This is a genomic window from Niabella sp., assembly GCF_030150205.1.
Lineage (GTDB): Bacteria > Bacteroidota > Bacteroidia > Chitinophagales > Chitinophagaceae > Niabella.
Window position 1 is genome coordinate 288,358 of record NZ_JASLGT010000017.1, and the last position, 55,692, is coordinate 344,049.

General features: G+C 46.8%; 43 protein-coding genes and 1 pseudogene (1 of these 44 only partly in view). 22 read left to right on the top strand and 22 right to left on the bottom strand.

The window, feature by feature from the left end:
* Both Q1V85_RS15065 and Q1V85_RS15070 read right to left on the bottom strand, forming a co-directional pair.
* Positions 1–1,439: the 5' portion of an ATP-binding protein gene (locus Q1V85_RS15065; protein ID WP_300601276.1), read on the bottom strand. It extends 808 nt beyond the left edge of the window; the window shows 1,439 of its 2,247 coding nt (coding positions 1–1,439); the start codon lies at positions 1,437–1,439; its stop codon lies off the left edge, out of view.
* A 423-nt stretch (positions 1,440–1,862) separates the two neighbouring features.
* Positions 1,863–2,174: a helix-turn-helix domain-containing protein gene (locus tag Q1V85_RS15070; protein ID WP_300601277.1), complete on the bottom strand. Its 312-nt coding sequence runs from the start codon at positions 2,172–2,174 to the stop codon at positions 1,863–1,865.
* 70 nt (positions 2,175–2,244) lie between these two features.
* On the opposite strand from Q1V85_RS15070, the gene Q1V85_RS15075 reads away from it, so the two are divergent.
* Complete coding sequence (locus Q1V85_RS15075) at positions 2,245–3,162, top strand: ClpXP adapter SpxH family protein (RefSeq protein WP_300601278.1); 918 nt, start codon at positions 2,245–2,247, stop codon at positions 3,160–3,162.
* 80 nt (positions 3,163–3,242) lie between these two features.
* On the opposite strand, the gene Q1V85_RS15080 is transcribed toward Q1V85_RS15075, so the two are convergent.
* Positions 3,243–4,064, bottom strand: a complete 822-nt coding sequence (locus Q1V85_RS15080) for a hypothetical protein (RefSeq protein WP_300601279.1) — start codon at positions 4,062–4,064, stop codon at positions 3,243–3,245.
* Between the two features lie 427 nt (positions 4,065–4,491).
* On the opposite strand from Q1V85_RS15080, the gene Q1V85_RS15085 reads away from it, so the two are divergent.
* From Q1V85_RS15085 to Q1V85_RS15125, 9 genes are all read left to right on the top strand, one after another.
* Positions 4,492–5,331: an ABC transporter ATP-binding protein gene (locus Q1V85_RS15085; protein ID WP_300601281.1), complete on the top strand. Its 840-nt coding sequence runs from the start codon at positions 4,492–4,494 to the stop codon at positions 5,329–5,331.
* Positions 5,332–5,336: 5 nt separating this feature from the next.
* Positions 5,337–6,131, top strand: coding sequence for a hypothetical protein (locus Q1V85_RS15090; RefSeq protein ID WP_300601282.1), 795 nt, complete (start codon positions 5,337–5,339; stop codon positions 6,129–6,131).
* A 9-nt stretch (positions 6,132–6,140) separates the two neighbouring features.
* Positions 6,141–6,521 carry a GntR family transcriptional regulator gene (locus Q1V85_RS15095; RefSeq protein WP_300601283.1) on the top strand — a complete coding sequence of 127 codons (381 nt, stop codon included), beginning with the start codon at positions 6,141–6,143 and terminating at the stop codon, positions 6,519–6,521.
* Positions 6,518–7,330 carry a hypothetical protein gene (locus Q1V85_RS15100; RefSeq protein WP_300601284.1) on the top strand — a complete coding sequence of 271 codons (813 nt, stop codon included), beginning with the start codon at positions 6,518–6,520 and terminating at the stop codon, positions 7,328–7,330. Before Q1V85_RS15095 ends, Q1V85_RS15100 begins: the two co-directional genes overlap by 4 nt.
* Positions 7,331–8,012: 682 nt before the next feature.
* Complete coding sequence (locus Q1V85_RS15105; RefSeq protein ID WP_300601285.1) at positions 8,013–8,504, top strand: cupin domain-containing protein; 492 nt, start codon at positions 8,013–8,015, stop codon at positions 8,502–8,504.
* A 298-nt stretch (positions 8,505–8,802) separates the two neighbouring features.
* A complete protein-coding gene (locus Q1V85_RS15110) occupies positions 8,803–9,609 on the top strand; it encodes a serine acetyltransferase (RefSeq protein WP_300601287.1) in 807 nt (268 codons plus the stop codon).
* 142 nt (positions 9,610–9,751) lie between these two features.
* Entirely contained in the window at positions 9,752–10,624 is an 873-nt protein-coding gene (cysM, locus tag Q1V85_RS15115) for a cysteine synthase CysM (protein ID WP_300601288.1), read from the top strand.
* Positions 10,625–11,216: 592 nt separating this feature from the next.
* On the top strand, positions 11,217–13,766 hold the full coding sequence (locus Q1V85_RS15120; protein ID WP_300601289.1) for a TonB-dependent receptor: 2,550 nt from the start codon (positions 11,217–11,219) through the stop codon (positions 13,764–13,766).
* A 215-nt stretch (positions 13,767–13,981) separates the two neighbouring features.
* The gene (locus Q1V85_RS15125) at positions 13,982–15,523 is read left to right on the top strand and encodes a PepSY-associated TM helix domain-containing protein (protein ID WP_300601290.1); all 1,542 of its coding nucleotides are present in this window, start codon (positions 13,982–13,984) and stop codon (positions 15,521–15,523) included.
* Positions 15,524–15,583: 60 nt separating this feature from the next.
* Here the strand turns inward: Q1V85_RS15125 and Q1V85_RS15130 are convergent, their stop codons facing one another.
* The 6 genes from Q1V85_RS15130 to Q1V85_RS15155 all read right to left on the bottom strand — a co-directional run bounded on the left by Q1V85_RS15130 (position 15,584) and on the right by Q1V85_RS15155 (position 26,663).
* Entirely contained in the window at positions 15,584–16,321 is a 738-nt protein-coding gene (locus tag Q1V85_RS15130) for a GntR family transcriptional regulator (protein WP_300601291.1), read from the bottom strand.
* 356 nt (positions 16,322–16,677) lie between these two features.
* On the bottom strand, positions 16,678–18,585 hold the full coding sequence (locus Q1V85_RS15135) for a sodium:solute symporter family protein (protein ID WP_300601293.1): 1,908 nt from the start codon (positions 18,583–18,585) through the stop codon (positions 16,678–16,680).
* Positions 18,586–18,719: 134 nt separating this feature from the next.
* Positions 18,720–19,904 (bottom strand): glycosidase, encoded by a 1,185-nt coding sequence (locus tag Q1V85_RS15140; protein ID WP_300601294.1) that lies wholly within the window; start codon positions 19,902–19,904, stop codon positions 18,720–18,722.
* A gap of 38 nt (positions 19,905–19,942) precedes the next feature.
* Complete coding sequence (locus tag Q1V85_RS15145) at positions 19,943–21,766, bottom strand: aryl-sulfate sulfotransferase (RefSeq protein ID WP_300601296.1); 1,824 nt, start codon at positions 21,764–21,766, stop codon at positions 19,943–19,945.
* A gap of 200 nt (positions 21,767–21,966) precedes the next feature.
* Positions 21,967–23,598, bottom strand: a complete 1,632-nt coding sequence (locus Q1V85_RS15150) for a RagB/SusD family nutrient uptake outer membrane protein (protein WP_300601297.1) — start codon at positions 23,596–23,598, stop codon at positions 21,967–21,969.
* A gap of 50 nt (positions 23,599–23,648) precedes the next feature.
* Positions 23,649–26,663 (bottom strand): TonB-dependent receptor, encoded by a 3,015-nt coding sequence (locus Q1V85_RS15155; protein ID WP_300601298.1) that lies wholly within the window; start codon positions 26,661–26,663, stop codon positions 23,649–23,651.
* A 26-nt stretch (positions 26,664–26,689) separates the two neighbouring features.
* Here Q1V85_RS15155 and Q1V85_RS15160 point away from each other — a divergent pair, with 26 nt between their 5' ends.
* The gene (locus Q1V85_RS15160; RefSeq protein ID WP_300601299.1) at positions 26,690–26,848 is read left to right on the top strand and encodes a hypothetical protein; all 159 of its coding nucleotides are present in this window, start codon (positions 26,690–26,692) and stop codon (positions 26,846–26,848) included.
* A 478-nt stretch (positions 26,849–27,326) separates the two neighbouring features.
* Here Q1V85_RS15160 and Q1V85_RS15165 read toward each other — a convergent pair whose 3' ends face one another.
* A complete protein-coding gene (locus Q1V85_RS15165; RefSeq protein WP_300601300.1) occupies positions 27,327–28,199 on the bottom strand; it encodes an AraC family transcriptional regulator in 873 nt (290 codons plus the stop codon).
* Positions 28,200–28,570: 371 nt separating this feature from the next.
* Here Q1V85_RS15165 and Q1V85_RS15170 point away from each other — a divergent pair, with 371 nt between their 5' ends.
* A complete protein-coding gene (locus Q1V85_RS15170; RefSeq protein WP_300601301.1) occupies positions 28,571–29,305 on the top strand; it encodes a DUF481 domain-containing protein in 735 nt (244 codons plus the stop codon).
* A gap of 201 nt (positions 29,306–29,506) precedes the next feature.
* On the opposite strand, the gene Q1V85_RS15175 is transcribed toward Q1V85_RS15170, so the two are convergent.
* On the bottom strand, positions 29,507–30,367 hold the full coding sequence (locus Q1V85_RS15175) for an SDR family oxidoreductase (protein ID WP_300601302.1): 861 nt from the start codon (positions 30,365–30,367) through the stop codon (positions 29,507–29,509).
* Between the two features lie 305 nt (positions 30,368–30,672).
* Between Q1V85_RS15175 and Q1V85_RS15180 the strand changes: the two are divergent.
* From Q1V85_RS15180 to Q1V85_RS15190, 3 genes and pseudogenes are all read left to right on the top strand, one after another.
* Positions 30,673–31,026 (top strand): annotated as a pseudogene (locus Q1V85_RS15180) (DUF4844 domain-containing protein); the annotation flags it as partial.
* A gap of 227 nt (positions 31,027–31,253) precedes the next feature.
* Positions 31,254–31,823 carry a hypothetical protein gene (locus tag Q1V85_RS15185; protein ID WP_300601303.1) on the top strand — a complete coding sequence of 190 codons (570 nt, stop codon included), beginning with the start codon at positions 31,254–31,256 and terminating at the stop codon, positions 31,821–31,823.
* 150 nt (positions 31,824–31,973) lie between these two features.
* Positions 31,974–32,828 carry a PIG-L family deacetylase gene (locus tag Q1V85_RS15190; RefSeq protein ID WP_300601304.1) on the top strand — a complete coding sequence of 285 codons (855 nt, stop codon included), beginning with the start codon at positions 31,974–31,976 and terminating at the stop codon, positions 32,826–32,828.
* Positions 32,829–32,922: 94 nt separating this feature from the next.
* Here Q1V85_RS15190 and Q1V85_RS15195 read toward each other — a convergent pair whose 3' ends face one another.
* From Q1V85_RS15195 to Q1V85_RS15220, 6 genes are all read right to left on the bottom strand, one after another.
* Complete coding sequence (locus Q1V85_RS15195) at positions 32,923–34,128, bottom strand: efflux RND transporter periplasmic adaptor subunit (RefSeq protein ID WP_300601305.1); 1,206 nt, start codon at positions 34,126–34,128, stop codon at positions 32,923–32,925.
* 9 nt (positions 34,129–34,137) lie between these two features.
* The gene (locus Q1V85_RS15200) at positions 34,138–35,334 is read right to left on the bottom strand and encodes a TolC family protein (protein WP_300601307.1); all 1,197 of its coding nucleotides are present in this window, start codon (positions 35,332–35,334) and stop codon (positions 34,138–34,140) included.
* Between the two features lie 4 nt (positions 35,335–35,338).
* Entirely contained in the window at positions 35,339–38,500 is a 3,162-nt protein-coding gene (locus tag Q1V85_RS15205; protein WP_300601308.1) for a CusA/CzcA family heavy metal efflux RND transporter, read from the bottom strand.
* A gap of 163 nt (positions 38,501–38,663) precedes the next feature.
* On the bottom strand, positions 38,664–38,987 hold the full coding sequence (locus Q1V85_RS15210) for a DUF6660 family protein (RefSeq protein ID WP_300601309.1): 324 nt from the start codon (positions 38,985–38,987) through the stop codon (positions 38,664–38,666).
* Positions 38,988–39,431: 444 nt separating this feature from the next.
* Positions 39,432–40,241: a patatin-like phospholipase family protein gene (locus Q1V85_RS15215; RefSeq protein ID WP_300601311.1), complete on the bottom strand. Its 810-nt coding sequence runs from the start codon at positions 40,239–40,241 to the stop codon at positions 39,432–39,434.
* Positions 40,242–40,607: 366 nt separating this feature from the next.
* The gene (locus Q1V85_RS15220; protein WP_300601313.1) at positions 40,608–41,801 is read right to left on the bottom strand and encodes a hypothetical protein; all 1,194 of its coding nucleotides are present in this window, start codon (positions 41,799–41,801) and stop codon (positions 40,608–40,610) included.
* A gap of 174 nt (positions 41,802–41,975) precedes the next feature.
* Between Q1V85_RS15220 and Q1V85_RS15225 the strand changes: the two genes are divergently transcribed.
* Complete coding sequence (locus Q1V85_RS15225; protein WP_300601314.1) at positions 41,976–43,814, top strand: ABC transporter ATP-binding protein; 1,839 nt, start codon at positions 41,976–41,978, stop codon at positions 43,812–43,814.
* A gap of 224 nt (positions 43,815–44,038) precedes the next feature.
* On the top strand, positions 44,039–44,533 hold the full coding sequence (locus Q1V85_RS15230; RefSeq protein WP_300601315.1) for a DUF3276 family protein: 495 nt from the start codon (positions 44,039–44,041) through the stop codon (positions 44,531–44,533).
* Positions 44,534–44,913: 380 nt separating this feature from the next.
* Here the strand turns inward: Q1V85_RS15230 and Q1V85_RS15235 are convergent, their stop codons facing one another.
* From Q1V85_RS15235 to Q1V85_RS15255, 5 genes are all read right to left on the bottom strand, one after another.
* A complete protein-coding gene (locus Q1V85_RS15235; protein ID WP_300601316.1) occupies positions 44,914–46,587 on the bottom strand; it encodes a metallopeptidase TldD-related protein in 1,674 nt (557 codons plus the stop codon).
* A gap of 9 nt (positions 46,588–46,596) precedes the next feature.
* On the bottom strand, positions 46,597–48,297 hold the full coding sequence (locus Q1V85_RS15240) for a metallopeptidase TldD-related protein (RefSeq protein ID WP_300601317.1): 1,701 nt from the start codon (positions 48,295–48,297) through the stop codon (positions 46,597–46,599).
* Positions 48,298–48,641: 344 nt separating this feature from the next.
* Entirely contained in the window at positions 48,642–49,007 is a 366-nt protein-coding gene (locus tag Q1V85_RS15245) for a hypothetical protein (protein ID WP_300601318.1), read from the bottom strand.
* A gap of 79 nt (positions 49,008–49,086) precedes the next feature.
* Positions 49,087–50,049: an electron transfer flavoprotein subunit alpha/FixB family protein gene (locus tag Q1V85_RS15250; RefSeq protein ID WP_300601319.1), complete on the bottom strand. Its 963-nt coding sequence runs from the start codon at positions 50,047–50,049 to the stop codon at positions 49,087–49,089.
* Positions 50,050–50,108: 59 nt separating this feature from the next.
* The gene (locus tag Q1V85_RS15255; protein WP_300601320.1) at positions 50,109–50,852 is read right to left on the bottom strand and encodes an electron transfer flavoprotein subunit beta/FixA family protein; all 744 of its coding nucleotides are present in this window, start codon (positions 50,850–50,852) and stop codon (positions 50,109–50,111) included.
* Between the two features lie 112 nt (positions 50,853–50,964).
* On the opposite strand from Q1V85_RS15255, the gene Q1V85_RS15260 reads away from it, so the two are divergent.
* The 5 genes from Q1V85_RS15260 to Q1V85_RS15280 are packed head-to-tail and all read left to right on the top strand — an operon-like array spanning position 50,965 to position 54,922.
* Entirely contained in the window at positions 50,965–51,276 is a 312-nt protein-coding gene (locus tag Q1V85_RS15260; RefSeq protein WP_300601321.1) for a hypothetical protein, read from the top strand.
* A gap of 9 nt (positions 51,277–51,285) precedes the next feature.
* On the top strand, positions 51,286–52,611 hold the full coding sequence (gene tilS, locus Q1V85_RS15265) for a tRNA lysidine(34) synthetase TilS (RefSeq protein ID WP_300601322.1): 1,326 nt from the start codon (positions 51,286–51,288) through the stop codon (positions 52,609–52,611).
* The gene (locus tag Q1V85_RS15270) at positions 52,608–52,865 is read left to right on the top strand and encodes a hypothetical protein (RefSeq protein WP_300601324.1); all 258 of its coding nucleotides are present in this window, start codon (positions 52,608–52,610) and stop codon (positions 52,863–52,865) included. The genes tilS and Q1V85_RS15270 overlap by 4 nt, the downstream gene beginning before the upstream one ends.
* Before the next feature lie 42 nt (positions 52,866–52,907).
* Entirely contained in the window at positions 52,908–53,948 is a 1,041-nt protein-coding gene (gene mltG / locus Q1V85_RS15275) for an endolytic transglycosylase MltG (RefSeq protein WP_300601325.1), read from the top strand.
* Positions 53,945–54,922: a YihY/virulence factor BrkB family protein gene (locus Q1V85_RS15280; protein ID WP_300601326.1), complete on the top strand. Its 978-nt coding sequence runs from the start codon at positions 53,945–53,947 to the stop codon at positions 54,920–54,922. Before mltG ends, Q1V85_RS15280 begins: the two co-directional genes overlap by 4 nt.
* The last annotated feature ends 770 nt before the right edge of the window (positions 54,923–55,692 follow it).

Consider the following 55,692-nt stretch of genomic DNA (forward strand, 5'->3'; position numbering starts at 1 on the left):
TCTGCATAAGCTTTTTCAATTTTCTGTTTATCTTTTTGTTTGCGGCGATTGTTATTATATAAAATCATCGCCAGTAGTAACAGTAACACGGCTCCTCCTATAAGGCCATTCCGTACGGTTTTTTGCTTTTGTATTTCCAGCCGGGTAAGGGCATCTTTCTTTTCCTGGGCGGCCCTGGCTGCCGCTTCTTTTTTATCATAAATATATTGTGCTTCTTTTTTAGCCACATCACCCTGCTGATCTAACTTCTGCAAACTATCGCGCAGGTTAACGGCTGCCACCAGGCTTGTATAGGCCGACTTATAATCTCCCAGCTTTTCATAGGCCTGGGTCATATATTCCCAGATGGTCAGTTTGCCCTCGTCATATTTATTTGTGACGGCAATGTCCATGGCCCGTTTTTCATAGTCAAGAGCGGTTCGGTAACGCTTTGCCGGGGAAATGCCCAGGTTGGCCAGTACGTGTTGGGGAGCGGTCATGATGAGATGCCCCATATCCTTCAGATACAATAGCTCACTACCTTTATCCTTCAGCTTTTTAGCTAACGAATAGGAGGTGTCATAATATTTTATCGCAGCCGGATAATCAGCCATTAACTGGTATTCTACAGCAACATTTGCATAGACGGCTGCCAGACCTTTTTCATCCTTTAGCGCCTTTAGTATTTGAATCGATGCATTATATTTTTTTAGAGATTCCTCATACTTTTTTTCATTCATGAGGATATTTCCCGTCAGGAGGTACATATCTGCGGCATTGCGTTTGTCGCCCAGCTCCATGTACAATGACAATGCTTTCTCAAAGTATACATAAGCCTTCGATGATTGGCCCATAGAAACGTATACCGATCCGATACCACGGAGTACCCAAACGACCCGTTCTTTTTTGTTCATCGGTTCATAAATTATCAGTGCTTTGTGGTAGTACGCTAATGCCTCAGGATAATTCAATGTTATTTTGTAGAGGTTCCCGATATTGCCCAATAGGGCTGCTTCTTTCTCCTTATCGTTTATTTGTGCATTTATGGCAAGCGCACGGCGATAATTATCAAGGCCGCTGGTAGAATCAGCTCTCAAATAATAACCATTTCCGGCAATATTGAATGCGGTGACCAGCCCTTTTTTGAAATCAAGTTTATAAGCCAGTTGTATGGCCTGCCGGGCATAAGATAGTATAGAATCCGTTTGTTGTGTAATATCGTCTTGATGTTGCAGGCATATATCATAATACGTGCCGCTAATTTCAATTAACAAATTGGCTTTGGTACTATCTTCTCTTTTGTGTTGGTGCAATGCGGCGAACAGCGAATCTAATTTTGGCTTTCCCTGTAGCTGGGCATGAACGCAGGTGAAAGCGCCGTGCAATAACAGCAGGAAAACGCAAATCGTTTTTAGCCGTTGCTTCAAACGAATAGTAATGGCTGCAATGACAAGCTGCATAGTTTGGTTGGTTTAAAATCGTATGTGCTGAATGGTTTAACCCCATGGGTAACCATCAACAGATGCGCATGGCAGCTATTTAAAAAGGTTGTTTTTAAATAATTCCGGCATCCCTTTTCATACTAACGTTAAAGATAACTTTAATTTGTTTATAATGACAGATTTCGCAGGAAAAGCCTTCCTTTTTCTACGCGGCTGATTTTGATTGATGCTCATCCGTTGGTGTAAATGGGTTACAGGAGCAATGATACGGGGCATTACACCGCTATTTGACCGGATGGCGAACCCGTGCGCGATCGGGGGTGGGCAGTAATGATAGTGGCCTTTGTGCCGTTTTGTAGGCTGTTAACCATTGAAAGCGCAGGGTAAGGGGAAGCCGTACACCCAAAAGTTGTTACGGCGCAGCTGCATAATACTGAGCTTCTATAGAATCCCTTCCAACTGCCGGAAAACAGGAACCAGGGATTGCCCTTTTTCAGTTAAATGGTATTCTATATGTAATGGTTTTTGCCGGATCACTATTTTTTCCAATAAGCCGATTTCTTCCAGCTCTTTTAATGCCATCGATAACGCCTGCTTGTTAGAGCCGGGGATCTGACGTAACAGACTGCTGAACCGTAAAGGCGTATCAACGGCCAAACGGAATATTTCAGGTTTCCATTTGCCGGACAATGACTTTAAAAGCCCCTGTGCCGGGCAGGTTTCTGCGTCTTGTGTCAAATTTGAGGTAGTCATAAATTCCTGACTTATTGCCGGTGATTGGGATACTCCGCAACTTTGTACAAAGATAAAAACAAATTAAGCGATGGAACAGCAAAATAACCCGCTTTTGTGCGACCCGGAAACGGGCGTTTGCGCAATACCTGCCGGGACGTTTGAAAAAGAAGTGCCGGTTCTGAAGGCGGAAAAACCGGTTAAGGTTATTTATTTTACCGACCCGATCTGTTCGTCCTGCTGGGGCATTGAACCGCAGTTAAGAAAGCTGAAACTGGAGTACGGGGATTGTATTGAAATTGAATACCGCATGGGTGGTTTGTTGCCCGACTGGAGCTATAACAGCGGTGGCATCAGCAAACCTTCAGATGTAGCGCATCATTGGGACGAAGTAAGTGTTTACTACGATATGCCGATTGACGGAGATGTTTGGCTGGAGGATCCGCTGGCTTCTTCCTATCCGCCGTCCATCGCGTTTAAGGCGGCACAAATGCAAAGCAACGAAAAAGCGGTGTTGTTTTTAAGGGTGATCCGGGAAATGGTTTTCCTGCAAAAAAAGAACATCACCCGGTGGGAACATATAGCAGCTGCTGCTAATAAAGTTGGATTGGATGCTGTACAACTGGAAACCGATTTTGAAGGTAAGGCGAAAGTGCTTTTTGAAGAGGACCTGAACCTGGCCAGAACATTGGGCGTGCGGGGCTTTCCTACCATGTTCTTTATAGACCCCCCGGGTAACCGGGAAATGGTATATGGAACAAAACCTTATTCGGTTTATGAAACGGCCGTGTTAAAGCTGCATCCCGCTGCCGCCAGGACTACATATGATAAAAACTGGGCGGCACTTTTTTCCAAGTACGCGTCGCTGACGGCAAAAGAATTTTCCATATTAGCGGAAGTGTCCAGGAAAGACAGTGAGGACGAATTGAATGAACGGAGTGCAAAAGGTGATTTAGAAAAGCAGACCACTAAGAACGGCTCGATCTGGATAAAGAACGTGATAGCGTAGTATCATCTGAATGTAACTTATAGAAGTAATCCAAATTGACAGCTGCAGGATCTGGATTACTTCTTTATATTTTTGCCTTGTTACACATTCGTTTTTAACGTGTCTTTTAAACCGGAGGTCGCTTTTTCAACAACTTTCGCCGCTTCCGGATCCGTGTTATTTTCATTGAGGTCATCTCCGGTTTGAATCAGGAATTGGTAGCTGCCTGCTTCCAGGACTTCAAACCCGATCTCACCGTTTTGGCTGACCCTTAGCTGCGTTATAGCGCCGCCTGGATTTTTGCCACCTTTAACGATGATTCCTTTAATGGGCTGACCGGGATCTGCCATTGCTGGCGCGGCGCGTTTAACCCCCTTTTCGGAGATACTTTTTCCCTGTGAGGTTTCCTGTATGACAAGTGTAAACCGGTAATTACCCGGTGCCAGGTTGTTTAATTCAAACAGCCCCTTTTCATTACTTATAGTAACCAGCATATTTCCACCGGGATTTTTGCCGCCTTTAACCACGATGCCACCGATGGGCGTACCCGGCCTGGCCTGGTTAGCGGCTTCCGTTAACGTGCTGTTGCTATTACCAGACGTCATGCCCTGCGCCACTTTTTCTCCGAAAGACATACCCTGTGTTTGTTTAGTAGTGGTGGGTGTCATAGACAAACGGCCTGCCGCGTAGGAAGATGAAACAGCTCCGCCGGATTTTGTACCTCCGCCAATGCCTGAGACTCCGGTTACCACAGCCGGCGTGCCTGCCTGAAGACCGCCGGCCACTTTTTCGCCAAAATTGGCAGACCGGTTTTGTCCGGCGCTGTTGTTGGCTCCGCCGTCAATGGAAGCAAGAGTGGAGGATTGTGCGAAGGCGTTTGTAGTGATTGCTGCAACCAGGGCAACAAGTAAAAACTTTTTCATAATAGATTTGATTTTGGATGAATTGTATGTTTTACAGGGAGATCAACCGGGGGCATATTTTGTTACCTGTTTCAAATGAAAATTTTTTCGAAAAAGGAGCGGGAGATCGGGTTTGCTGCCCGGAGTTTTCCCGGTTATCCCGGAAATGCGGTTTTTTAGGGCGATAAAGGAAACGGAGTTTGTCACTAAAATTCGTGATACGGGGCTATTGAAATATTGAATAATTTGCACATTCAATTGAACAAGATTAAAACTTAGAGTTCCGGCCGGGGTCTTCACCCTGGCTTTTGTTTTGCATGCTATTTAAAATAACAAAGCCGGCAACATACCGGTGTGGCGATAGACGTCGGCAGGGAGGTTTCCCCAAAAAAAATTTCTTCAGGAAAAAGAAAGTCTATAACTTAGTGTATTACTTAACTAGTACACTATGATCGAGGTAGCAAACTTATCCTTCGGATATAAAAAAAGAAAGCCGCTTTATAGAAACCTGAACCTGAACCTGCCGGTTGGAAGTATTTACGGGTTGCTGGGAAAGAACGGGGCGGGGAAGTCGACACTGCTTAAAAATTTTACAGGGTTGCTGTTTCCTACCCAAGGTACACTTACCGTAAATGGCTTTATACCCCGGAAAAGAACGCCGTCGTTTTTGCAAACGATTTATTTTATACCGGAGGAAGTATATGTGCCGCCATTGACGATGGAGGGCTATAAAAAATTGTTTGCGCCATTTTATCCGGGCTTTAATGAAGCACAATTTCATTCGTACCTGGAACAGCTGGAGGTTCAGGATAAGGGCAAGCTCAATACGTTTTCGTTTGGGCAGCAAAAGAAGTTTATCATTGCTTTTGCGCTGGCCTGTAATACAAAGATCCTGTTGCTGGATGAGCCAACAAATGGGCTGGATATTCCTTCAAAGATCCGGTTCCGGAAACTGATCGCCTCTGTTTTTACGGAAGATAAAATGATCTTTATTTCTACCCACCAGATACGCGATCTGGATAACCTGATCGATCATGTGATCATTGTAGATAACGGGGAGCTGCTGCTACAGGCATCGCTTGCGGAAATTGAACATAAATTGAGCTTCAGGATCGTGGATGAGCTCCTGCCGGAAAACGAACCGTTGTATGCCGAACAGACACTGCGGGGATATGCTGTGGTAACCGAAAATAAACAGAAGGATACCACACAGGTAAACCTGGAGTATTTGTTCAACGCCATTACAGGAAACCCGGAAAAGGCAAAATCAATTTTTAATACCAAATAAATTTTATGAGCGATCTATTCAATGCAAAACGATTCGCACTGCTGCTGAGAAAAACAATTGCGGAAAAACCGATGCAAACCATTGGGGTTGCTGCCTTATTGCTGGTTTTATCGGTGATCCTGTATGCGATTGTTAAAAAGATGGCAGGGTTTGACGCGGCCCAGAAAATTACTTTTTTCTTTGGGCTGGCCATTGGCACCCCTTTTCTGGCCTCTTTCGTTTTTGGGTATTTTAACAGGAATGCTATTGGCTGCTCTTATCTTACGTTGCCGGTATCGTATGTTGAAAAATGGCTAAGCGGTATTCTGATCGCCGGCATTTTTTACCCGGTTATTTTTTTGCTGGTGTATCATTTAACCGACGTTGTTTTTGTTTCGGTATATCATAGCAGCCTCGACCCTAATTCCGTATTTTACAAACAGCAATATGAACGGGTTTATACCTTTGATCTGAATAACATCGTGGCGTGGCGGATATATGGTTTTTTCCTGTTTTATACGGGCGCTATGTTTGTAGGAGGACTTTATTTTAATAAAACGGCTTTTATAAAAACGGCGATTGTGGTTACAGTCTTGTTTCTTCTTATTATGGGAATGAATTGGGTAATGGCAACCCTGTTATTTCAACATGTGCAGGATGCGGCGCCTTACAATCGTGTATCGCTTTCAATTGGTAAGGAAACCGGAACACTGGCATTGCCAACCAGGTGGCAGCATATTTTTTATTATGGCCTGGCTTTCGTTCTTCCCATCGGGCTATGGTTTTTACCATTGATCCGGTTCCGGGAAAAGGAATTTTAATGAACATACATGGAATTTAAAGAAAACCCCGCAATATATATACAGATCGCAGAATACGTTTGTGAACAGATCCTGTTAAAAAAATGGAAGCTGGGTGAGCGGCTGATCAGCATCCGGGAACTGGCCATGCAAATACAGGTAAATCCGAACACTGTTCAGCGTTCCTATGATCTTTTGCAGCAACAGCATATTATCAGCAACAAAAGAGGTGTGGGATATTTTATAGAGGACGACGCCCATGAACGGATCCTTCATTTTAAACGCGAGCAGTTCATAGAAAACGAGCTGCCGGTATTTTTCCGGAGCCTGTTTTTACTGAAAATAGATCTGAAAGAATTAAAACCGATGTTCGACAAATTTGTACAGGAACATTTCAAAAATAAATTATGAAGATAACAACAAGAATACTGTGTTTTATTTTAATTGTATTGATGGCGGGTTTACTTTCATCCAATATGATCTTAAAACAACAATATGATGCGGTAGATAAAACGGATCTGTACTGGACCTATACAAAGGTGTTAGAACAGCCCTTCAGGCACCTTCACATTACCGGTGGAAACGGTACACATATTTTCTATGAGCCGGCCGATAAGCCATCGGTGCGGCTTTTGCAGGAATGGATCAACCAGTATGACGGTAAAATAAATACAAGTATAAAAAACGATACCCTGTATCTTAACTTTGATCATGTTCCTGCAAATCCTTATGAGAAATTCTGGTTGCAAAATGCTGCGCCCGTCCGGATCTTTTCACCGGAGTTATTGTCCGTTACCGGTCATAATACCAATTTCGAAATGCAAAAGCTAAAGCAAAAGTATATCACTGCAACGATTACCGGCAAGTCGAGGTTTGAGATCGAGACCCTGCAGGAAATGGATACTGTAAATGTGTACGGGAGCGATTCTTCCTCCGTAACGGTTGAACTATCGCCCGATTATAAGAAAGCCGCCCCGCCAGCCGAAACACAGCAGCCCATCAGGGTTAAAGCAAAAAATGGTAATGAATTCTTTTTTACACCGGCAGCGGCTCAGAACAGTTTCAACGAAAGCTTCTCTATCCGTTCTGTGAATGCCGTCATGCAGGGACATTCGATATTGGATATCGGCCATGCCCAGGTGGGGAACCTGAAATTACAGCTGGCGGATAGTGCTGCCATCGTTGTATCCGGAGATGCGTTGAAAAAAGCAAATAAGTAGCGCCGTTGTTTAACCTTTAGAAATACAATGTAGTTTTCTTAAAGCGGCAGATAGCTGAGAACGCAGCGCCTGGAAAAGTATCGTAGATTCCTTTTATAAACCATCGCGGTTAAATTGAACCGCGGCTTTAGCTGTATTCCAGAATATCTCAGCGATGGTACTGCAGGCGCAATCAGCGTATATGCGGCAACTATAAAAAACCTCAAGGAGACGGCATTAAATAGGGGTGCATAGCTATTCAATGCTTCAGTGTTTCGGTGACCAACGCAGCAAATAAATGGGCGCTACGTACAAAAAAATAAGAGGGAATACAATGATCTGGAAAGATCCCGTAGCCCTCTTAAGCCCTCTAAACCGTGATAAAAATAATACAGATATCCGCCTGTGTTTTTATTATTCGATGAACTGCCGGAGATTTTCGCCACGATACCCTAAAATGAAGCCGAAGCATTTGGCGGGTTTGTTCATCCGGGAAATATTTCGTGATGATCGCCGTAGATGCATATTTAAGGCGATGCTGACTTTTGTAAAATCAGATCAGTATTTCTTTTGATCAGCTGATACCTTAATATAGCGTTTTCAGACAGTGGGGGCTTCCGCCCGTTTTTAGCCTGGTCTATTTTTGTGTTTCAAACCAGACGCAGGATCCTGACCTGGCCTGATTCACAAAAAAAAACATTTTATGACGGAAACTTTTAAATCTACTGCAACAACAGACAATTCGAGATGGTACATGGGGCATTTATTTACCTGGCTGGTAACGGCAAAACAAACGGGGGGTAAATTTTCCATTCTTGAGGCCACCATCCGCAAGGGGCTTGAGCCGCCACCACATATCCATGCACTGGAAAGCGAAACCTATTATATCCTGGAAGGGGACATGCGTTTTTTTGTCGGCGACCGGGTTTTTGAGGCCCGGCCGGGAGACTGTGTTTATCTACCGGCAAACGTACAACACGGCTTTACACTCGAAAGCGAAACGGCAAAATGTATCATCCTGATCGAACCGGGCGGATTGGAAGATTTCTTTGCTGAATTTAGTATCCCTGCACCGGAATTGCAATTGCCTCCTGTACCGTCCGAACCACCGGCGCCTGAACTGATCCGGCAATTTGTTGCAACACTGGCCACTTATGGGGTTACATCTCCCGGGGAAACAGTGGAAGCCTGCTAAAGCCGCTAAAAATTATCCGGTCGTTGAGTAACACAATAATACCAACGTGCACGAGTTAAGCCGCTCCGGGTTTTGTTAGAGCGGCTTAACTTATGAAATACAAACATCAGATGCATGTCATCACAAATGCAGGATCTACCAGGATTTACTTTTCTTCAGGTATATTGCAACCTGTGATTTTATTAAACAACTCATTGCTGGTTTAAGCTGTGGAAAGCCGGCTCATTCCGGTTTTATATTTTTTTTAGCCCTGGTTTTTAATTATTATGGTAGATTTGTGGGGTATGATCAGGTGATTATGGACCAGAATTTTTATCAACAGATATTTGAATCGCAGAAAGGTGTGCCCGTTGTGCCTCCAAACCAGGTGATTTCTTCCTGGGCAGATGCGTTGATTTGTTTATTGTTTCCAGAGCGTGCTGATTGTTTTCCCATCAGTACCGAAGAAGTGCAGCATAAGTTCGGCCTCCGGCAGAAGGAGCTGGAATCGATCCTTGTAGTTACGGATACCTGTAAGCAGATCTCCAATAAGGCGCGTAATTTTTTTCACCGGCTACCCGAACTGTACCGTTTATTGAATACAGATATCGAAGCAATCCTTTCGGGCGATCCTGCGGCTAAAACCCGCTTTGAGGTGATCAGGGCCTACCCGGGCTTTTTTGCTATTGCTTATTACCGGATCGCCAATGCCTTGCTTACCCTGCAGGTACCCCATTTGCCGCGGATCCTCACAGAACATGCACACGGTATTACCGGTATCGATATTCACCCAGGGGCTACCATTGGGGCCTATTTCTGCATCGACCATGGCAGTGGTACGGTGATTGGAGAGTCGACGCTGATCGGTGATCATGTGAAAATTTACCAGGGGGTTACGCTGGGCGCTTTAAGTGTAGACAAGAGCCTGATGGACCAGAAGCGGCATCCGACGGTGGAAGATGGTGTAGTGATTTACTCCAATGCTACCATCCTGGGTGGCGATACGGTAATCGGCAGCAACAGTATTGTGGGAGGGAATGTGTGGCTTACACGTAGTATTCCGCCCAATTCAAAAGTTTACCACCGTCCGTCAATTGACCTGGTAGAGCAGGACGTGCTGGGGTAGCTATCAGCAATCAGCTATCAGTTATCAGCAATCAGTTATCAGCTATCAGCGGCAACTGAAGACTGAAAACTAAAAACTGAAAACTAAAAACTGAGAACTGATAACTCTTTGTAAGATTTAACGATATAGAATTTATAAAAACATGGCTTCTTTACTGGAATTGATCGGCCATACGCCGATGGTGGAATTAAAAAAACTCAACAGTAATCCCAGCATTAAAATATACGCCAAGCTGGAAGGAAACAACCCGGGCGGAAGTGTAAAAGACCGGGCCGCGCTGAATATGATTGCATCTGCGCTGGACCGGGGTGATATTCAACCCGGCGATAAAATGGTGGAAGCTACCAGTGGCAATACGGGTATTGCGCTGGCGATGATCGCCCGGTTTTACGACCTGGACCTGGAACTGGTAATGCCCGACACTTCTACCCGTGAACGTACGCTGACGATGGAGGCCTTTGGTGCCCGGGTAACCCTGCTAACGGGTATGGAAACCTGCCGCGATTATGCGGAAGAAAAAGCTGCAAGGGGAGAAGCCTTTATTTTAAACCAGTTTGCCAATCCGGATAACTGGGGTGCCCACTATAAAACCACCGGTCCTGAAATATGGAACGATACCGGGGGCACTATTACTCATTTTGTAAGCGCCATGGGTACCACCGGTACCATTATGGGCTGTTCTCGTTACTTAAAGGCACAAAACCCGGGTGTGCAGATCATCGGTTGTCAGCCCACTGAGGAAGCCTCTATACCGGGTATCCGCAGATGGCCGGAAGCCTACCTGCCTAAAATATTTGAGCCACAGCGGGTAGACCGGGTAATGGATATTACCGAACAGGAGGCCACGGAATACACCCGGCGGCTGGCGAAGGATGAAGGCGTATTTGCCGGTATGAGCACCGGGGGTGCGGCTGCTGCCGCTTTACGGCTTGCGTCTGAAATAGAAGCAGGAACCATTGTGTTTATTGCCTGCGACCGCGGCGACCGGTATTTGAGCAGTACCCTTTTTGGATAGGTTAAGCTACGCGTTTCAGGTTTCAAGTTTAAGGTTAGATTTCGTTTGGCTTGCCGTGTGGTTGCAGCATTTACTATTGACTCATTTTCACATCTTCAAATTTTCAAATTCCCCAGCCATATCTTCTGATAGCTGAAAACTGACGGCTGAAAGCTGTTTAAGGTTAGATTTCGTTTGATACTTGTTGATCTATTGACCATTCATTGTTGCCTTTGGGGGGGACATGCAGACCGGGGAGACCTGGGGGCTTTCAGCGTTACAAAATGATTCACCCTTGCGATCCCATAGACCCATGATGAAATAATCATCCTTTCTGTTTACTTCTCCGGCCCTGACTTGCTGTGTGGTTGCAGTATTTACTATTGACTCATTTTCACATCTTCAAATTTTCAAATTCCCCAGTTATATCTTCTGATAGCTGAAAACTGAAGACTGACAGCTATTTGACATTCCCACATCTTCAAATTTTCAAATTCCCCTACAGCGTTTGCGCAATCCGGAAAAAAAATAGCCCGCTTCTTTTTCCGGATATCGAAACGGCCTCCGCATAAACCACAGCTACATTTGCGTCCTGATTTTAAATAAAAAGGATATGATAAAGAAGTTTGTGCTGGTATTGTTTTGTATGAGTAGCGCTTTGTTTTTATGTGCACAGGAAGCTTCCATCTATGGGAAAGTGACCACCGCCGATGGGCAGCCCGTATCATTGATCAGCATCGTGCTCAAAGATACCAAATGGGGAACAGTCTCCAATGAGAACGGCTTGTTCCGGATAAAAAATATTAAGCCCGGGGAATATACATTGGAGCTTTCTTTTACGGGCGATACCCGGGAAAGCAAAGCCGTTTTTTTACACCCCGGCACCAATTTGGAACTCAATTTCAGCATTCACGAAACTTCCCGACAACTCAGCGAAGTGATCGTTGAAACCAACAAGATCATGAACCGCGCAAGTGTATACTCGAACAAGATGCCGCTTGCAAACCTGGAGAATGCGCAGGTGGTTACAGCCATCCCGGATGTGATCCTTAGAAAACAGATCGCCATGAGCCTGGAAGATGCCATGAAGAATGCAACGGGCGTATCCAAGATCTGGGACGCGACCAACCGTCCGGATGGCGGTTCTATTTTTGTGAGCCGTGGCTTTCAAACCACCACCAAGGCCCGGAACGGGTTACCCAATATTGTGAATACAAATGTTGAAATGGCAAACCTGGACCGTATTGAAGTATTGAAAGGCCCTTCGGGTACCCTGTTTGGCAGTATCGTAAATTCTTACGGAGGACTGATCAACCGGATTACCAAACGGCCTTACTTCTATAACGGGGGCTATGTGGATATCGCCTATGGCTCGTATAATTTTATGCGCGCCTCCGCCGATGCCAACGTGGTGCTGAAGAAAGACCAAATGGCTTTCCGGATGAATGTGGCGGGACAGAAACAGGATAGCTGGCAAGACGCAGGCTTTCAGCAAAGCTATATTATTGCGCCATCCTTTATTTACCGGCCCAATGACCGCTTTACGCTGAATGCAGATGCGGAGATCGTAGGCTCCAGGGGCAACAGCAACGGGGGAAATTTTATGTTCATCCTGCCACCCAGTACCATTAATGGTTTGCTGAGCTCCATGTTATACGCCCGGTTACCTAAAGAAATGGCCGACGGCATAATGGCCCGGGCCCCAAAAACATTGAAGGAAGCCTATGGAACAGATAAAATCAACGAACTGAAACTGGATTATAACCGGTCGTTCATTTCAAACGATGTATATTCCAAAACAAATACCAACTCATTTTTTGCAGATGCCAGTTACCGGTTATCGGGTCATTGGACCTCCCAAACAGCCCTTACCTATAGCCTGAGCCACAATAACGGGTATGCAGCTTTCCAGTACCTGCTTCCCAATTATCCGGCCAACCTGCTCCGCTCGCTGGCCGGCGGTACACCTGATTTTGGAGTCCCGGGTACAGACAGTATTGCCCGCATGGTTTGGAAACCCGTGGGGAGTACCAAAACCCTCGATATACAGCAAAACTTTGTTTCGGACTATACATTTGGTAACCTGCGGAACCGTGCAGTTCTGGGCGTTGACTACTTATTGTACCGCTCCGATGTTACCTATTATTACTTCAGCGGATTATTACATGGCGTAGCACCATATCCCTATCTTTTTGACGTGGTGGATGTCAATGGCAGATCCGGATCGGGTCTTGTTTATAATAAACCGAATATCGACAATGCTTACCAGACAAGAGGGAATGTGAACGCAAGCCCCTATATCCAGCATTCGGATGTATTTAGTGGTTATATCAATAATATCACCAACATTACGGATCAGCTGATCGTTTCGGCGGGTGTGCGGGTAGACCGGTTCAACAATAAGCAGGAAGGCGCCATTGCTGAAAGGGTAAAACCGGTACAAACGAAAATTTCTCCCAAATTCGGATTGGTCTTTATGCCGGTCAAAGACCAGCTGTCGCTGTTTGCAAACTACCAGAACGGGTTTACCAACCAGTTTGGGCTGAGCAGGGATAGTGTTGCTTTCGAACCGGAGGAAGCCAATCAAAAAGAAGTGGGAATCAAATATACCCTCCTTAAAAATAAGCTCGCCGGCAGCATCAGCTATTATGATATCCTTGTAAAAAATGTGGTGCGCCAGGATCCGGCAGATCCCAATTTCAGCATCCAGGACGGAGCACAGCGTAGCAAGGGTATTGAGGTAGAAGTGCTGGCGAATCCTTATAAAGGCTGGACGCTGCTCTTTGGGTATGGCTATAACGACAGTAAAATGCAAAAGGCTGATGCGGATGTAGACGGCCTGCGCCCTGTTCCGGCGGGGCCTTACAATACCTTTAATTTCTGGACCAACTACACGTTTACCAAAACGGCCCTGGAAGGGCTGGGAGTGGGTTTCAGTCTGAATCACTCCGGGGAATCCAACGCGGTGAACAGTAATATTGATGGCAAACTGGTACTGCCGGCAGCCACCATACTGGGTGCACACCTGACCTACGATCGTCAACATTACCGCCTGGGACTAAAGGTGAATAATGTGGGCAATGAAAAATACTGGAAAGGCTGGTCCAATTTTATACCGCAGATGCCGCGGCAGCTGATCGGAACCATTGCCTATAAGTTTTAACCGTTATGATACCGGTGACCGTTTTCTAAGAATGGTCATTTTTTTAATAATAACGTTGTTTGAATTTTTACGGGAAACATGCAGCAGCGTTTCCCCGCTGATTTGAGGCAGATTAAATACATCGCAGATCCTGCAGATCCGTTTCCTGCGAAAGTCAGCGCAAAAGATTGGCGAACATCGGCCAGGACCTATCAGAAAGTTGCAACAAGTTCAATATGATGGAACAAAAAAATAAACGACTGAAATGGGCCGTTCACCAGAAACGCTGGTTTGGAAAATGGCACCTGTACCTGGGGATCATTGCCGGTGCAATACTTTGCGTGGTTGGACTTACCGGCAGTATCCTCGTTTTTGCTGATGAGATCGATCAGGCATTGAATAAAGACCTGTTCCGGGCTATGGAACACCAGCGGCGGCATCCGATCGAAGCGGTCGCCACGCTGGTGCCGCAAAAGTATCCGGGCAAGAAAGTAGACTATGTATTCCTGCCAAAGGAAAACGATCCCAATATCAGTTATGTCTGCTATAACTTTACCACGGAAGAACAGTTTTTTATCAATCCCTATACGGCAACCTTAACCGGAAAACGCTTATACCATAGTTCGTTTATTGGTTTTGTAACCGAATTGCATACCAACCTCCTGATGCATGGGCCCGGACAGTACCTCGTAGGCCTGGCTACACTTTGCCTCCTGATCCTTACCATCAGCGGACTGCGTTTATGGGTGCCGCAGCAGTACCGGAAATGGAAACAATGGCGATCGGTACTTACGGTAAATTTCAGGTCCGGCTGGAAGCGGCAGAACTATGACTGGCACAATGTATTGGGCGTTTATTCGGCACCCGTGATCGTGATGCTGTCGCTGACGGGATTGGCGCTTACATTCGGACCCGTCTTTATCGCGCTATTATTTATGCTTACCGGCCGTTCGCCGCAATCGGTACAGCAGATCTTCGCACAAAAATCAGAATGGGTACCGGGCCGCAAGGCACTTACACCGGCGGAAGCTGCTGCTGTTGCCAGCGCGCAATTTCCACATGCCGTTATCCGGGGCATCGCTTATCCTGCAGACAGTACAGCGGCTTACCGGTTCGATATGCGGTCCGATGGCGTATCGAAAGAAGGGAACCGGATCATGCTGAGCATTGATCAGTATACCGGCAAACTGCTGTTAAACAGTGAAACGGATTTTCCGAATATCGGCAATAGTTACCTCACCTGGCTGGTGCCTTTACACCTGGGTACCTTTGGCGGACTGCCCACCCGGATACTTGCTTTTTTAGGAGGGCTTGTACCATTGCTATTGTTTATAACCGGCTTTATTGTCTGGTGGCCCCGGTTCAAAAAGCAGCAGGGAAAACAAGGTGCTGTTCCGCCGCGGCCATCTAAGAATGAAAAACAATTACAGGCGATCCGGGCACTGCCTGCCGGAAGCTATTTTTTAGTTCACTTTAAAAAAGGATTGAAGTATGGCGCCCTGTTGCTGGGATCGGCATTGCTGGCAGGGTTGCTTTACGGCCTTATTTCCGGCATACCGGTTCAGCCGGCTTTGTTTGCCCTGTTATATACCGGTATTTCCGTTATTGTAAATGTTGTGATCGCATTGCTGGTGTTGATGATGGGAGGCCTGTTACTCCTGCTGTTAAAAAAGCCGGTAAAAGGCTTGCTGAAATATTTTTCGTTATCGCTGGGCATACTGCTCGTTTTTCTCCCGTTTGTGCTGGCGATTGCCCTGCTCTCAAAAAACCTGTTTTAATTGCAGGCAATTAAAAACGGCAACAGTCAGTGCCTACATATAAAAGAAGATGAGGGACTGTTATTGATCCCTCCGGCTTTCTACCGTATATACAAAAGAGTCGGCCTTATAATAACCCAGGTTGTATTCAATCGGGCGTTCGCCCTGGTCGTATACAAACCGTTTACGGAAGAGCACCGGGTCGCCCTGGGGAATCTCCAGTTTTTCGGCAATAAATTTTGAAGCCGGTTTGGCGCTGATCTCTTCTTTGGATAGATTCACTACGATATGGTGGTTTTTCTCCAGCATTTCATACAGCGGTGTATTAAAATCTTCTTCACCGGTAAGACCGATCCGGGGATGAAAAAAGGAAACAAAATATACAAAGGGTGCTTCCGGACGTCCGCGCAAACGCTCCAGCTTCAGGATCTTCTTATCCGGCGCGATCTGGAAAAAATTTGCAATTATCTCTTCCGGATGTACCCAGCTTACATGCAATTCATAGTTTTTAATAGGGATACCCCGGGTTTGCATTTCCTGGGAAAAGCTCAGCCAGTTGTTGGATTTTGAGCTTACAGCGGTTCCTGCAACACGGGTGCCGATCCCTTTTTTCCGGATCAGCAACCCATCATATACCAGTTTGTTCAATGCCTGCCGTAAGGTGGTACGCGAAATCGCCAGTTGCTTAGCAAGGTCTACCTCATTGGGTAATAATTTTCCATTGGCAAACTGGGGATCCTTGATCAGGTTGCGGAGAAGCTGTTCTGCCTGCACGTGCAGCGGAATATGATTTTTATGATCCAGCGAAAGTTTCATCATTTTAATGCTTAAAGACAAAAATAGAACTATTTGAACATTTATCACCTGTTATGGCACTATACATATGGAGCATACCAGTGGCCGATGAAAGGTACAAAAAGAATGACAAATAGCTGGTTTCCTGTTGTATTATCGGCTTTTGAAGGAAAAATTTTGGTAGATATGGGCAAACATTGTTCCGGTTAAGCCGTCATTTTGGGTTGTATGTTTTTATGTATGAACAATTAATGGCCCTCAGTAAGGCACCGTTTTATGCCGGTTACAGGTATTCATGCGACCGGGTACCAGGCAGATCATTCCTAAAAGCTGGTGCGATAGCATTTATATGATTTGTTTGAAAGCGCCGGCAGATAGCTTTATGCGGCCGTTTGAACAGACGATCCCACGGGAGTTTCTTCTTCCAGGGATTTCATAAACGCATTGTATTCTTTTTCATCGCGGTTCATTTTATCATACCAGTTCTTTTTCAGAAAAAGGGTGGTGATGCCCAACACGAGAATGGTACCCATCAATGACAGTTGCTGCTGAAGCACAATGTACATCGGGACCAGGGTTAAACAGCATTGCCAAACGATTCCGATGGCTACGTTAAACATGTCGCGCCCAAAAGCGGTATTGGTTTTCAGCCCCGGATACCGTTCCCTGGCTTTTTCTGCCACCGGCTGCCAGTATCCCCACGGACGTACTTTTACATAAAAGCTGATCAGGGTTTCCATATCCGTTGGTTTGGAGGTAAGCGTACCGGCAATGCAACCGGCCAGCGACAATACCAGCAGCACGGGAAAATAATAAAGGGGAAGGGTGTCCGGAAAGAATTCAGGGATGATCATTGCAGCGGCAATACCGGTAAGCATTCCCCAGAAAAAACCATTGCCATTAAACCGCCACCAATACCATTTCAGTACATTGGCGGCAATATAGCCCCCATATAAAGCAGATACGATCCACTGCAGTACCGTATTAATGTTGTGCATATAAATACCGATGATGGTACTGAAAACCACCACCACCACGGCAATAATATAGCTGGCGCGTATCTGTACTTTTGATGTAGCGCCGGGATTGATGTATTTCAGGTACACATCATTAATGAGATAGGCGGGTGCTGCATTTACGGTAGAAGCGAATGTAGACATAAAGGCCGATAGCAGTGCCGCCAGCAGCAGTCCTGTAAGTCCAACGCCCAGGAATTGATGAATGGCCCGGGGAAGAATGGTTTCAAAATCAATCCCGGTTCCTTGTGCACGAAAGTCGCTGCTGAAAAATATCACCGCCAGTACCGTAAATCCCATAATCATAAGATAACGGGGGATGAGCAGGAATACGGATACGGAGCCGCTCATTAATGCCGCTTCCCTTGGCGTTCTGCAGGCCAGGATCTTCTGCATATCGTAGTTGGGTGCAGGACCCGCCATGCTGAAAAAAATACCTTTAAACAACATCATCATTACAAAGATGGAAAACAGCCCATACTGGTCTTCCGCTATTTTATGCGTAATGGAGGGCAGCAGCAGGCTCCAGTCGAGGTCGAGCGTCCAGCCAAAAAAAGGCGTATCCCAGCCGGCAGGTATATGGGCCTGCAACAGCTGCGGACTTACCCTTGTGATGGCTGTAACGGCAATCACAATTCCTGCGGTTGTTTTTATGACAAACTGGATCACATCGCCCCATACAATGCCCTTCATGCCTCCCAGCATTCCATAAAAAGTGGCGATGGCGGTAAAAAAAATACCATAAATATGTGGTGCATATTGCGGATCGACGGGGAAGGGGAAGTAGGGCGCTACTGCTTTCCAGGGGAGGAATACTTCAATAAATTTGCCGATTCCTACAAAGCCGTAACTCAGAAAACCCACTACGCCAATAACGGCATAAAGCACCACAATGGTATGCGAAAGGCCGGCACCCTTACCATATCCGAACCGAGTGCGGATCCATTCTGCGCCGGTACGCACCCCGGAGCGGCGCAGCCATATGGAAAGATATACCATCATAAAGATCTGGTTGAATACGGGCCAGAGCCAGGGGATCCAGAGACTTTTTAAACCATAGGTAAACGCCAGGTATACCAGCCACATAGTGCCTGAAATATCGAACATCCCGGAAGAATTGGAAAGTCCCAGCAGGTAAAAGGGCATGGTTTTTCCTCCCAGGAAATAGGTGTCCATATTCTTCGACGCCTTTTTCTTGAGCACCAGTCCGATAACAACCATGGTGACCAGGTAGATGACAATAATCAGGGCATCGATCCATTCAAGCTTCATGCAGCGTAATTTATCCTTTAATCGTTAGATGCGCAAATATCGGCTTCTTTGAATCATTTTCATAAAGCAGATTAAGGCCCCGTTGCTGCGTCCGTTGCAGGTAATGATCTTATAACACCGGTAAAAATATGCGGTTATGCATATTGTTCCAGGAATGCATTGTTCTTGTCGATCAGCTCATTGATCTGTCGCACGGATTCGGCGGAGCGAAAACCGTCCCGCGGTGTGTTCAGGCAATAGTCCAGCAGCCGGTCAATGGATGATACGGCTACATGCATCCGGGTATCGCTGGAAGCATAGTAGATATATACCGTGCCGTCCTCATCCGCGATCCAGCCGTTGGAGAATAATACATTGGACACATCACCGGTGCGTTCTTCATTTTCGGGCGCCAGCAGGTAGCCGCCGGGTTCTGCGATCAGTACCGACGGGTCTTTCAGTGATGTAAGATATACATACAATACATAACGCAGGCCGGAGGCACAGCCCCGTACGCCATGGGCCAGGTGCAGCCAGCCTTCAGACGTTTTGATGGGAGGGGGGCCTTCACCGTTTTTCAGTTCCTTTATGGTGTGATAATACCGGTTGTTGATGATGGTTTCCGACCGGATCACCGGGTTGCAGATATCATCGATCAGGGCCCAGCCGATTCCTTCTCCTTTTCCCGCCAAAATAAAATTATCCTGTGGCCTTGTATAAAGCGCATACCGCCCCTGTACAAATTCGGGATGTAGCACTACATTACGCTGCTGGCTGCAGGCTTGTATATTGGGCAGCCGTTCCCAGTGTATAAAATCGCGGGTACGCACAATACCGGAGCTGGCAAAGGCCGCTGTAAGGTCGCCGGGCGCGGCATCCGGATGATGGCGCTCGCTGCAAAAGATCCCATAAATCCACCCGTCTTCATGTGCCGTAAGCCGGATATCGTAGATATTGGTTTCCGCCGGTGAAATATCGGGCAGGGAAACCGGCCTGGGCCAAAAGCAAAACTGATCTATTCCATTGGGACTTTCGGCAATCGCAAAAAATGATTTGCGGTCCACACCCTCCACGCGTACCATCAGCAGGTACCGGCCGTTCCATTTAATAGCGCCGGCGTTTAATGTGGTATTGATGCCAATGCGCTCCATAAAAAGCGGATTGGTACGGGGATCGAGGTCGTAGCGCCAGGAAACAGGTACATGCTGCCGGGTAATTACAGGATTCCGGTATCTGCGTACGATGCCGTTATAATCGTTTAAGGGGGTATTGGTTTTTGCGATCAGGAGCTCCTGATCGCGGATGATTGTTTCCAAACCTTGCTGAAAATGTGCTGTCATAATTGCTGTCTTTCTTACACGGATCCTTTTGATCATTATCAGAGATTGTCTGGGTAAAGCGGCATGCGGGTTACCCGGTGAAATGCGGTACCGCTCGGTGCAGCGATCTCCATTTCAAACAGGACCTCATTGGTTGCGGGGTCTATTTCAACAATACGCCCCCCGGGGCCAATGGAAGTAGGTACGCCCATTCCCGGGCAGAATAATACGTGCTTTGTCTGGGACAGGAATTGTACCCCGGAAATAGCCTGTGAAAAGCCTTCTGCGCCCCGTTCCTTGCCAAAGGACCAAACCTGCTGTACGGTCTTTTTGTCTTCATCAACCCGGTATTCCACTACACGGCTGTAATTGGTGACATCCGAACCAAAGTTTGGTATCCAGTTCCGGTTATATCCGTTGTCAAATACCAGGATGTGGTTGTCTGACAGCACAACAGGTGTATGCGGGCCCCAGGGCCAGTCGAAACCTGCTGTTTGTGCATCGCCGTTTATAACCGCGGGGTCTGTTACAGGAACCCCGTTTTCATCAACCGGATTTAACAGGTAGGGCTGATAGGAGGCCCCCCAGTATTTATGCGGAGAAATGATCCACCGGAGCTTGCCGGCATGGGTAAAACGGAAAATCCCCTGGTACCTTGCGGTGGCCAGCAGATCATTTCCCATCTCATTAATCGAATTGTTATGCGCCCAGTTTGTAGGATTCTGTGAGTATTGCGGGGGCGTGATCCCATCCGGCTTCACATAGCGGGAGGTGTCCAGCAGGGTGGCCAGATCCCATTCGCTGACCAGTGCACCAGACTCCGGGTTCAGCTCGATGATGTGGTCATTGATCCGCGGCTGACCGTTCCTTAAACGTGCGGCGGGCCTGGTAACAGTGATCAGGAAATTTCCATTGGCGGCTTCTTTAACTTCGTGATGAAAGGTATAGCCGGGTTTTTGAAGATCCCATTGATGCAGCAGGTTCCCGAACATATCCAGTTCCACGATCCTTGGCTGCGACTGGTCTCCGGCGATGAAGCTGCCTTTTTTTGTGCGCTTTAAGCCGATGGATGTAGAAAGCTTTTGCAGGTCGGGCGATGATTTTAAAAGCAATAACCATCGCAATTCCCCTTCGTTGTCGATCATATAGGGAAGCGATACATCTGCTTCCGACATTCCGGGATAGTTAACCAGGTTGATCCCCGGCTCCATTTGCCCCGGCAGGCTTTTCATCAGTTTCCATTTTGGAAAATCCTGTACCGTAAGCGGCGCTGTGCGGATATGGATCGTTGTACTGCCGCGCTCCCTGCCATCCCGGTCGGTAAAAGTGAGGTCTACAACATTGTCATGGTCGGCATATAGGCCAAAAACAGGCACGCTCTGGCGTGGCTGATCTTCGTGGCACAGGTGCGTAATGGTGCCTGTTTCCCCGTTTTTACCATGTACCGTTACCTTCACCCGGCCATAAGTAGGCAGCCATACATTTACCAGGGCAGCGAGCGGGTTGTAGCCCGATGGATTAAGCTTTATATCCTCTACTATATAATCGAGGGCTGCACCTTTTGAAGGTATAACCAGTCCGGAACCGTCGCTGAAGGTGATGCCGGTGCGCCAGTGTTCCGGCTCCGGTGCAATCCTGGTAATATCCTGCATCGGGACCTGCAATGCCCCCTGTTCAAAATTAAAAATGTATTCACCGCTATTCCTGGAGATATCGAGCAATAAATCGCCTTTATCTGCCCTGGCACTTAGGGATTGTTTTGATGCTATATCCGGAAGCGCATCTTCCCGGCGTGTACAGGAAAACAGCAATACCACGAGGCCGAATAACAAACCGGGCAACACGCGATGCTTCTTTAAGTAACGGGAACGGGCTATCAGCATATGGGATATTGTTTAACTGTTGCTTTTACACTGCGGAATATTTTCCAACACCCGGCAGCAATCAAATAACCTTTTGTTGAGCGATAAAAACGGAACAAATCATCAGGCTAAACTCATTAAAAGCCTGTTGCCGGAAAGGCGCGCTGCCGGCGGATTGTACCGGGCAGCGCGCGTATCTTTGATGATACAGTATGGCTTATCTAGCGCCACAGTGCGTTTTGTTGTATTGCTGTATTGGTATTTATTTCCGCTTCGGGAATGGGCAGATAGTAATGTTTGGGCTGAAAATTATTGGCGCCCTGTTTTTGATTGTTTACAAAGATCTGCTTCATTTCAGCGGGAGTGTACCAGCGTTTCAGGTCAAAGAAGCGATGCCCTTCAAAGAAAAACTCCAGCTCATTCTGCCGTATCACTTCGTTCATGAGGTCGGTGGCACCCGCCCAGGCTTTGTTTTCGTTAAGCCCTGCGCGTTTCCGGATGCGCTTCAGATCGGTAATAGCATCCGGCAGGTTTCCGTTTTTGATACAGGCTTCTGCGTGTAGCAATAGCACCTCGGCAAAACGGATGATGCGCAGGTTATTATTATTATTGGCCGCATTATACATACTGTTGGCTCCTTCTTCGTTCTTATAAAAATTAGTGTATTTCTTTAATAAGAAACGTCCGGGCTTATTACCTATTTGCGGATAGGTTAATCCGGTGTTCACCGACATTTTTGCCTGGGCTTCATGCCAGAGCCAATCGAAATCATGATTGCCAAACCAGGTGCCATCGGTAAGCCCGGTTTCATAATCGGAATACTTCCAGAAAAAGCTGGTGTACATCCGTTTGTCGAAACGGGTATCCGATCCAGCGGGGCGTTCTTCGCTCACAAAATCGCGCACAATGGATATACCGGGTACGAGTTTAAACCATGCACCGGTACCGGCCGGTCCGCAAAAATTAGGCAGTGCAAAACCCAACTGGCAGGAGGCGCAATCGTTGCCCCATATTCCACCCGAACCTAGGAAGCCATCATAGGCCAGTTCAAATACCGATTCTTTGTTGAACTCGGAGGTTTCTTTAAAATTGTCTTCAAAGTTCTCCATTAAATCGTAGCTATAAGGCGCGGTGAGCAGGGCCTTTAACTCGGTCTCGGCCTCGGGATACTGTTTGGTATATACCAATGCCTTACCCAAATAAGCAATGGCTGCACCCTTGGTAACCCGGCCGGTTTCACCAGCAGGCCTGCTCACAGGCAGGTTGTCCTTGGCTACCTTAAAATCGGCAATTACCTGTTTCCAGATATCCGCTTCCGGTGTGGAAGGCTTGTTGCCTCCATCCGGATCATCGCCTGCAGGTAAGAGCCGCAGCGGTACATCGCCAAAATTGGCGGCGAGCAAAAAATAATACATACCCCGTAAAAAGCTTACCTCACCGATCAGCTGCTTCTTTTTACCATCATCCATTTTTACCCGGTCAATATTTTTCATAAAAACATTGGCCCTGTTGATCCCTTTGTATAGATCTCCGAAATTGCTTCCGGCGGTACCGGCAGAGTTCAGGAAATTAACATACTCCCAGGTAAAGGGCTCTTCCCCGATCAGGAACCACATATCATCAGCCCGGTTCAGGGTCTGATAGCCGGAGTAGGCTCCGTAATAACCGTCCATTTGATTGCGGATGGGTGAATAAATGGTGGGAATGGCGGCTACCGCATCAGACTCCATTTGCCAATAGGTTTCTTCTACCGGAAGATTGGGGTTGACCTTGTTTAGAAAATCTTTGCTACAGCTGCCAAGGAACAATAGGGCCGCTGCTGTTGCCGTATATATTTTTATCGAACGTTTCATTATTGACATTTTTTAAAAAAGTAAGATTTGTTATAAAAGGCTGTTCCGGACTAAAAATTAGCCTGGATGCCAAACATAATAGTACGTGCCAGCGGAAAACGGCCATAATCGGTGCCGGCTGAAAATACACCGGAATAGTCGCCGTTTTCACCATTGCTTTGTCCCAGATCAGGCGTATAACCTTTGTATTTGGTTGCGGTAAACAGGTTGTCGGCCGCCAGGAAAATACGGCCATTCTTCAGAGTGACCCTGCTTAACCACTGTTTAGGCAGCGTGTAACCAACCTCAACCGTTTTTAAGCGAAAGAATGTACCGCTTTCTATCCAGCGATCACTTACCCGGCGCTTATTGTCGTTGGGGTCCTCCCGGGTATAGCGGGGAATACCGGTATTGGTATTGGTGGGCGTCCAGGAGTTCAGCAGGGCTGCCGAATGGTTGTTTACCTCGTTTGTTTGCTCCATGCGTGCCCGGGTATAGTTGTATATTTTGTTGCCGTACATACCGTCAAAGAAAAATGCTACATCTATTCCTTTGTAATCCAGCCCGCCTCTGATACCATAGGCCAGTTTGGGAAAAGGGCTTCCTACATACTGGCGGTCATTGTTGTCAATTTTTCCATCGCCGTTGAAGTCTACAAATTTAATATCGCCGGCTTTGGCTTTGGGCTGTATCACATTGCCTTTGGCATCTTTGTAAGCCTGTGCTTCGGCATCTGACTGGAACAGGCCATCGGTTTTAATTACCCAGAAACCGCCAATAGGGTATCCTACTTTAGCCCAGCTTACAACGCCTTCTCCCCGTGGATTAAAGCCTTCAAATTGCTGTACATTGCCCACGGTTACAGCGCGTACTTCGTTTTTAGTCATAGACGCATTTACGCCAATCGTATAGTTTAAGACGCCAACAGTATTCCTGTAATTGGCTAAAAACTCAAAACCTTTATTGCTGATGGTTCCGGCATTCATAACCGGCGTGCCATTAAGTCCTGTAGAAGGAGGCTGGTTGATGTTTAACAGCACACCCCTGGTTTCGCGTACATAGTAGTCCGCGCTAATGCTGAGTTTATTCTTCAAAAAGGCCAGGTCCAATCCTATATTACTGGTAACCGTTTCTTCCCAGGTCAGGTCCGGGCGCGAAACCCAGTTGACACCCGTAATGGATCCCTGCCAAAGCTTGCCGCCCTGTATGTAGTTGATGCCATAGGAAGTAATGTTTTGCGTAGTATAATTGGGTATTTCCTGGTTGCCCAGTCTACCGTAGCTGGCGCGTATTTTAAACTCATTTACCGTATTTTTTGCAGTCTCAAAAAAGCGCTCGTTCATCACATTCCAACCCAGGGCAACGGAAGGGAACAGCCCGTAGCGATGCCCTTCTGCAAACTTCGAAGATCCGTCCCGGCGCAGCGATGCCGTCAGCAGGTAGCGGCTATCGTAGCTATATATTAACCGACCAAACTGAGACAGGAGCGATGCTTCCTGCAGGCTTCCCGATGTAGATTGATCAAGCAAAGCCCCGGCATCAATAGCATCTGTTCCTAAAGGAAGATCTTTCCGGCCGGCTGCAAAACCCCTGTTGGCATTGTTCTGGGCGGAGTAACCGGCTAAAACATTTAGGGTGTGTTTGTCGAATGTGCGATCGTAATGCAAGGTATGCTCAACCAGCCACTGGTTGTTGAAAAAAGCACCTTCACTGAGGTACGATTTGTTAAGGGCTGTGCCATATGTATAGGCCAGACCCCGGTCATAATTTCTTCCGGTTGTCCGATTGATACCCACATTGAGTTTGTATTTTAATCCTTTTACGAACAGGTCTGCTTCGGCATAGCCATTCAGCATAATATCTGTTTGATATACATGCTTGTTGTGCAGGTTGATAAAACCGACAGGATTTTCTAAATTTTTCATCCACGGCGCATACGTGGCATAGCCCCCTACCATAGCAGGATCATAAATCGGCAGCAATGCGTTCTGACGCAGCACATCGGTGATGGTTAGGTCGGAATATTTCCGGTCTCCCGATTTAATCAGGAAGGTATTGCCCATACGGAAATGATCGTTGAAAAAGCTGAAGGTATTTTTAGCACGTACCGTAAATGCCTTATAGCCGGTGGTTTTTAAAATACCTTTCTGGTCTATATAACCTGCAGAAACACTGTAGGTAGATCGCTCACCACCTCCGGATACATCTAAATTCACTTTGTTAATAGGGGCCGTTTGAAACACTTCATGCTGCCAGTCGGTATTGGCCGTAAAGCTTTCTGCCTGGGTAGGCAACAGGCCGTTTTCCTTTTCAATGGCTTTCCATTGCGGGCCGCTCATTAACTCCATTTTTTTAGGAAGGCTTTGCACTCCTGTAAAGGCATTGACGCTGATAACGGCCGGGGTATTTTTACGCCCTCCCTTGGTGGTAATGATTACTACTCCATTGGCCGCGCGTGAACCATAGATGGCTGCGGCAGATGCATCTTTCAATACTTCGAGGGAAGCAATATCGTTGGGATCTACCAGGTTGATATCGCCAAACACTCCATCAATAATATAAAGCGGGGCGTTGTTGCGCAAAGAGCCCAGACCGCGGATATTGATGCTTAAGCCTGCGCCGGGTGTGCCCCCGGAGTTGGAAACGGTTACACCCGCTATACGGCCCTGTAAAGCGCCGGCAGCGCTTTTGGCCAGGTTCGATTGTAAGTCCTTGCCGGTTACAGAGGCAACGGCACCCGTAAGATCTTTTTTCTTAATGGTACCATACCCGATCACTATCACCTCATCCATCTGGTTGCTCTCGCGCAGGGATACAGTGATGGTGCTGTTGCCGGTAACGGTGGTTTCTGAGGCTTGCATGCCGGCATAGGTAAACTCCAGGGTTTGCCCTTTTGCGGCGTCTAAAACAAAGTTTCCGTTTTGATCCGTTACGGTGGCGGTTCCCGTTCCTTTTACGGTTACGGTAGCTCCGGGCAGGGGATTGTTGTTCTTATCCCGTACCGTTCCTTTGATCTGTAGTACTTGTTGTGCCCACGTGAGGTGGCTAATGGCTCCTAAAAGCAGTATGAGTAGTATTTTTTTCATACATATGGCTTGTTTGGTAAAAAAATTTGAGGGTAAAACTAAATGAAACGGTAGCAGAAGCATTTCACAATCACATCAACTTCATTGAACAATCCGTTCTTTTTATGGAGTTGAAATATGGACCTGTATGCATCGATGACCGGTGTGGTGAAACAGGATTTTTAACCGTAGAGAAAGAAATGTAAACAGCGAGATGTATACGGATGTACAGATAGGGACTTTGGGTATGGCTGCTTGTTTTTTACCTGTTGAAGGAATATTTATTGAACGATTGGCTCATTTGGGTTGAAGAATCTGCTCAGGGGAGGGGAAGCGGTAGCGTTTGGTATTTCTATCGTTTTTAGTTTTAGCCATCAATGAGTAACGGGCTGACTGGTATGACTTGTGGGACATGGAGTAATACTTTATTGTATTGCAGGAGACAGAATCGCTGCTTGAATAGAGCCTCAGAAGTACTGAGTAATGTTTAGTATAAGTATTGCGTCGTCAGGGGAAGTAATAGCCACAAAGGCGGGAAGACACGAAGAAACACAAAGAGCGATCAAAGCTTAGTGTTGCTTTGAGCCTTTGGGACTTTGTGGCGAATAAACACGAAGCGATATAACGCGCTGTGTTCGCAGCACCTTTGCGCCGCTGCGTGAAACAAGCCATCCCGGAGAACGCTCAGACGATCACCTGTTGCTTTTTAAAATTGTTACGGAATTCGGCCGGCGTAACGCCTTTTGCTTTTTTAAATACGCGGTAGAAATAGGAGATGCTGTTAAAGCCGCACTGGTCGGCCACATCCTGGATGGAAACGGTGCCTTTAAGCTTTCGCATGGCCACATTGATCCGGAAATCGAGTAAATAATCTGTAAAACTCATGCCGGTTTGGGTTTGCAAAAAACGGGAGAACGTGGAACGGCTCATATTGAGCAGGGCCGCAGCATCGGAAAGGCGGATCATATCGGTGATGTGCTGGCTAACATAGTCCTGGAGCCGGTTGAAACGTTCGGCGCTCCGGGTGATCTCGGGCGGAGCCCCACTGGAAAGCTCGCGGCAATCCTCACTTTTCGATAACTCATGTAAAAGGATCAGCAGGCGCATCACCGAATAAAATCCGTCGTTTTCCATGGTAATGATATGCAGCAGGGGCTGGATCCTTTCGATGGTGGCAGCACCAAAATACAGGCCCTTGGCTGCCCGTTCAAAAAGACGCTGAATACTCCGGAACTGGTTTTTATTCAGATATTGTTCAATGAGTTGCGGATGAAATTGAATAGTGATCTCGTGAATATTGCTAAATGTGCAACCGCCATCCTTCCAGGCATGCTTTAACTCAGGATTGGCGATCAGTACCAGGTCCTTTGCACCGATACTTTCTACAGAATCGCCGATGATGCGCTGTGCACCCGCGGCGCCTTCTACAAAATTGAGCTCAAATTCGGGATGTACATGAACCGGGAAGGTAAAACTGGACTTACGGCGATCAAATACAACAAAACAATCTTTTTCTGACAAGGGCGATTTTTCGCGATAAATCTCTGGTACAACCATTTCAACATTTTTACATTCTGTTACCTATGCTCAAATGTAATGATTTTTAAGGGTGATGCTTTAGTTTTAGCGCTTTTGTTTGATACTCATTGATTTAGCTGTTTTGTCTAAAGTTTAAAAGGGGCATTTCCACATCTTTACACTTCCATTTCCACATTCCCACATCTCCACATTTTCACATGCTTTGTGCGACAGGAGGATCGATGGAACAGGGAGCGTTCCAAACCGCCGGTTCCTGTTTAACGTTGGCTTTTGTATAATGCACGGCGACCAACGCTGCTCAATAAAAACCTTTTACCAGACCTTATTTAAATGAACCATTGCCGGGCAGGCCGGCTTCATTTAAATGATTCGGTACTATTTTCGCAGGCATGGGCAAACTTTGTGTAACACTTTTGTTTGGGCTGATGGCGCAGGTAGCAGCGGCACAGTTTAATGACTCCGTACATCATTATCTCAATGCGGGTTTATCCGGTACCCTGAACCAGTCTTCGGGAAATAAGAATTATCTTCTGAACAATGCGCTGAAATACAGGTTTTATAAACAGAAGTCTGAGCTGAATGCCAACGCCGCCTGGATCTATGGACAGAATAATGACGGCCTCACCAATAATGACCTTACCACGGCGCTCGATTTTAATATTTACCGCGATACGGCTTCCCGCCTGAATTACTGGGGACTTGCGGCATATACCAGCAGTTATTCCTTACGGATCAACAGCCAGTTCCAGGCCGGGCTGGGAGGGGCGTATAAACTGGTGGATAATGGATTATGGTATTTGAGGATGAGTGACGGTATTTTATTTGAACAAAGTAAGATCGCACCCACCGACAGCACACTGGAACGATATCACACCTTCCGGAATTCGCTGCGTTTGCAGTTACGCTGGTATGCTTACCGGGCACTTTCTTTTGAAAGCACTTCGTTCTGGCAGCCATCGTTAAAAAACATCAATGATTATATCATTACCTGTCAGCTGGGCCTTAACCTTAAGCTGGTGAAATGGCTATCCTTATCAACCCGGCTGAACTATAACCGTATCAGCCGGACGCAGAAGGAGAACCTCCTGTTTACTTATGGAGTATTGTTTGAGCGTTATTTCTGAGTGCGGCCACAGAAGCACTGAGCCACAGGATAGAATGTGTTATGTCATTTTTTCTTTGCGGTTCCTGGCGTCTCTTGTGGTTTTATATTTAACCGCTATGTACGCAAGGCGTGCGCAGTGATCGCAACGGGATCCACTTGGATGTTTGATGCCTCTGCGGTAAAGCGCAATCGAAATACAGAAGGAAGTATTAACGTTGCACTATTGATATTTGGGATTAAAGAACGAAGCCCCGGAGGCCCCATCTTTTGTAAGGTTGCTACCCGCGACCGGCTTTTGAAAATGATAGTTTAAGGCACCGGTTGTACCGGCTGTAACGTCGATCGTTGTTCCGGTGATCCGGGCTGCCTTTCCGGAGCAAAGGAATACAGCGGTATCTGCGATATCTTGCATGAGCGGTAACTCCTTCAGCATGGTATCATTGCGCATATTGCCCAACACAGTATCTGATAAAGCTGGATACATGGCTGCAAAATCGCGGAATACTTTCGAGTCGGGGGAGCCAGCAGAGCGGATGTTGACCACCCGGACACCATAGGGGCCCAGCTCTGATGCCAGGTTCCTTGAAAAGCCCTCAATGGCACAACAGGTGGGGCCAAACCCTCCGGTTAACGGGTATCCAATGCCTCCGGGTGTTGCCGTAAGGGAAAGAATGATGCCTGTACGTTGTTGTTGCATGATCCTTCCTGCAGCTGTTGCGGTGATGAAATGGGAGCGCATGGCCCGGCTAACCGGTTTTAGAAAATCCTCCAGGTTCATTTCGGTCAGCGGAATATCCTGGGTATCCTCAAGTCCGATCAGGTTCATGGAAATGTCCACGGTGCCGGCTGCTGCCACCCGGAGCAGGTGTTCGTTTACTACCGGTTGATCCAGCGCATCTACAACCGCCATGGTAGCCTTTCCTCCGGAATCGTTAATTGCGGCAGAAAGTTCCTGCAAGGGTTCCTTACGGTGACCGGTAACAAATACATGTGCCCCTTCTTTTGCAAGGGCGCGCGCAATGGTTGTGCCGAGCGAACCGCCGGCGCCGTAAATAACTGCATTTTTATTTTTTAATAACATCGGTTCTTTTTTTGATGAAAACACAAAATTAAAATCGCCAGTTGTTTTGTATGATTGAGAGATCTGACAATATAAGGGGGCGTTTGCGACATGCGACGATTGAAGATGATATGATTTCCATTCGTGCAATGCCATCAGTGAAAAATGCCGCTTATCGCATCGCCTTTCGCCGACTGATTGGGGGCTGTTTTTGATGCGCTATAGAGAGGAAACCGTTTTACGATGCCAAATCTTTAGTATATTTAGGAATTGGATAACAAACGGAATGGAACCAATAATTATATCAAACAGATGAAAATACAGCCACAATGTTTACAGCATTTTTAAATAAGGATAAATTTGAAGAGGAGCCTCAAACTTATTATTCCGGAGTTGCCGATGGTGCTCTGAAATCAATATTGACGAATAAAATAAACGAAGCCGCCACGATTTTCGAGAAAATTTCAAGGGATGAAAATCCATCTGAAGACAAATATCAGGATGCGATCAAACAGGGGCTTGATCTATTCAGCGATATTTCTTTTGATCTGGATACGGAAGAGCGGGAACGGATTTGTTGCTATTTTGAAGAGTTAATGGTTATAGCAGGAGTTGAAAGCTCCAATGGAAAGCTAAATATGTTTTTGTATGGTTTCGAACCAGGCAAACTCATCGGGTAAAAATGATGGAGATTGCCGTATGAAACCAATATCTGCAACTACGGAATTATAATATGCGCAGTTGATCAACAGTGGTGAAAAGTAAACCAGCTATATCTTTATTCGTATTGATGAGTATTGCATGCAATACCTTCAATGACAAAACTGTACCTGTTAGATCCGATACCGTTTATCAGCAAACACGGGAAGAAAAGGATGCTCAGCTTCCGTATTATGATTCAATGATAATGAGCAAAGCAGGGAGCATTGGTTACCAGGATACATTCTCATTGGACCATACAACATTTAGAGTGTTGCACCATGATACCTTATATGACGGTATCGTTCAAAAACTGGATCGTAGTGGCTGGAAGGATATTTTAAGATTTGAACAGCTGGGGAATCATAACAACTATTTTACGAATAAGGACTTAAACGCCGATGGCTTTAATGACCTTTGTCTGGAATGGAAATGGGATATGGATGTTTTCTTCTATGATCCTACACAAAGATCTTTTCGAAGTAAACCATTGCGCCTGTCTTACGACTGGCATTTACTGGATAAAGAAAAACGGCTTTATTGCAATTACCAGCAAACAAAAACTGCATCGGCTGTGTCTGAATTTTATACCATTCAAAACTTTGATAAAACGGTGTTGGCCCATATCGAATTCCGGTCAATGGTATCCGATGACCAGGTTTTAGATAAGGCTATCCTTTTCAGGGGCCAAACAATGATGGGGAAAATAGCAATGAATAAAGATGCGGAATTTGACTACGTAAAATGGTGGAGGGATCATTATAAAAAATTGCTTTAAAACATCCGTGTAATACCTTCCATTCCCGAAAGGGCTAAACGCTTTCTTCGCTTGTTTTTCAGTTGTAGTATGCATACTGAACGGCTGGATCGGTACATTTGGAAGGAATGGCTTACTTTTAATGAACAAGTATGCATAAATAAAACGATTATGGCCAGATCCCTTCTACTGATCACTATGTGCATGTTATCCGCCGCCTTCGCTTTTGCTCAAAAGCCGCTGAAAGTAATGGTCATCTTTGCCCATCCGGATGAGGGAGAGATCTATACCGGCGGTATTACTGCGCTGTATACAAAAATGGGGCACCAGGTGAAATTTATGTCTTTAACCAATGGGGATGCAGGACATTATTCGATGAAGCCTGCTGATTTGGCTAAGATGCGCTACCAGGAAGCTATGGAAGCGAAACAAATTCTTTCCCTCGGAGACTATGAAGTACTCGATTATCACGATAAATATTTGAAGAATACAAAAGAAGTACAGGATAAAGTGATCAAAAGCATCCAGGATTGGGATGCGGATGTCGTGTTTACGTATTACCCGGCAGAGGGCGGTCACACTGATAATATGACGGCCGGATATATCGTCCGGGATGCCGCACCCCGTTTGCAAATGAAAAAGAAGCCCGTCTTTGTATATATCCGCGATTTTCACACCATCCGGTTCTCATATATTCCCGATTTTGCTGTAGCTATAGATGCCGTATGGCCCACCAAGCTGGCCGCATGCGCCGTTCAGCGCTCGCAGGTAAATGATGCCATCCCCTATAAAATGGGTATACTGGACGAAGTAAGGGCAAACCCCGAAAAGCAGAAGAAGCTGGTATATGAAAATACCTATCCCTACAGCAGCATTACCCCGGTGAACCTGCCGGCATTGACAAAATGGTACGGTGCTGCTGCTTCCAACATTCAATATATTGAATCGTTTGAAATAGCGGAATTTGGCCGCCAGCTTAATGAAGACGAAATGCGCGAGCTATTCCCGATGCTTCCCCGGAAATGATCGTGAAAAAGTTTTTCTGCAGATAAGGTAAACCTCGCTGATTGCTTTGCCGATCGCCTGCGGGTTTTAATATTCCCGGAGCGGACGCCGATAGCTAATGTGCGTGCCCTTCTGTATTGGTCATTTTCGCCAGTAAGAAGAAGGCGCCTTTTACCGCTACTTTTGCATCCGGGGGTATGGTGGCCAATGGGGTGATTTGCGTATAGCCTACATCCGATACGCCGCGTGCCACCGGGATCATGGTGAAATGCGTTTCCTCCGCATGTCCTTTTTCGTGCTGTGCATGTTCGTCGGCCCCGTGCGAGGGTTTATCAGTGGCTACGATAAAAATATAATCCTTTCCCTGGAAATTGACCAATGATGCATCCGGAACAGCGGGGGCCGTTCGGGTATTTAAACTGATATTGGCCGTTACACCCATGCCATCGATCAGACCGGTTTTTTCGCCGGTAACCGACGCATGTACCGGCACGGATTTGGTATCTCCTTCAAAAGCCGTTCCGATCGAAAATACTTTTGCATCATACTCTTTGCCGGGGTTGTTGGTCAGTGTAAAATGAATCACCTGGCCCATGCTGATCAGCGGCAGGTCTTTTTCATACACATTCAGATCCAGGTGGATCAGGGAATTGTTCACTACTTCGGCAATAGGTGCACTGATGGTTACGTTGCTGCCGATCTGGGCCATTACCTTGCTTACGGTACCACTAATAGGTGAACGTACCGGCAATGTGGCTGAAAAGGAATGGCCGGCCCCCATGGCATTCAGCTGTTGCTCAATACCCGCCCGCTGACTGCGGAGGGTTTTTAATTCCGTTTGGGCGCGCTGATAGTTTTTCAGCGGAGCTGCATTGCCTTTGTACAGGTCCTGCTGACGCGTTACTTCCAGCTCGGCCAGCTGGATCTGGGCATTGAGCTGCTGCAATTGTTGCTGCAGGGGAATCAGGTCGGGATTCACAATGACGGCCAGTACCTGCCCCTTGTTTACAAATTCGCCGGGCCGTACATTGAGGGTACGCACCACACCCCCGGATAAGGGGGTTACAAAGGCTTTGTTTTCATTTGGCACGGTCAACATGCCCATGGCCTTTACGGTATTGGAAAGCTCTTTGTTTTCGATAGGGCCCAGCTGTAGGCCGATGGATTGTATCTGGTCGGCCGTCATGGATACGCCATCTTCTGCGTGCGCTTCCGTTTCGGTGGCTTCTTTTTCTTCAGCGGCCGGCCCTGGTTTGCTGTTACAGGAGAAAAAGATGCAGGTAGCAAATAATAAGGGGAATATATGAATTGGTTTCAACATGTGCTTGAATTATTGATGAATAAAATATAAATACTGAATTATGGCCTGGTTGTACCGGTTCAATGCATCGAGGTGATTTTTTTGGATATCGGTTGCCTGGTTCAGGTATTGCGTTAGTTCCATAAAGGTGATCTCGCCGCCTTTATAGCCAATGGTAGCGGCTTTGATGATTTCATCGGAACGGTTCAGACCACTGTCTTCATAATATTGCAACAAGGCATCAGCCTGTGCCGTTTCGGTAAGGGCCTGCTGTTTTTGATGTTCCATTTTTTGCGTCTGCCATTCCAGGCTTTTTTGCTGCGCTTCCATTTCTGCCTCCGCAGCCAGGATCTTTTGCTTATTGGCACCTGCGCTAAAGAGTGGGATACCTACTGAAACGGAAAATCCTGAATAGGGATTTTTCATCCCATACAGGGCCTGGGAAAAAAAGCGCCCGGAAAATTCAGGTTTTACGGCATTCTTTTGTACGCGGATATTTGAGGAAGCGATGGCCACATTTTGCTGCTGAAGCGTGAGCAATGGATGGGGCTGGCCGCTTTCCCCACCTGGAAGTAATAACTTTCGCAATGGGGCATCCAGGGGCAACAGGGACTGTTCGGTATTTAACAGCAGCATCAGTTGTTGTTGCTGTACGCCCATTTCGTTTTGCACCTCCTTTGCCTGTGCCTGTAATTCTTTAAGCCGCATTTCTGCCGCGATTTTTTCAATACCCGCGGCTTCTCCTTTTTGATACCGCAGCGTGGCGGCTTGTAGCAACGCCCGGTAGGTACTATCCAGCTGGCTGTATAAACGGTAGCGATCCTGCAGGTACCAAAGCTGATAATATGCTTTCCGTATATCTTTTTTTAGCTGTACTTCTATTGCGGAAGTATTCATTTCGTAATACCGGGCCTGTTCTTTAAAATACTGTTGCCGGGCTTTATAAACGCCGGGCCATTCGATGCTCTGGCTTACGCCGATTTTTAAAACGCCCTTTGCATTGCCGGGTTGCAGGTCTTCATTCTCTGCAAAGATGCCGGTATTGGCCAGGCCCTTTGCTGTTTTTGTAAGCGCATCCGCTTTTTTTAGTTCCGCCTTATTTATCGAGTATTCAAGGTTGGCACCCGCAGTGCTCAGGGCTTCGACGATGCTGATGCGCTGTGCGGCAACGGTACCGGCGCAAAGCAGACTGAAACAAAGAAAATTGAGATATAGAATCCGGTTCATTGTGTTAATTTTCGGAGTTGATAGAAAGATTGGGATCGACCGGTGTTACACTGCTTTTGGTTTCTTTCGGATTGAACAAAAGATAAAGACAGGGTAGCACGATCAATGTAAGCAGGGTAGCGGAAATGAGTCCGCCAATCACTACTGTTGCCAGGGGACGCTGTACTTCGGCTCCCGCACCCTGGCTCAATGCCATAGGTAAAAAGCCGAGGGATGCAACGGCTGCAGTCATGAGTACCGGACGCAAACGCGTCATAGCCCCTGTTATCACCCGCCGGTAAATGTTTTGTTCGCCCTCCGTTTTTAATTGGTTAAACGTACCCACCAGTACAATACCATTAAGTACGGCTACTCCAAACAATGCAATAAAGCCTACACCGGCGGAGATGCTGAAGGGCATACCACGGATAACCAGGGCGCAAATGCCGCCAATGGCACTTAGCGGAATGGCTGTAAAGATCAATAAGGCCTGTTTTACAGAATGGAAGGTGAAATACAAGAGTGCAAATATGAGGAGCAGGGCTACCGGAACCGCGATCTGCAAACGGGCCGATGCCTCTTTCAAATTTTGAAAGGTGCCGCCAAACGTGGTGTAGTAGCCGGAGGGAAGCTGGAAGCGCGGCTGCTTCAGCAATTGCTGTATCTCTTCCACTACGCTTTCAACATCGCGGTTGCGTACATTAAACCCGATCACGATCCGGCGCTTGGCATCTTCTCTTGTGATCTGTGCCGGTCCTTCTTTAAAATGGACGGCCGCCAGTTCTGAAAGTGGTACCTGGTGACCGGCCGGTGTTGGAACAAACAGGGAGGCCACGCTTTCGAGTGAGCTCCGGTAGGCACTGTCTACACGCACTACCAGGTCAAATTTACGTTCGTTCTCAAAGATCACCCCGGCGGCGGTACCGGCAAAGGCGGTGGTTACCACATCATTGATGGCCGCAATGTTCAGCCCGTAACTGGCGATACGCGCACGGTCGTATTCAATAGTGATCTGGGGCAGGCCGGCGATCCGCTCGATCTGTGGTGAGGAAACGCCCTTTATCTTACTGATGGCTTTTGTAACTTTTTGCGCCTGTTCCAGCAGGGTATCCAGGTTTTCACCAAAGATCTTCACCGCTACGTCCTGTTTGATGCCGGTCATGAGTTCATTAAACCGCATCTGGATGGGCTGACTGGGTTCTGCAATAACACCCGGTAAGGTTTCCAGTTTTTCCTTCATCAGCTCCGCCATTTCCGAATAATTCTTCGTGGTGGTCCATTCCCGTTTATCCTTCATAACCACGATCAGGTCGGAGGCGTTCATGGGCATGGGGTCCGTGGCTACATCCGCAGAACCGGTTTTGCCTACTACCATTTTTACTTCGGGGAAGGTGCGCAGCAGTTTCTCAGCCTGGAATGCCGTTTCGATGGTTTGCGCCAGCGAGGTACCCTGCGGTAATCCAAACTCAATGGCATAGTCGCCCTCTTCCAGGCTGGGAATGAATTCGCCCCCGATGCGTGTAAACAGCAATACCCCACCCACAAACAATACCAGGGCAATGGCTGCCACCGTTTTCTTAACGCGGAGCGTTTTTTGCAAAATGGGATGGTAGAACCGTTGCAGACGCTGCATCATGCGATCGGAAAAGGTTTCCTTCTGCGCTCCTTTTTTTGAAAGGAACAGGGCACACATCATGGGGATATACGTAAGTGAAAGCAGCAAGGCGCCCAGGATGGCAAAGCTTACGGTTTGCGCCATCGGACGGAACATCTTGCCTTCGATGCCTACCAGGGTAAGGATGGGCAGGTATACAATAAGGATGATGATCTCTCCAAAGGCCGCGCTGCTCCTGATTTTGGAGGCTGCCTGGAATACTTCAGTATCCATCTGCTGCTGCGTCAATCGCTGCATGCGTTTTTTGTTATAGAGGTGATGGAGGGTGGCTTCTACAATGATCACGGCTCCGTCTACAATCAGTCCGAAATCGATGGCGCCCAGGCTCATCAGGTTGGCACTTACGCCAAAAAGGTTCATCATTCCCAATGCAAATAAGAGCGAGAGGGGAATGGCGGACGCTACAATAAGCCCTGCGCGTAGGTTTCCCAGGAAAAGCAGTAATACAAAGATCACAATCAGCGCACCTTCGATCAGGTTTTTCTCCACGGTGCCAATGGCCCGGTTCACCAGGGCGCTGCGATCGAGAAAAGCTTCCACTTCTACATCTGCCGGCAGGGATTTTTGTATGGATAACATCCGCTCTTTTACCCGCTTCACCACTTCGTTACTGTTGGCGCCTTTCAACATAAGTACGATTCCGCCTACCACTTCTTTTTCCCCGTTGTAGGTGAGCGCGCCGTACCGCGGGGGCGATCCGAACCGGACGGTGGCTACATCCTGCACCAGGACCGGAATACCGTTGGAGGCCGTCTTGATGACCATATTTTCGATATCCCTGAAATCGCGGGCCATACCAATGCCCCGGATAAAATAGGCATTGGGTTTTTTATCAATATAGGCGCCGCCGGTATTCTGGTTGTTTTTTTCAAGGGCTGCAACGACCTCTGGTATCGTAACGTTCATAGCCTGTAACCGGTCCGGGTTCAGGCTTACTTCGTATTGTTTGGTAATACCCCCAAAGCCACTGATCTCGGCCACGCCTTCAATACCGGCCAGCTGGCGCGCTACAATCCAGTCCTGGAGCGTGCGCAGGTCCATGGGTGTATATTTTTGTTCGCTACCCTTTTTGGGGTGTAACACATATTGATAGATCTCGCCCAAACCGGTGGTAACCGGTGCAATACCCGGACTGCCCATTCCTGGCGGGATCTGTTTTTCGGCGTCTTTCAGTTTTTCGCCAATGAGTTGCCGGGCAAAATAAATGTCTACATTGTCCTTGAACACAATGGTGATCACGCTTAACCCGAATCGGGAAAAAGAACGCATTTCTACCACATTAGGAAGGTTGGCCATTACCCGTTCAATAGGACTGGTTACAAACTGCTCTACTTCCTGGGCGGCCAGGGTGGGCGATTGGGTGATGATCTGCACCTGGTTGTTGGTGATATCGGGAAGTGCATCAATCGGCAGTTTGCCGGCACTCCAGGTTCCCCAGATCACCAGGGCCAGGGTGCATACGGCAATAACCAATTTGTTTTGTATACTGAAACGTATGATTTTTTCTAACACATGAATGTGATTTAATGATAAAAGACAGTGATGCCTTTTCAGGCGCACTAAAATAAGGGGATGTGATGGCGCGGCAGCACAGGTACCAATGATTCCGCGCTGATGCATGTGCATGAGTGCGGGTACAATATGGGCTTACAAGACTGGCCCATCGCCAAAAAAATCAGCAAACGGGTTTGGGAGGCTGCCAGATCCGGGCGGTGAAACCGGCAAGATACTGGTCTGCATAAAGGGCGGTTTTAAAACCAGCAGGAACAATGGTTCCGGATATAACGGCGGGTGCCAGGGGGATTTTTGCCACAACAGTATTGCAGCAATTACACAAACAAAGCGGTGTGCAATGTTCGGTGGTATGGGTATGATGATCGGAAGCTGTCTGAAGGGTGGTTACCACACCACCGCCCTTACAGGCATCCCCGCTATCGGAGCAGGGTATAGCGGTAAGCGATAACAGGTAAAACCCAAAAAGAAACAGGAACCATTTCATTGAATGCAAAGCTAAATCATCGGGCTTTGACGAACAAATATTCCGGAGAGTTTTAATGTAACCATAGTGCAGAATTGCGAGAGAAGCCTTTAGCTATCAGTTTTCAGTGATCAGCTTTTAGTCACAGCCTTTAGCAATCAGGATGCATTCTCTTTCTTGAAGTACGAATTGATTTTTGTTATTTGATTTTTGTATTTTTCAACTACCAACCCGAGCCGGATTTAGCATCAGACATTTAGAATTTAGAGCTTAGTATTTAGCATTTAAATTGGTTCTTGCCATTTGATTTTTGTATTTTTCAACTACCAACCCGAGCCAGATTTTAGTATCCGCCATTTAGAATTTAGTGCTTTGTATTTAGTATTTAAATTGTTTTTTGTTATTTGATTTTTGTATTTTTTAATCAATTGCCGGAGCTGGATTTTAGCATCAGACATTTGGAATTTAGATTTTAGGATTTAGAATTTGCCTCCGGTATCCCTTTTCTTCCAGTACCTTCACTGCATGTTGATAAGTAATGTCCAGCATCTGCGGAATACCTCTTTTATCAAAAAGGCTGAATTGTGTCATCCCCGGCGGATCAAAAAATAAATCACAGGCATGTGCTTTAGAATAAACAGATTTTCCGATAGCCAGGTGCACCACCCGGTCAAATACCTTACGGGCACTTATTTTTTTCATATCGTCATACACCAGTGAATTTACATGCGAGCCGATCAGCACATCGCATTTACTGTAAATAGGTTCAATCGGAAAATTATTCAGGATGCCGCCATCCATATACACTTTTTCGCCAATCCGGATCGGGGGAAAAATATAGGGAATACTTGCCGAAGCCAGCAAGGCCTGGAAGAGTTTGCCATCGGAGAAGTATTCTGTTCTGCCGTTGGTAACCTCCGTTGCGGCCGCATATAAAGGAACGTTGAGCACATTGAAATTGTCATCCGGAAAAGATTCTTTAAACAGCCGTTGTAAAAAAACGGTATTAAAGATGCCGGTAGTGCCCAGGCGGAAAGACGACCGGGAGAAAAAAGAGGTCTTTATCACGATCTCCTGCATCTGATCGGGAGAATAGCCGGCGGCATAAAAGGCGCCAATAATGGCACCGGCGCTGGTTCCGGATATGATGCCGGGTTTAAGGCCAAACGCTTCCAGTGCTTTTAATACGCCGATATGTGCTACGCCACGCATGCCGCCGCCGGAAAGGGTAAGCCCGATGATCTTTTGTTTTTTTCGGAATGAGAAGAGGCTCATGGTGAATTAAAGAATATAAAATCTAAAATAAGGAATTTAAAATTTCTGCAGCGAAGATGTTTTCAATGAGACGTCGCCGGCAACGAATACGCTCCTTCATTACGGTAGGCTTTTACCGCAAAGGTCACAAGGGACTCGCAAGGAATACGCCATGGAATTGTTAGGTCATTACTGAAAACGCTTCGCGTACATTGCGAAACACGTTGCGTACATTGCGGTTTGGCTTTTACCGCAAAGGTCGCAAGGGATCCGCAAGGAGTGCTATGGAATTGTTAGGTCATTACTGAGAACTCTTTGCGTACATTGCGGTTGTACTTTTTCCGCAAGGGGCGCTATGCCATGTTCTATAAAGTTTGAAACAGTCGGCTATTGTTCAAACAATGCAAAGCTGCCTCCCGTCCAGGTTTTGTCCTTGTTAAAACGTACGCCGATCATTTTGCCTTTACTCAACCGCGCCAGGTTATTCACCGGCCGGGGCCTTGCGGCGCCTTCTTCCCAAAAATAAAAAATGCGTATCTCCGACTTGGCCGGCTCGTCGGGAGTTTGAATGACGGCGGCATATTCCACTTTTTTCTGCAGGATCCAGTTTTCGGGGTCTTTAATGGCCCGGATATCTTCGGGTGTTACGTCAATAACCACCCCCTGTCCTGCAAAAGAAAACAAGGGCTTTAATACATAGTGTTCCAGGTCTGCGGGAATTGTTTCCAGGTCGCTCAAAAAACGGGTCTCCGGTATATTGGGATGATGGATCATTGGCAGGGTGAATTTGCTGATCCGGTAAAACCAGTTGGGATGGGTAACCCATTCCACATCCAGCGCTTCAAACAGGATCTTCGCCTTTTCCTGGATGGCAGCTTCCTGCTGTTGCAGCTCGTCAAAGATCACCCGGTTATAGATCCGTTTGATCCGCGTTTCCTTTCCGTCTTTCAGGTAAAACAACTGATTTCCTTTTTGGATCAGTTCGGTAATACAAACCATTTTTATACCCAGGTAATCTTCCGTACAATAAAAATCAATATTGGTTTTTTGCTGTTGGGGAAAGAGCTCCAGCAGGACCACGTTTTCCGGGTCTTCCGCTGCGATCACGATCCTGCGGAAGAGCTCCAGGTACGTTTCCCGGTTTAATCCGCCCAGGTAAGAGGAATAGCCCGGAGGAATACCGAAATGCGCATCAAAAACATCATCCAGCAGCACCTGGTAACCAAAGAGGGTGGGGAAGCCCTGCATTTCTATAAGCTGCGGTTCCAGTTCACCGGCGGCATTCCGGCAAACGCCAAAATCGAAGGCAATAAAATGCGGGTGCTCATTTTCATTGGGAACTCTGAAATTTTTTGGTATGGCCCGTTCTGTTTGTTCCCTGAAATCGGGTCGGGTTAATACATCCACGATCTGCTCACAGGCATCGATCATTTGGCGGGAAAAGCCTTTGGATACAAAAACGGGTGTTTCTGCAATCCGGAACTGGATCGGGCTGCGATACCGGTTCAATGCCTGTACAAAATCCCTGAATTTTTCATCGGTGAATGCCGCATTATAAGCCTGTCTGAGTTCCGGAACCATAGTGTCAATTTGTGTTAACAAGATACTGCTTTAAATTCAGAAATTAATACTTGATATTAATATTTAGGATGCTGGACCTGAATTGGCAGTTGGGATTTGAGATGTGATATTTAGAATTTCAGTATACAGTATTTAACGCTTAGAATTTAAATTTTCCCCCGTTACTTTGCAGTTATGAAGCACTTAGGCGCGCTGGGCAAATATTTCTGGAAGTATCGGGTACGGTTGGGAGCGGGCATTCTTTTTGTGGCATTGTCCAATTATTTTAACGTATTGTCGCCTCAGCTGATGCGCTTTATCGTCAATTATGTAGATCAGTCACTGACCCTCACCGGCAACAATCATCTTACAGAAACCCGCGGCTATGATGTGCTGGTAAAGAAGATGGTGGAATGGGTGACGGGTTTTAGCAGTATTGCAAAAGTAGTGTTCATCGCCAGCATCATTATATTGATCATGGCATTGCTGCGGGGCTTTTTTATGTTCCTGATGCGGCAGACCATTATTGTAATGAGCCGTCATATCGAATATGATCAAAAAAATGAGGTATATACCCAGTACCAGCGGCTGGACAGTCTTTTTTTTAAACATCATACCACCGGTGACCTGATGAACCGTATTGCTGAAGATGTAAGCCGGGTGCGGATCTTTACCGGTCCGGCGATCATGTATATCGTGAACCTGGTTACGGTCATTGTGCTCAGCGTGTTTTTTATGGTACAAAGCAGCCTGGAGCTTACGATTTATGTGCTTATCCCGCTGCCAATACTGGCGGTGATCATTTATATTGTAAACAGCAATATTCATAAAAAGAGCGAAAAGATCCAGGCCGCGCTGTCGGACCTTACCACCAATGCGCAGGAATCTTATTCCGGGATCCGGGTGATCAAATCCTTTGTTCAGGAAAATGCGATGTTCCGCTTTTTTGCCATCAACAGTGAGCAGTACCGGAAAAATGCCATAGCGCTGGCCCGGGTGGAAGCGATCTATTTTCCGTCGATCCAGCTCCTGATCGGCATCAGTACCTTATTTACCATCATGATCGGCGGACTTTATTATATCCAGCATGAGCATAACATCACCCTGGGAACCATTGTAGAATTTATCGTTTATGTAAACATGCTCACCTTCCCGGTAAGTGCCATCGGACTAACGGCCAGTATGGTGCAGCGGGCTGCGGCATCTCAAAAGCGGCTTAATGAGTTCCTGGATATTGTGCCGGAAATAAAGAATGAAACGGGGGCCACACCGGTTGCGCTCGACGGTACCATCGCTTTTAACAAAGTCAATTTTACTTATCCAGATACCGGGATCCGGGCGTTGCAGCAATTTGATCTGAAGATCCGGAAGGGTGAAAAAATCGCCATAACGGGAAAGACCGGTAGTGGTAAAACAACGGTGGCGCAACTGCTGTTGCGGATGTATAATGCCGACGAGGGAACTATCGTGATGCATGAGCGCAATATCCGGGATATGGATGTGTTTGGACTGAGGGAGCAGATCAGTTATGTGCCCCAGGATGTATTTTTATTCAGTGATACGGTAGAGAATAATATCCGGTTCGGTAAGCCGGATGCTACAAGGGAAGAAGTGATTGCCGCCGCGGAAATAGCGGGCGTGGCCAGGGAGATCGACGGATTTGAAAAAGGATATGATACCATGATCGGTGAACGGGGGGTAACGCTCAGCGGTGGACAGAAACAACGGATCTCCATCGCGCGGGCCCTGATCAAGGAATCGGCCGTTATTATTTTTGATGATTCCCTGAGTGCCGTGGATGCAAAAACAGAAAAAGAGATCATGGGCCGGTTGAATGCATACCTGCATGAAAAAACGGCCATTATTATTACACACCGCGTGTTTTCACTGCTTTCGTTCGACCGGATTATTGTACTGGATGAGGGCCGGATTGTTGAACAGGGATCTCATGAAGCGCTGATGAAGATCCCCGAAGGATTTTATGCCCGCCTGTATCAACGGCAACAAATGGGACTGGGAACGGAAGATGCATAGCCCATTTTCCCGGAGCCGGCTACCCAAACAAAGAGCGATTCCCTTTCCCTGATTTTCACTCAAGCTTGAATGATATGCCCACAATCTGCGTTATAGATGCCTGATTTTGTGTATATAATAAAATGTTTAAGAAAATATGGTAAAACTTCAATAAATTTAATTTTTATTGAAAACATACATATATTTGTTTGTGTATAAATCTTTCTACTTAAAAAAAGAAACACGTGGAGAACGAGCATAACGATCGTAAATTGGAGAGCATCTACAGCAAGAGACTCCGTGCCGGAAAAAGAAGGACCTATTTTTTTGACGTAAGGTCTACCAAGGGGAATGACTATTACCTGACCATTACAGAAAGCCGCAAGCGTTTTGATGATAACGGGTATGACCGTCATAAAGTGTTCCTGTATAAAGAGGATTTTAATAAGTTTTTGAAAGCATTGAATGAGGCAATCGATTATGTGAAAACAGACCTGATGCCCGATTTTAATTTTGATGCATTTAATCATGAAGATTATGATGAAGAGGGGGGATCTGCAGCCTACCACCAACCGGCTCCGGTTGCTGCACCTGCTGTAACCCCGGCTGCTCCGGAAGAAGAAGACATTGCACCCGCTGCACCTGTTGCCAGCGAAAAGCAGGAGGAGGAGATCAATATTCCTGCTCCACAGAACGATGCACCCGCTTCCAGCAATCATGAGGAAGTAGAAAAGTGGTAAGACCTTTCTGAAAATAAAATTTTTGAGAATAAAGCCGTTCATAAAGGACGGCTTTATTTATTTTATCTACTATTTGAAAATTTGAAGATGTGGGAATGGTTGGTAGATCTGCAAGCATGAAACCGAACCAGACCTGGAACATTAAACGGTTTTCAGCTATCAGTCGTCAGTTATCAGAAGGTATGGCCGGGGATGCAGTGCCAGGCATCAAACGAAATCCAGCCTTGAGCTTTTTGCCTTCAGCATAGATCATCAGGCATCAAACGAATCTAGTGTTGAACATTGAACCTTAAACTGCTTTCAGCTATCAGTCGTCAGTTATCAATTGACCTGTTGGATCTTGAAGTGCTGTCTTTACTTTTTGGATCTTGTTTTGCTTTTTAAGATTTGGTTTTGTTTTTTGATTTTTGGACTTTGCTTTTTTCAGGTTTTTTGTCAAGCAAAGGATTGCTTACAATGATCGGCTTAGCTTTTACCACACTGTTCTCTGCCTCCAGTTCTATTTCACCAATGATCATGCTTTGCGGACATATAACAGAATAAAACGACTGGTTCCATAAAACCTGCTGATCTGCGGCGGCAATGAACCGGCGGAGGCTGCGCATATTTAAGTTTGTGAATTTGAAGCCGGTAAGCAGTTCCTCCTTCATGGTAGCCGTATCTACCCGGTAAAGGTAGGGCACCTGGCCATAGCTTACGTTAACACCCCGTACAATATAGGCATAGGGCAGGCCCTCTTCCCTGGCAGCTTTTACCAGTTCTTTCTTCATATTGCTTAAGGGAGTAACCGCATCTGCAGTAAGCTTTAATACGCCGGCACTGTAACTGCGTTCTCCGGCAGCAAATCCTCCCGGTTCCCGGAATTTTTGTGTAGGCGTTCTTCCGTTTAGCAGGCTCTTAAGCACCCCGCTCCGGATCAGTTCCAATGAATCGGGCGGGGTTATACCATTATAGTCGATATCAAAAGCACCGGTGGTATGCACACCGTTGTAGGCCTTTAAATGGGGAAATGCCGTAAGGGATAAACCCGAGGCGATCAGTTTCTGGCCGATTTTGTCTTCGTAAAAAGTAGTACTGTTATCGGGATAGAGTATGGATTTTCTGCTTACACCAAGGCTATACCGGAAAAAGCCGGAAATAAGATCAGAAAGGGAAGCCCCTTCAAAAAGCACCGGCCCCAGGTAGGAACCTTCAAAGCGGGGCGCGTTATCCCGTTCAAGTATCTTTTTGATCAGTGCCCGGGTGGTATCCTCCAATGCTTTATAGTCGGGCAGCTCTTCTATATGAGTTACATATTCATTAAAGGTTTCAAAAATATTGCTGCCTTCCTTTCCCTGCATCGAGGCTGCAATGGTCAGCGCAATTTGAGAAACGGGTTTACGGATGATGGAACCTTCACTGGATACCAGGTACTCTTCTGCATTGTTAACAGCAAGATAGCAGGCGGAGGATGTGATCTGCGGGTAGGCGGTAAATAAGGCGGAAAGCTTTTCCAGCAGCGGCTTCCAGCGTTCCACCCCGGAGATGGCCGGAAGGCTTCCATAGTCTTTAACCACCGGTTGAATCTGAACAAGGTCCGGAAGATCGAGCTCTTTCTGATCTACCGTTACCCTTTTTAATGCAGCCATGGTTGCATTGTATTGCTGCGCCGTGGTCTTATATGCCCGGTCGGTCTCCAGCCAGAGCAGCCGGCGAAATTCATCCATATCGTTTTCATCCGGCAGCAGGACATAAGAACCGTCATCAAAAAGATAATCAAAATTCCGGTGATAGTCGCCCACCAACAGTTTTACAGATGCCGTCTTTGTTTCCGACGGTCCGGAGAACGGGGTTACGATGTGGCCCCGTTCGGCCCGTATCGTTTGGGACACACCATTCCTTAATTTATAACTGATGAAGAAAGGCTTTCCCAGGTCCGGAAGGCGTAACCGCTGGATGTTGCGGTTTAGTTCCTGCGAAAGGGCTTTTACATAAAAGTTATCGCGCAGCTCCTGTGCATCCGTTGTTAAAAAGAGGAAAAACGTACCTGCAGACAATAATAGTTTCTTTAACATCGGATGATTTTAAAATGAATGAGGTGTGGAGGTAAGCGATGTGCTGTCGAGATCGGGCCTGGGTAACACGGGTAACCGGTCATTCGATTTGCTTTTTTTCTGGGTTTCGATCACATCCACGAAAATAGCAGGCGAGGAGGCTGAAACCGGCACCCAGCCGGAATTGGAGCCACACATCCCGTTAAATGTTTCCAGCGTATTATCGGCTGCAATGATCCTTCGGAACATGGAAAGCGGTGTACCGATCAGGTCCACGCCCCGCACCAATTGATCCGGGCGGCCATCTGCAAATACCCGGTATACTTCAATCGGCATTACATTAAAGGCATTCGGTGTAGTGCGTCCAACGGTAGTAAAACCGCCCTGTACATCTTCAAAATAATATCCGTATTCATGCCCCTGTTTTTTGGCCTCATTGCGCAGCAGTTCCTTTAATGCAGCGGCCGTTTTTGTAGCGGTGGCATTTACTACCAGGTTGCTTTGCCGGCTTTCCGGAATCCCTCCCGGAGCCGTGCGGGCATGCCCGTTGGATCCGCTGGAACCATTGATGGGGGTGCGGGTCATCAGGAAGCTGCGGAGGATACCATTTTCCACCACGTTCACCTTCTGGGCCGCCACACCTTCGTCATCATAGCGGTAAAACCCGTTCACCTCTGCATTGCCTACTTTTTTTATGGTTGGGTCCAGGGTGATGCTCAGGAAATCCGGCAGCACCGGCGTGCCGATCTTATTTTTAAAGGTATGACCGTCAAAATCACTTTTCATCCGTTTACCCTCCAGGCGGTGACCAAAAATTTCATGAAAAAATACACCCGATGCCCGTCCGGATAAGATGGCCGGCCCTACAAAGGGATCTGCCACGGGAGCGGACCGGAGCGCGGTAAGCTTGGCGCTCATCGTCCGTACATCTTTTAACACACTGTCCCTGGAAGGAAGCCCGGAGGGCTCGTATGCGTAGTACATCTGAAACAGCGGCAGCTCCATGCCATCCGGCGCCTTTGTTAAACTGTATACCGACTGCCAGGCGCTGGTGCCGTTCTCTATAATGGAAGAGCCATCTGTATCTGCAAAATATTTGCGAACAATTTTGAATTCGATCGTGGCAACCCCGGTCAGGAGATCCGGGTTGGATTTTAGAACCGCCGAATACGCCACAAGATTTTTAGTAAGTGCATTGATATCCGGCCGAAGCGCGGCATAACGCAGGGGCGGATCCTGGTAAACCACTTTGGGAGCCGGCGAAAAATCAGCGGCCGAATCTTCTTCCGCTACCTTTACCTTTTTATTAGTAAGGATCTGCTCGTAGGCCTGTACGGCATTTTTATAAGCATTGTCGGTATTTTTCCAGATGGCCAGGGTTATGATATCCGCATCATCCGCTATGGGAATGCCACCGGGAAACTGTCCAAACCCCACGTTATGTGTATTATCCAGCTTATAGCTACCCAGTCGTACAGAAGGGGAAAACACCCGGTACCGGGAAGAATCAATACCGGTAACGGCTCCAAAAGAAGTGCGGATATTATAGGTAGTGATATCATCTACCCGGTAACTCATATAGTACAGGCGGTCATCGGCCTTTTTCAACTGTTCAAATTCCCTTTGCAGTTCCTTTGAAAGCGTGGTCATGAGCAGGTCCTGGGCAAACAAGGTTTGTGTAAAGAAGGTTAGTCCGATTGCAATAAGCCCCGATCGCAGGTTAAAGATCATATAATGGGTTTAAATAATTGTTTTGATAAAAGGATCAGATCCATCACGGAAGATACCGATTTTTATGTTCCCATTCATAAAGTCCTCTATTAAAAACATATAGCAGGGTGGCATTTAACAACGCTGACGATCCGGGATAAAATAAACACGGCTTTGGAAAGCGGCACGCACCGGCACCGGGCGGGTTCGATGTTGTTTACAGCTTTTTTTGAACAGCAATTTCTGTAAACAGATTCGTCCGTATCTTTTTTGTTTACAGCTTTTTTGTGTACACGATTCCTGTACACAAATTTTTTGTACACAAAAATCGTCTACATCTGGCAGGAAGCTATATAAAATACGTCTTACCGCGTAGATAATAACGGACCGGGTTCGTAATACAGCGGACGTTTATAAGAATGCGGTTGCCGGGTGGTACTGTCCGGCTGCGGTTTGTTCCATAAATTGGGCATCTGGTCCGTGTTTTCCTTGTTATTCCCGGCATTCAGCATTCTTTTCCCGGTTCCGTACGGGAGCAATATTGGCATGCGGTCCTGGCGGGCAGACCCTATATAAAATTTATCATTAAGCTTTCTAACTGCCCCGGTGTCAATAATATAGGGGTTGGGTGTTAGATAGAAGTCTGGATAAACAGGCTTTTTGAATGTCTTTGCTTCCTGCGCCCGGGCTGTGGTGGCGCAGCATAGTAGCAGAATGACTAAATATTTCATGTCCGGTTTTACGGACATGATGCAGCCATTCCGGTTTTTACATAAAAAAAACCGGGAAAAAATCCCGGTTCTTAAAATTTTATCCTTTCAATTGGTTGATGGCTGCTGTAAGTTTGGGTACCACTTCAAACAGGTCTCCCACAATTCCATAATCGGCTGCTTTGAAGAAGGGGGCTTCCGGGTCTTTATTGATCACCACGATCACTTTGCTGCGGTTTACACCCGCCAGGTGCTGGATGGCCCCGGAAATGCCTACAGCCAGGTAAAGATTTGGTGCAATGGCACCACCGGTTTGTCCCACGTGCTCATTATGCGGGCGCCAATGTGCATCTGCCACCGGGCGGCTGCAGGCAAGGGCCGCATTCAGCGCTTTGGCCAGGTCTTCCAGTATACCCCAGTTTTCCGGACCTTTCATACCGCGTCCGCCGCTTACAACCCGTTCTGCTTCTGCCAGGGGCACTTCCGCCGATTGGCGGTTCACACTTACCGTTTTCACTTTTGGTGCATCCACCGTCACTTCAGCCGGAGTAACGGTTGCGGTGCCTTCTGTTGCTTCAATGGTAAAGGAATTGGGATTGAGTGTAATGATCTTTACAGGAGTAGCAATTTTAATATCTGCAAACGCTTTCCCGGAAAATACCGATTTTCTTACTACAAAACCGTTGGCTGTTTCCGGCAGTGCTACGGCTCCGGATACCAGTCCGGCCTTTAAACGGGCCGATAACCGCGGAGCCAGCGCCTTGCCATCCGTGTTATTGGAGAACAGGATCACATTTGCACCGGTTTTTTCGGCTACCTGTGCAATGGCCTTTGTATATACCTGTGCGTCAAAATATGCCAGGGCTTCGTTTTGAACCTGGTGAATGGTTTGAACACCATATTTACCAAGTGCTGTCAGCTCTTCTTTTACCGGTGCCAGCACCAGGCCTTCAGCCGGTACGCCCAATTGTTTTGCCAGCCGGGCTCCATAGGTTAACACTTCAAGAGAGGTTTTCTTTACAGCACCTTCTTCGTTGATATCGATGAATATTAAAACAGACATAGTTAATTTGAAAATGTGTGAATTTGAAAATTTGAAAATGAGCTAAACCTGAAACTGCTTTAAATTACTTTCGCTTCTTCGTGTAATAACCGAACCAGTTCCTGTACATGCTCCGGATCTACCAGCTTTACACCGGCCTTTGCGGGCGGCAGACTGAAGGCCGTTACCTCTGTAAGGGCATCCGCTGCTGTGGGCTCTACCACTTTAAGGGGCTTTGTACGCGCCGCCATAATGCCGCGCATATTCGGGATCCGCTGCTCGGCCATACCTTTATTGCAGCTTACTACTACTGGTAGGGACACTTCACATACTTCCTCGCCACCTTCTATTTCGCGGGTAACTGTAGCTGTTGTGCCATTCAGTTCAAATTTTGTTGCCAGTGAAATATAAGGTAGGTCCAGCAATTCGGCTACCATACCGCCTACGGAGCTACCGTTATAATCGATGGTTTCCTTGCCTAAAAAGATCAGGTCATAATTATTTTCTTTTGCCACCTGTGCGATTTGTGTGGCAATACCAAAGCTGTCCAGGTTTTCTGCATTTACCCGGATGGCTTCATCGCCGCCCAGGGCCAGTGCTTTCCGGATGATGGCATCACTATCGGCGCCGCCTACATTGATCAGGTGAATGGTCGAAGAAGGATCGGCTTCCTTCAGCTCAATGGCTCTGACAAGCGCGTAATATTCATCATTCGGATTAATGATCCACTGCAGACCCGCCGCATCAAATTTCGTATTATTATCCGTGAAGGCTATTTTTGCCGTGGTATCAGGTGTCTTACTAATACAAACTAATATCTTCATTATGGTATCACTTTTTATATTTGAAAGTTGTTTATGCAACTGTTTATGTAACCAAACAAAGATAACAGTTGTAAGGTAAAAAAGGGTGTGATCACAAAAAAAAATGTTCACAATGGACCGGATCGAAAAATTGGAGGAATTGTTGCGGGAAAACAGCGGGGATGCGTTTTTGAACCATGCGCTGGCCCTGGAATATGTAAAGTTGGGTGATGATGTAAAAGCCGGTGCGCTCTTTAGGGCGATCCTGGAAAAGAACGAAACATATGTGGGCAGTTATTATCACCTGGGCAAATTGCTGGAACGTGCCGGTGATGAGGCAGGAGCGATCGGTATTTATAAAAAAGGAATGGAAATAGCACAAAAACTGGGAGAACGGCACGCATATAATGAGCTAAGGGCGGCCTGCGAATATCTGGAATTTTAAAAATCATCAATGGACCTGTTAACCCGTTTTATAAAGCATATTCACCAGCAGCATCTTTTTACAAAAAATGACCGCCTTTTACTGGCGGTAAGTGGCGGTATTGATTCCGTGGTGCTGGGGCAGCTTTGTAAGCTGGCCGGTTTTGATTTTGGTGTGGCCCATTGCAATTTTCAATTGAGAGAGGCCGATAGCGATACGGATGAACTGTTTGTGAAGAAACTTGCAGAAAGCTGGGAGGTACCCTTTTACAGCATCCGTTTTAATACCCGTGTTTTTGCTGCAGAGCAGAAGCTTTCGATACAGGAGGCTGCAAGGGAATTGCGATACGAATGGTTTGGAGAGATCCGGAAGCGGGAAGTGTTCGATTATGTACTTACCGCGCATCATGCCAATGACAATATCGAAACCGTGCTGATGAGTTTTTTCAGGGGAACCGGTATAAACGGGCTTACGGGCATTAAGGAGCGAAATGGTACGGTGGTACGTCCGCTGCTATTTGCCAAAAGAACGGAGCTGGAACAGTTCCTGCAGGAGCAGTCCCTTTCATTTGTACAGGATGCATCTAATTTAAAAGACGATTATACCCGCAATTTTATCCGCAACCAGCTGCTGCCCCAGATAGCAACCGTTTACCCGGAAGTGGAACAGAACCTCACCGGTAGTATTCACCGGTTTCAGGAGATACATGCGTTATATCAGCAGTCTATTGCACAACACCGGAAAAAACTGGTAACCGAAAAGGGGAGTGAACTGCATATTCCCGTGCTGTTATTGCTGAAAACGGTGGCACCGGCTACGGTACTGTTTGAGATCATCAAAGATTTTGGTTTTAGTGCCGGGCAGTTGCCGGAGGTTTTTGCGCTTACGAAATCCGATCCCGGGAAATTTATTGCATCGGCTACCCACCGGGTGATCCGCGACCGCAGGCACCTGATTATTGCGCCATTGGCCACATCCTCCGGTTCAAGGATACTGATTGAGGCTCCGGGAAATTATTTCGTTGAGGAAGATATGCTAAAGATCCGGCAAAAAACAAAGGAGGGAGCGATCCCAACAACGCCAGACACTGCATGGATCGATGCCGGTCAGTTAGCGTTCCCGCTGACGCTCCGGCCCTGGAAAACCGGGGATTATTTTTACCCGCTGGGGATGACCAAAAAAAAGAAAGTGGCCCGCTTCCTGATCGATCTTAAACTTACCACTACCCAAAAAGAAAAAGTATGGGTATTGGAAATGGGACAGAAGATCGTTTGGGTGGTAGGACTGCGCATCGACAACCGTTTCCGGGTAACGGATACTACCGGGGAGATTATTGAATTAAATTATCTGAAATGAACATAAGACAGCTCTTGCCGGCGTTGGCACTACTGTTGCTAACCTGCTGCAAAAATGGCGGTGAAAATTACCAGGAGGCTTCATCTGTTGAAGATGATCAGGGCAATCTTATCATTTTTGCAGATTGGAAGAACGCTGATGGAACGACAAAACATTTTGAAAGAAAAGTTTTCGTAAAAGGATATACAAAGGGACAAAAAGATTCGCTGAGAAACCGCATATTTGACTCGTTACATGTTTTTCGTACGCAGTAGCAATTGTCCGTCATTTAACAGAATCAAACCGTAAATATTCAAATGGCAAAAAAGAAAAGAAAATCGCCGTATATCCTGTTGTTGCTCGTTTTGCTGGCAGGATTCTTTGTTTTTAAATTCCTGGGACCCGCCACGCATAAAGCAGAGAAGGGGTTCCTGTATGTAAAAACAGGAACAACAATGGCGCAGTTAAAGGAACAACTGGTGACAGAAAAATTTCTCTCCGGAACTACCTGGTTTAATCTGGCAGCAAAGGCGCTGGGATATACAGCGGTAAAACCCGGTAAATATAAGGTTGGAGGCGGAACCAGTTTGCTTTCACTGGTGCGGATGCTGAAGAACGGCAACCAGACCCCGGTAGAACTGGTAATTACCAAGGTCCGGACAAAAGAGGCGCTTGCCGGAAAGATCGGGAAAATGTTTGAATGCGATTCCCTGCAAACGATCCGGTTCCTGGGAAATAATGACTCGTTAGCCACTTATGCGCTGGACAGCAATACGGTGATGGCGGCGGTATTGCCATTGAGTTATGAAATAAAATGGAACACAACGCCCCGGGCCATCTTTGACCGGTTCTTTGATGCCTATAAAAAATTCTGGACCGATGAACGGACAAAGAAAGCAGCAGCGCAGGGACTTTCACGGTTAGAAGTCATTACGCTGGCTTCCATTATTGATGAAGAAACCAATAAAGCCGTAGACAAGCCTAAAATAGCCAGCACCTATATGAACCGTATTGAAAAAGGAATGCCTTTGCAGGCAGACCCCACGATAAAATTTGCCCTGAAGGATTTTGGACTTAAACGCATCCTCTTCGGACACCTGGCCGTAGTATCGCCCTATAATACGTATAAAAATAAAGGCTTACCTCCCGGCCCCATTTGTACGCCCCAGCAATCGACCATCGATTCGGTGCTGAATGCACCCAAAACCGACTACCTGTATTTTGTGGCCAGCAGTAATTTTGATGGCTCGCATATCTTTACCAGCAATTATGCGGATCATACCCGGTTTGCCAAAATGTACCAGCAGGCCCTGGATGCACAGATCCGGAAAAGAGACAGTCTCAACGCCATACCATGAGCCCTATAAAAAATATCGCTAAACGGATCAACGGTTCCCGGAGGATCGGCTGGTTGCGGCACAAAGGTGAAACCACCGCCATTCCCGGCTTTGAGCGTGTTTCGGTATTAGACACTTTCCGTGGGTTCCGGAGGCAGATCAAAGATGATAATATCATTGAGCGCGCATCGGCCATTTCGTATAATTTCTTTATGGCCATCCCGCCTACCATGATCTTTTTATTTACACTGGTGCCCATCATTGTGAGTCTGCTCCCCATTGAAATTAATTTTGAGGACGAGATCACCGACATCATCCAGGGTGTTGTGCCGGCAAAAAAATATAATGAACCGATCCTTGAGTTTATAGGGAGCATTATCCATGGGCCCCGGCCCGACCTGCTTTCTGTGGGTATCCTGTTATCGCTTTTTTTCTCTTCCAATGCGATTATGGGACTGATGCGCTCCTTTGATAAAGATCTTCCCGGATTTATTAAGCGAAAGGGGCTTCAGAAAAGAGGCAATGCCTTGCGGGTGACCCTGGGACTCGATTTTCTTTTTATTATTTGTATTGCATTACTTGCGGCCCAGGGGAACGTATTGATCTGGCTGGGTATTGAACAGCGTTGGCTGATCAACCTGATCAGCAGCACCCGGTGGATTTTGATCTTCCTGCTCTTTCTTACCATTGTGTCCTATATATACCGGGCAGTACCTTCTGTAAATAAAAAATGGCCCTGGGTTACGCCCGGTGCCATCTTTGCCACGTTCTTTATGGTGGTGCTGGCACTTGGTTTCTCCTTCTGGGTAAGCAGCTTCGGCCGGTTTAACAAGCTGTATGGCTCACTGGGCGCTGTATTGCTGGTACTGGTGTATATTTTTATCAACTCACTGATCCTGCTGGTAGGTTTTGAGATCAACGTGAGCATTCGCTCCAATGCCTTAAACCGCGACGCCCGCCAGGAAGACGCTTTTACGGAGGATGTGTTGATATGAGGAGCTAAACCGGGCTTCGGGGGACAGGAAGACCTGGGAGATGGGGGATTTCGTTTAATACCGTAGCTACATCCCCGGCCATATCTTCTGATAACTGATAGCCGAAAGCTATTTAAAGCTCAATATTAGCCCCGTTTTATATCCAATGATCATGCTTAGCGTATGTTTGGGGTTCCAGGTTCCAAAGCGGGCTTCGGGGGACAGGAAGACCTGGGGGACGGGGGATTTCATTTAATGCCGTAGCTGCATTTCCGGCCATACCTTCTGATAACTGATAGCTGATAGCCGAAAGCTATTAAAAGTTCAATATTAGCCCGTTTTATTTCCAATGATCACGCTTAACGCATGTTTGAGGCTCCTGGTTCAAAACCGGGCTTCGGAGGGCGGGACGACCAGGGGGACGGAGGATTTCATTTAATGCCGTAGCTACATCCCTGGCCATATCTTCTGATAACTGATAGCCGAAAGCTATTTAAAGCTCAATATTAGCCCCGTTTTATTTCCAATGATCATGCTTAACGCATGTTTGAGGCTCCTGGTTCCAAAGCGGGCTTCGGAGGGCGGGACGACCAGGGGGACGGGGGATTTCGTTTAATACCATAGCTACATCCCCGGCTATATCTTCTGAAAACTCCTATGTTTGATTATAAAAAGTTCTTTGAGATATAGATCAAAGTTACCAATAGTTTTGAGTTTAATAAAGGTGAGAGGAGAGTGAGAGCGGGCTGAACGCTAAATAACATTAATAGTATATTGTCTATCAGATATCG

Coding starts and splice junctions, on each gene's coding strand:
- Q1V85_RS15070 (WP_300601277.1), bottom strand. CDS start 2,174: ATGACTACCTCAAATTTGACACAAGACGCAGAAACCTGCCCGGCACAG.
- Q1V85_RS15075 (WP_300601278.1), top strand. CDS start 2,245: ATGGAACAGCAAAATAACCCGCTTTTGTGCGACCCGGAAACGGGCGTT.
- Q1V85_RS15080 (WP_300601279.1), bottom strand. CDS start 4,064: ATGAAAAAGTTTTTACTTGTTGCCCTGGTTGCAGCAATCACTACAAAC.
- Q1V85_RS15085 (WP_300601281.1), top strand. CDS start 4,492: ATGATCGAGGTAGCAAACTTATCCTTCGGATATAAAAAAAGAAAGCCG.
- Q1V85_RS15090 (WP_300601282.1), top strand. CDS start 5,337: ATGAGCGATCTATTCAATGCAAAACGATTCGCACTGCTGCTGAGAAAA.
- Q1V85_RS15095 (WP_300601283.1), top strand. CDS start 6,141: ATGGAATTTAAAGAAAACCCCGCAATATATATACAGATCGCAGAATAC.
- Q1V85_RS15100 (WP_300601284.1), top strand. CDS start 6,518: ATGAAGATAACAACAAGAATACTGTGTTTTATTTTAATTGTATTGATG.
- Q1V85_RS15105 (WP_300601285.1), top strand. CDS start 8,013: ATGACGGAAACTTTTAAATCTACTGCAACAACAGACAATTCGAGATGG.
- Q1V85_RS15110 (WP_300601287.1), top strand. CDS start 8,803: ATGGACCAGAATTTTTATCAACAGATATTTGAATCGCAGAAAGGTGTG.
- cysM (WP_300601288.1), top strand. CDS start 9,752: ATGGCTTCTTTACTGGAATTGATCGGCCATACGCCGATGGTGGAATTA.
- Q1V85_RS15120 (WP_300601289.1), top strand. CDS start 11,217: ATGATAAAGAAGTTTGTGCTGGTATTGTTTTGTATGAGTAGCGCTTTG.
- Q1V85_RS15125 (WP_300601290.1), top strand. CDS start 13,982: ATGATGGAACAAAAAAATAAACGACTGAAATGGGCCGTTCACCAGAAA.
- Q1V85_RS15130 (WP_300601291.1), bottom strand. CDS start 16,321: ATGATGAAACTTTCGCTGGATCATAAAAATCATATTCCGCTGCACGTG.
- Q1V85_RS15135 (WP_300601293.1), bottom strand. CDS start 18,585: ATGAAGCTTGAATGGATCGATGCCCTGATTATTGTCATCTACCTGGTC.
- Q1V85_RS15140 (WP_300601294.1), bottom strand. CDS start 19,904: ATGACAGCACATTTTCAGCAAGGTTTGGAAACAATCATCCGCGATCAG.
- Q1V85_RS15145 (WP_300601296.1), bottom strand. CDS start 21,766: ATGCTGATAGCCCGTTCCCGTTACTTAAAGAAGCATCGCGTGTTGCCC.
- Q1V85_RS15150 (WP_300601297.1), bottom strand. CDS start 23,598: ATGAAACGTTCGATAAAAATATATACGGCAACAGCAGCGGCCCTATTG.
- Q1V85_RS15155 (WP_300601298.1), bottom strand. CDS start 26,663: ATGAAAAAAATACTACTCATACTGCTTTTAGGAGCCATTAGCCACCTC.
- Q1V85_RS15165 (WP_300601300.1), bottom strand. CDS start 28,199: ATGGTTGTACCAGAGATTTATCGCGAAAAATCGCCCTTGTCAGAAAAA.
- Q1V85_RS15170 (WP_300601301.1), top strand. CDS start 28,571: ATGGGCAAACTTTGTGTAACACTTTTGTTTGGGCTGATGGCGCAGGTA.
- Q1V85_RS15175 (WP_300601302.1), bottom strand. CDS start 30,367: ATGTTATTAAAAAATAAAAATGCAGTTATTTACGGCGCCGGCGGTTCG.
- Q1V85_RS15185 (WP_300601303.1), top strand. CDS start 31,254: ATGAGCAAAGCAGGGAGCATTGGTTACCAGGATACATTCTCATTGGAC.
- Q1V85_RS15190 (WP_300601304.1), top strand. CDS start 31,974: ATGGCCAGATCCCTTCTACTGATCACTATGTGCATGTTATCCGCCGCC.
- Q1V85_RS15195 (WP_300601305.1), bottom strand. CDS start 34,128: ATGTTGAAACCAATTCATATATTCCCCTTATTATTTGCTACCTGCATC.
- Q1V85_RS15200 (WP_300601307.1), bottom strand. CDS start 35,334: ATGAACCGGATTCTATATCTCAATTTTCTTTGTTTCAGTCTGCTTTGC.
- Q1V85_RS15210 (WP_300601309.1), bottom strand. CDS start 38,987: ATGAAATGGTTCCTGTTTCTTTTTGGGTTTTACCTGTTATCGCTTACC.
- Q1V85_RS15215 (WP_300601311.1), bottom strand. CDS start 40,241: ATGAGCCTCTTCTCATTCCGAAAAAAACAAAAGATCATCGGGCTTACC.
- Q1V85_RS15220 (WP_300601313.1), bottom strand. CDS start 41,801: ATGGTTCCGGAACTCAGACAGGCTTATAATGCGGCATTCACCGATGAA.
- Q1V85_RS15225 (WP_300601314.1), top strand. CDS start 41,976: ATGAAGCACTTAGGCGCGCTGGGCAAATATTTCTGGAAGTATCGGGTA.
- Q1V85_RS15235 (WP_300601316.1), bottom strand. CDS start 46,587: ATGTTAAAGAAACTATTATTGTCTGCAGGTACGTTTTTCCTCTTTTTA.
- Q1V85_RS15240 (WP_300601317.1), bottom strand. CDS start 48,297: ATGATCTTTAACCTGCGATCGGGGCTTATTGCAATCGGACTAACCTTC.
- Q1V85_RS15245 (WP_300601318.1), bottom strand. CDS start 49,007: ATGAAATATTTAGTCATTCTGCTACTATGCTGCGCCACCACAGCCCGG.
- Q1V85_RS15250 (WP_300601319.1), bottom strand. CDS start 50,049: ATGTCTGTTTTAATATTCATCGATATCAACGAAGAAGGTGCTGTAAAG.
- Q1V85_RS15255 (WP_300601320.1), bottom strand. CDS start 50,852: ATGAAGATATTAGTTTGTATTAGTAAGACACCTGATACCACGGCAAAA.
- Q1V85_RS15260 (WP_300601321.1), top strand. CDS start 50,965: ATGGACCGGATCGAAAAATTGGAGGAATTGTTGCGGGAAAACAGCGGG.
- tilS (WP_300601322.1), top strand. CDS start 51,286: ATGGACCTGTTAACCCGTTTTATAAAGCATATTCACCAGCAGCATCTT.
- Q1V85_RS15270 (WP_300601324.1), top strand. CDS start 52,608: ATGAACATAAGACAGCTCTTGCCGGCGTTGGCACTACTGTTGCTAACC.
- mltG (WP_300601325.1), top strand. CDS start 52,908: ATGGCAAAAAAGAAAAGAAAATCGCCGTATATCCTGTTGTTGCTCGTT.
- Q1V85_RS15280 (WP_300601326.1), top strand. CDS start 53,945: ATGAGCCCTATAAAAAATATCGCTAAACGGATCAACGGTTCCCGGAGG.